The sequence below is a fragment of the Parabacteroides leei genome (assembly GCF_023369805.1).
Classification (GTDB): Bacteria; Bacteroidota; Bacteroidia; order Bacteroidales; family Tannerellaceae; genus Parabacteroides; species Parabacteroides leei.
In genome coordinates this window covers 1-57,671 of sequence record NZ_JAMBQG010000023.1, presented here as the reverse complement: position 1 = coordinate 57,671, position 57,671 = coordinate 1, and the positions used below count along the sequence as shown (strand labels likewise).

Sequence of the window (57,671 nt, the reverse complement as noted above, 5' to 3'; positions counted from 1 at the left end):
TGCCGTGAATTACAAATGGCGCATAGTTGTGATTCTCACAGCGTCTCACTTGTTCCTTCTATCACAATTTTCTCTTAGCTGTTGCTCGAATTTGAGCGAGAGGAATGAAACTTGGGCCAAAAATAAGCTGAAACTTTTGTTCCAACAAATACCAATTACGAAGTGTTAAAAAAATAACCCACTCATTATGAGCAGGTTATTCGCAGTTATTTTAAAATGTTTTAAGTTGTTGGATATGAGCTACTTGCCGATGCAAAATTTCCCAAAGATATTCCCCAATATCTCATCATTACTGATCTGCCCTGTAATTTCTCCTAGATAATGCATGCATTCCCTGATATCCTGGCTCAGGAAATCCCCTGAAATGTTCATCTCCAGTCCATTAATTACACGGAGTATAGCTTCATGGGCTTTTGTCAGGGACTCGTAATGGCGGACGTTTGTGACGATGACATCGTTCTGTGAGACTTCCGGCAGGGCTGCAGCCTGGATAAGATACTGTTTGAGTATTTCTGTATTTGCTTGCTGTTTGGCTGAAATATATAATCGGTCAGCAGGAACTTTGCCAAGCAACTCTTGCTTGATAGCTAGTTCTTCCGGTGAGAGTAAGTCGGATTTGTTGAATACAAGAATCACTTTTTTACCTTCAGCCTGCGGAAGGATCGTTTGTGCCAGTTCTTCTATTTGTTTGGCTGGAGTGTTTAGGTCGATCACCCAAAGGACGATAGAAGCCTGGCGGAGTTTCTGGAAAGTACGTTCAATACCCAGGCTTTCGATGGTGTCGTTGGTTTCGCGGATACCGGCCGTGTCGATAAAACGGAAGGTGATGCCTGATAGGTTGATCGTGTCTTCTATCACATCGCGGGTGGTTCCGTGTATGTCGGAAACGATGGCACGCTCTTCACCGACCAACAGGTTGAGTAAAGTGGACTTACCGGCATTCGTTTCGCCGATGATGGCGACAGGGATACCGTTTTTAATGGCATTACCCACACTGAATGAATCGGCCAGTTTGTGTATCAATTGTTCGATGTTTGTTGCCAGCTGCTTTAGATTGGTACGGTCGGCAAACTCGATATCTTCTTCGCTGAAATCGAGTTCCAGTTCGATCAAAGAGGTGAAATCGAGTAGTTGGCTGCGTAGTTTTGTCAATTCATTACTGAAGCCTCCACGCATCTGATTAATAGCCAGTTTGTGCATTCCGGCAGATGTGGAAGCAATCAGGTCGGCTACAGCTTCGGCCTGGCTCAGATCCATCTTCCCATTTAGGAAAGCACGTTGTGTATATTCGCCGGGAAGAGCAGAACGACAACCCTTTTCGATCAGTAACTGGAGGATTTGCTGCTGGATATAAACCGAACCGTGGCAAGTGATCTCGACGGTATCTTCTCCTGTAAACGAATGAGGGGCGCGGAAGAGGGCGACAAGTACATCGTCGATCAACTCTTCCCCGCGACGGATACTACCGTAGCGTAAGGTGTAAGCTTTCTGGCTCTGAAGATTCTTTCCTTCGATTTTAGGAGCGAAGATAGTGTCACAAATTCTTATGGCGTCAGTGCCGGATACACGAATCACAGCTACTCCTCCGGCTCCGGGGGCTGTCGATACGGCACAGATAGTATCCTGATTGATCATAAAATTATATATCCTTATACGGTTATTAGTTCATATTCCTGAGTCCCGATTCCAACTTTTTCAGCATGTTCCAGTCCGGCTTGCCAGTTGGTTTCCGGGTGCATGATATGGAATTTGTCACAACCTTCCAAATGATCATGATGAGGTGTTTCTGAAAGACGGTTACCTGTTTCAAGGATCGGGGCTTTGATGACTATATCGGCACAAGCCTTGTCCAAAGCAACCGGATCGAATGAAGCTGCAATACCCAGGTCTGGGACGATAGCCGCATCATTATGATTCCAACAGTCACATTCGGGAGATACATTCATAATGAAACTGATATGGAAATGAGGCTTATCCTGCAATACGGCTTGTGTGTATTCTGCTATTTTACAATTTAAGTTTACCGAAGTATCCCATGAACCGAGTACGGCACCGTCATATTGGCAAAGAGCTACACATTGTCCGCAACCGACACATTTGTCATAATCGATTACTGCTTTCCTGTTTTCATCCAGGCGGATGGCTTCGTGGCGGCAATGTTTTACACAGATATTGCAACCTTTACACTTTTCCAGATCGATACGTGGTTGGGAGGCTCCGTGCAGTTCCAACTTACCGGCAACACTGGCACATCCCATTCCTAGGTTCTTCAGTGCACCTCCAAATCCGGTCTGTTCATGTCCCTTGAAGTGATTCATACTGATAATGATATCAGCGTCGGCAATAGCCGATCCGATCTTAGGAGCTTTGCAATATTCACCGTTTATTTCTATTTCACGGCATTCCGTTCCTTTCAGTCCATCTGCGATGATCACGTCACATTTGGCAGAAATAGGGTTGAAACCGTTTTCCATTGCACTTTCCAAGTGGTCGACTGCATTGGAACGACGTCCTGAATACAGTGTATTACAATCGGTAAGGAAAGGTTTTGCTCCCAATGAACGGAGCAAGGTTGCCATGCGGGCAGCATAATTAGGGCGAATATAAGCCAGGTTGCCCGGTTCCCCGAAATGGATTTTTATGGCTACGAACTGGTTCTTAAAATCAATATTTGCAATGCCGGCACGTTTTACAAGCCGTTCCATCTTATCCAGCAGGTTACTGGAGGGAGTCGTACGAAGATTCGTAAAATAAACTTTCGATTTGTCCATTCTCTTATTGGTTTTATCATGCAAATGTACATGATTATATCCATTCAACGAGTCCTTGAAAACATTATGTTTAAAAAAAATGTTTTTTATAAAGAACATTTTCTTACTATATCCGGTCTTCCTTTTTGACATAATGTATTACATTTGTAACAAATAGTTTAGTTTATGGACATATACCAATTAAACCATCAGCAATTACTGAAGGGGATAAGATGCAATTTTCAGCGATATCTTTATAAGCAGATACAGTGGGATGATCGTCTGATTGGAATTTTTGGCTCACAGGGAGTAGGGAAAACAACATTATTGCTGCAACGGATCAAGCTGGCTTTCGATAATTCGGATAAAGCATTGTACCTAAATCTGGACAGTATTCTTTTTCAACGGGAAAAGATGATCAATGTTGCCACTCAGTTTTATAAGGCTGGGGGAACTCATCTTTTCATGGATAGCGTGCACCGTTATCCGAACTGGATCAGTGAGATGAAAAAACTGTTGGAGCGCTGTCCGGGGCTGCATATCGTGTTCGCATCGTCTTCTTTGCTTCCGATGTCGAAAGTAACGAAAGGGTTAAAAGGAACTTCCTGCTATACGCTAAATACCATGTCATTTCGGGAATATCTTTCTTATGAGTGCCTTCTGGATCTTGCTCCTCTATCTTTGGATGATTTATTGGAGAACCATGCCGAGGTTTCAAGGAATGTGAATGACCAGATAGTTGTTGCACCTGTGTTCCGTAATTATCTGGAACATGGTTGTTATCCATTTTATTGGGATGATCCTGATGCTTATCCATTTCGTTTACAGGATCGTATAAGGGATGCGATTGAAATAGATTTGCCGGCTGTCTATCCAACTGAATATGGGGAATTGAAGGTGATCAAAGAAATGATGATGTCGATATCCGACCAGGTACCCGATGTTCCGCCTTTAGTGGAAATTGCAGCTAAAATGAAGTTAGATGATGCAGTGGTGAAGAGATATTTTAATTATTTGAGAGATGCAGTATGCATACGGCATTATCAGTCAATGGAAGGGCTTATACAAAATCGAATTCAGAAAACTTATCCGGGTAATACGAATTTATTGATAGCTCTGGATGAAAGTCTGAATGATCGTGTGATCCTGGGTGAAACTTTCTTTGTCGACCAGTTATCGAATTTTGCATCCATCCGTTTGCTTAATAATAATGATTTTGTTGTAAATGATAAATATACGTTCATGGTGGGCGATCCTTTAATGGATTACGAACGGATCAGAGAGGCAGAAAATACCTTTGCTGCTATTTACGGCCAACCTAAAAGTCAGAACAACAAGCTACCCATCTGGTTACTGGGTTTGTGTTATTGATTGATACGTTATAAAAAAATAGATATGATAGATATAATGAAGAACAGGAGGACTATCCGTAAATATACAGATCAGGATATCCCCGAAGAGCTGTTGAATGAACTGCTGGAAGTGGCCGCTCGTGCCTCCAATACCGGAAATATGCAGTTATATAGTGTGGTTGTTACCCGCGATAAAGCAAATAAAGAAAAACTGTCTCCGGCTCACTTCAATCAGCCGATGATTACGACAGCTCCGGTAGTACTGACCTTTTGTGCGGATGCCAATCGTTTTGTGAAATGGGCTGAACAGCGTAATGCTGAAGCGGGTTTTGACAACCTGCAAACTTTTATTGCGGCTACAATCGATGCGATGTTGTTTGCCCAGACTTTCTGTAATGCAGCAGAGGAAAAAGGTTTAGGCATCTGTTATTTAGGAACGACGGCTTATAATGCAGATAAAATTATTGAAGCTCTGTCATTACCTCGTCTGGTTATTCCTCTTGTAACTGTGACTGTTGGTTATCCGGTTCAACCGCTACCGGAACAGGTAGAGCGTTTACCCCTGACTGCTGTTGTTCACCAGGAAGCATATGTTGACTATACACCAGCTTCTATTAATGAATTATACAGTGAGAAGGAAGCGCTTGAAGTTAATAAGCAGTTTGTAAAAGAGAATAACAAAGAAACACTGGCACAGGTATTTACCGATATTCGATATACGAAGAAGAACAATGAATATTTTTCGGAAGTCCTGCTCAAAGTCCTGAAAGATCAAGGATTCATGAAGTAATTCATCCCTTAATATAAAGAAAACCTCTTGCTTACGAACGCTTCGAAAAGCAAGAGGTTTTTTTATAAATTGTTGCTATTCAGTATTTCTACCTCATGATGCATGAAAAGTCCGCTTTCTATCACACCAGTGATAGATTTGATCGCATTTTCCAGGTTGTCCGGGATATTATCGAAGCGGACATCGAGTATCAGATTGCCATTTTCTGTGATGACCGGGCCGTCTTTGCCTTGTGCCATCCGGAGTTTTATTTCTACCGGGCTTAACGATCGTAATGCCTGATCTACATGGACCAACGCATCCGGAAATATCTCTACCGGTACCGGAAAACGGGAGCCTAATTTTGAAACCATCTTGGAGGAGTCTGCAATAATAAATGTCCGCGGACTGGAACAGATCAGTAGTTTTTCTTTGAACATGGCACCACCGCGTCCCTTTATCATATTGTGGTTGGAGTCTATTTCGTCTGCACCGTCAAAAGTCCAGTTCGGTCTGTATTCAAGGAGGCTGGTCAAAGGTATTCCGAGTTTGGCGCAGGCCATTTTTATCTCCTGAGAAGTCGGGATTGCTCGGATATGGAGTTGTTCGCTCCGTATGCGTTCGGCAATCTTCAACAGAGCCAGGTAAGCTGTCGAACCTGAGCCTATGCCGATAATATCATTGTCGGTTACCATAGAGGCTATCTTATCGGCAACCTTTTCTTTTTCTTCCCGGTTGGAAATCTCTTTACCCCATTCCACCGCGTCTATGATTGTTTTCTCCTGTTTCATGATATGTGGTCAAATACGTTCCAATACAGTTTCTATCAGTCCGGTCAATGAGCCTTTGTAGTTAGTATTCATATTCTTGTCTACACGACCTGCGATGATACAGCAAACAGTCATTGCCCGGTGTCCCATTAATGCGGCAAGGCCGGCAAGAGAAGAACTTTCCATTTCGAAATTAGTGATTTGTTGTCCGTTGTAATTGAAAGCTTCAATCTTTTCATTCAACTTCGGATCGGCAAGCGGCAGACGCAACTCACGCCCCTGCGGGCCGTAAAAACCATTGGCAGCAATAGTTATGCCACGAATGATATCATTACCGGTGATTTGCTTTATCAGAGAAGGATCGGCAGAAACAACATAAGGAGAGAGGTTGGGTAATTGCCAGTCCAGTTGTTTTATCAATTCGGTTTCAAACCCGGAGTCTCTGACACGTTCTGTATCTCCATAAAAATAAATGACTCCATCGAAACCGATCGATTTCTCGGCAGCAACGTAAGTGCCGACCGGCACAAACGGTTGAAGTCCGCCGGATGTACCGACCCGGACCAAGGTCAGTTGTTTAAACTCCGGCTTTGCCGTGCGTGTTGCAAAGTCAATATTAGCCAGAGCATCCAGTTCATTCAGTACGATATCGATGTTATCTGTACCGATCCCATGCGAAACAACGGTGATACGTTTCCCTTTATATGTTCCTGTAATAGAGTGGAATTCCCGACTGGAAACTTCGCACTCTTGCGTATCGAAGTAAGATGCAACGGTTGAAACCCTGTCTGGGTCACCAACCAGGACAACTCTGTCTGCCAGCTGTTCCGGTTTGAGATGCAGATGGAAAGCGCTTCCATCTGCATTTATGATTAATTCGGATTCGGGAATTACTCTCATATTCTAAATCAGTCTTTAAGCGGTTTAGATGGAGAATTTGCCGGTCTGGCTATCGATTCGCGCATAGAAGTATCCGCATCGATATTTTTCATCTTATAATAATCCATGATTCCCATATTACCGGAGCGGAATGCTTCAGCCATAGCCTTTGGCACTTCTGCTTCAGCTTCAATCACTTTTGCACGGGCTTCCTGTGCTTTCGCTTTCATTTCCTGTTCCAGGGCGACAGCCATTGCACGACGTTCCTCGGCTTTAGCCTGGGCGATATTTTTGTCGGCCTGAGCCTGGTCCATTTGCAGGAAGGCACCGATATTCTTACCTATATCGATATCCGCGATGTCGATGGACAGGATCTCGAAAGCCGTACCGGCATCCAGTCCTTTACGCAATACCAGTTTAGAGATAGAATCCGGATTTTCCAATACCGTTTTATGGCTTTCCGACGAACCGATGGATGATACGATACCTTCACCGACACGGGCCAGGATGGTTTCTTCACCGGCACCACCCACCAACTGTTTGATGTTGGCACGAACGGTAACACGTGCCTTTGCGATCAACTGGATACCATCTTTGGCAACAGCTGTCACAGGAGGCGTATCGATCACTTTCGGGTTAACCGACATCTGAACGGCTTCGAATACATCACGGCCGGCCAGGTCGATAGCAGTAGCCATCTGGAAAGGCAGGTCGATGTTTGCTTTAGAAGCAGACACCAGCGCATGAACCACTTTCTCAACATGTCCGCCAGCCAGATAATGCGCTTCCAATTCATCGCGGGTCAGGCTTTTAATACCAGCTTTATGTGCTTCGATCATGGCACGAGCTATGATGTAAGGAGGTACATTACGGATACGCATAAGGAACAGCTGTATCAATGAAATGTTTACACCCGAAACTTTAGCCGAGATCCACAGCAGGAACGGCACATAGTAAAAGAAAATTGCCAGCAGCAAGACCGCTGCACCCAGTAGGATAAAAGGCAAATAGTTCAATTCTTCCATATAAATATAATTAAGCGTGAATATCTGTTTGTTCTACTTTCTTAACCAAAACATTATAACCGTCGACACGGACAATTTCAACGGGAGTATTTTCGTTTATCAGTTCGTCCATTGACTTTGCTTCAACGGTAATACCTTTGAAACGGGCTTTCCCTATAGGAGCGAGACGGGAAAGTGTGATTCCTTCGTCACCGGGTTCGATGCCCAGGTCACGGCTGGAAGTCAGCTTCGAGTCGACGTTCGTATTCAGAGCCACCCTGTGAAACGACCGCGAACGCAATAACCATACAAATGCACTACCGAAAGTCACCAATGACAGGAATAAAGTGATGTGTCCCGCCATTTCGCTCACCGCGTAGGCATAAATAACACCGGCGGCGGCAAAAAGGAATCCTCCGATTCCAGCAATCGTTATACCTGGTAGCAGAAATATTTCCAGCAGGATAAGCACGATGGCTACAAGCATTAAAAAGACAATAATGGTTATTTCCCAGATCATGATAGTTGGGCTGAATTATCTGTTACTCTTTAAATAATTAATCTCCGTGTTACGGGCTTTCTTTTCCAATTCGTCAGGCTGGCTGAGCAGGTTGTTCAGTTGCTCTTCAGCCTCGAGAATTGTCGGTTTAAGCTGTTCTTTTTTTGCACTATTCCCGGAAGAATAAGATGCTCTAAGGTCAACCAGCTTTTCATTCAGTTCTTTTATCTGTTTGTTCAGCGAAACAACTTTTTCGTAGTAGCTTTTCGCTTCGGGACTTTTTATTTCATCTAGCTTATAATAAACCAGACTGTTGTTTATCACGAATTCGAAGTCTTTTTCGATTTTTGCTTCACCGTAAGGAATTTCTTTATGTGCCAGTTCAATCAGGCTGGTGTAATCGCTACCCGGTTTCCATGAATCCTGTATGGAAGTAATGGCGGCACGGGCACGTTTTACTTCTATGTCTTCGCTTTCTACCCGGCTGTGTTCGTTGTTCGGAATGAACAGGTAGACACAAACCTTATCTTCCGGCTGAAAACGGTCGGAGACGAACCATCCCAATTCCTTAGTCTCGTCGTAAACCATCATATAGTCGTTGAAGGGAGAATTGAAAGGCATACTTAGTTGTTCCGGAGCCAGATAAGTATCAGAGTTGATATTATAACGGGTAACGAACAGGTCATAACCGCCTAACGAACCGTTTCCTTTTGAAGCGTAATATACCGTTACACCATCAGACAGGACAAACGGATAGTTGTCGTCGCTCTTGCTGTTAATGTTCATCGGCAACTGTTTCTCATCCCCCCATTTATCCAATAGCTTGGATTGTGTAAAGAGACAATAATGGTCGTTGTCGGTTGCATGTGCATAATAAATTTTATCGCCCTTCTGATTCATATAGACTGTCGAAGCAACAGGTTCGTTTGTCTGGAAGAAATCTTTGAATGAAGTCAACGTACCGCTTTCTTCACTCAGGGTATAGGCGGTGAGGAAGTCTTCTTTATCGACTACAAGACTGTCGATTATCTGGACATCTTCTGTTTTCTCCATCATGCGGTGTGCATTTTCAGCCAATGATAGTTTGTCGTCGAAAGCCTGTGTATCCAACTTCTTTTTAGTCAGCAGTTCTATGTATTCTTCGAGCGTTTCGGCTGCTTCGTCGAAACGATAGGTTTGAAAGTAGACATCCGACAGGTAACGGTAAGCGTCCTGTACTTTACGTTTCACTGCCACTTTCAGGTGTTTTTCGGCACCGACCAGATCGCCTGTTTCAAAGCAGCAGACGCCATACCAATGGTTGTAGGATGAATTACTGGGGGCTTGTTTCACCAGCTTCTCAAATGCGGGTTTAGCTTCGGCATATTGCCCTTCGTTGTATAGTTTTTTTGCCTGGTCCAGGCTTTGAGCCTGCAGGCCGCTGCAAAGTAACGTAATTCCAATTGTGTAAAACAGTTTCTTAGATAACCGGCTCATTTTCTCTTGTTGTAATATAATTATACTGATTCAAAGATAATAATATTTTTAGTTAGGCATACAATTCATTGGATAAATATCTATTTTTGTGCCCGATTTAAAGATAATATGGCAAAGTTGACTGCAGAAGAGCTCCTGTTCAGGAAAGTAGAAGAGAAGGTGAAGAAGGCTATTTTCGAATATGACCTGATAGCCAACGGCGATCGTATCCTGATCGGATTGTCGGGCGGGAAGGATTCGCTTGCCTTGGTCGACCTGCTGGGACGTCGGTCTAAAATATACAATCCCCGCTTCGAAGTAGTGGTTGCCCATATTGTGATGACCAACATCCCTTATCATTCGGATATGGTGTATCTGAAGAGTTGTGCCGATGAGCATAACTTGCCGTTTTTCATCCACGAAACGAGTTTCGATGCTTCGACAGATACCCGTAAGTCGCCTTGTTTCCTTTGTTCCTGGACACGCAGGAAAGCATTGTTCGATATTGCTAAGAAGCATAGTTGCAACAAGATCGCGCTAGGGCATCACCAGGATGATATTATTGAAACGTTGCTGATGAACATGACGCATCAGGGAGCTATCGGAACGATGCCTCCGCGACTGAAAATGGATAAGTTCGATATGGAGATCATCCGACCGATGTGTCTGGTCGAAGAAAAGGATCTGATCCGTATCGCTGCCTGGAAAGGGTATCGGAAACAGATCAAGAACTGCCCCTACGAATCCGGCTCCAGCCGTTCGGAAATGAAAGAGGTGCTGGCCCGCCTGGAAGCGATCAACCCGGAGGCACGTTACAGTATCTGGAACAGCATGTCAAATATACAACCGGATTATCTTCCTCAAAAAAAGAAATAAATTATGCAGGGATTTTATGCAATACTGTTATTAGTCGTATCGAATGTCTTTATGACGCTTGCGTGGTACGGTCATCTGAAGATGAAACAACAGTTCAGTTGGTTTGAAAGTCTGCCGTTGATCGGTGTTATCTTGTTTAGCTGGGGGATCGCTTTCCTGGAATATTGTTGCCAGGTTCCCGCTAACCGGATGGGATTCCGTGAGAATGGCGGTCCGTTCAATCTTATACAATTAAAAGTGATACAGGAGGTTATTACTTTAGTGGTCTTCATCGCTTTCAGCACGATCGCTTTTAAGGGAGAATCTTTCAAGTGGAATCATGCGCTGGCTTGTTTGCTGTTGGTTGCAGCTGTCTATTTGGTGTTTAAGAAATAATTGGCATCAGTGGTTCAGTTTTAGTCTAATATCTTGATTTTCGAGTTTTTTATTCATAAACAGTCGCTTTCGGTATTATGGAAAAGGCGAATAGCCCCTGGCTGGTTATCTGTTTACATATTCTATTCTAACGCATGAGTACTGACCTTTTAGTTGAATAATCCTATCTTCTTTTCTTTTTGTCAGCTATCGAACGCTTGTTTGTCAGCCGTCAAACGCTTATTTGATAACTGTGAAACAAGCGTTCGATAAATGACAAACAATAAAAAGATGCTAACTTTCATAATAAGAAGCCGTTATCTATCCTGTTATTATCTACTGGCCCTGACTTACTTTCGCTTGAAGGAGTGAACTAAAAACAGATGTTGATATTAGGTATGAATATGAAGCATTATTCTAAAAGTAGAACCGTTTCCTTCATATATTAATTTTTATATTCTTTGTTTTCTGCTCCGCAGGCGGCACATTTAGGAATCCAAGAATTCAATAGCCCACAAGTTGAACATCTCCAATGTCCCGGTATTGTTCCGATATCTGGTGTTCGGTTACTGTGTCCGGAGGCCACTAAGTCAACACTTCCTTCATATGCCATATTTAAAGGAACATTATTGATTTTGGTTATGACTAATCTTCCATAACCTTGTTGGTCTGACCCGGTAAACTTTACATCTACGAAACAGTCGTGAGCACCTGGTTTAAGTACTGTAGTGATGGTACGAAAAGAACCTCCGTTATTTGGATAAATTCGAACATTGGTTCCTATACCTGCTTCATAACGGCATCCGTTTGTTCCTTCAAATGCAAAGATAAAAGTATATTCAGCCTCTTCTGTACAATATATTTGCCCGGAAATTGAATTATCGCCATTAGAAAGTGTATGTGTTGTTTTTATCATGTTTTTGTTTAGATCAATTTCCGTCATATTTGGAATTTTCGGTTCCACAAATAGGGCATTTATCACTCCAGGAATTAAGAATACCACAACTCGGACAGTGCCAATGCCCTGGTATTGTTCCACCACTTGTGTCTTGCAAATTACTGTATCCGGAAGCTACTAGATCGACTGATTCACCAGTATACTCGCTGGATAACGGGTTGTTGTTAATTTGGGTTATAATCAGTCTTGCATAGCCTTGTTGATCTGGTCCGGTGAATAATAGATGTACATAACAGTGATTAATTCCCGGCTTAAGAACTCTTGTTATTGTTCGGAAATTACTTCCGTTATCAGGGCGTATCATTGGAGAAGTGCCTATACTTGCTTCATAACCCACATTTCCTGTCGCTTCAAAAGCAAATATAAATGTATATGTAGCTTCTCTTGAACAATAAATATCTCCTGAAATCCAACAATCTCCGGTTTCGGAAGTGATTGTTTCTATGTTATTGAAATAAGTAAAATCTTTAATGACGGAACGAGTCATTATATTGGATTCAGAGTCCATGGTTATCGAATTATCACATGCGGACATTGCCAATAATAGGCTTAAAAAAATATAGGATCGATTATTCATGATTTTAATCGTTTGACTTAATAGAAATATAAAAATAATAAAAGAGAGTATGTCACATATTGGCATACTCTCTTTTGTTGATTAATTTAAAATAACTCCACTATTGTCTGTCGGATTTTGTGTCAACGTGCTACCACTTGGGTAGGAGTTAATGGCATCCTGCGAGATATAGAACGTAACGCGGTAGTCGGTAGCCGGTATATCTTTCGTTGCTTCGTGAGGACCGGGATAACGGCGGTACAATGTATCGCCGTTGCGGAATACATCAAAGCTGCGTTCGGCCTGATAAGCCAATTCAAGTTGACGCTCTTTGTCAATCAACGTGGAGGCATTGTTTGCATCCAGAGATGAATAACCGGCACCGGGGATAGAACGCTCGCGGATAGTGTTCAGATCGGCTAATGCTTCACTGTAACGTCCTAGCTTAGCATATGCCTCCGCACGGTTAAGATAGATTTCGCCCAAACGGGAGATGATTGGAGAATGAAGATGTGAGTCTTCACCTTCGCGCGAACATTTTGTGATATAAAACTCGGGATAAACACGGTTTAATGACATCTGATAGTCGATAACACCTGTGTAGGTTTCTCCGTCAGAATAAGATATCGAGTAGATTTGCTGTGCTTCGTCTACTACAGTCATCGGATAAGTTTTTTCTTCTCCTTCAACAACTTCCGTACAGCGGTATTGGTTGCCGTTCTTGTTTAAAGTTGCTTGCACGTAGTTGAAGTTTGTGTGTTCACCACTTGCGTTGTATACTTTCTTGATAAAGCGGAAAACTTCTGTGTATTTGCCGTTATCATCAACCACATACTGTGGCTCAATGAAGTTTGCACGTGCATCTACAATCTTCTTCCGGTCAGGACGCCAGTCGTTGCGGCCTGTTTCGTTCAGCAAGTCAATATATTTGGCACTGGCGAACATTTCGCCCCAACCCATACCGCCGATGTTGGCATACATACCACCGATGCCGTAATAATGGTCGAAGCCGGAGAATTCGGAAGCTACCCGTTTTACAACGAAGATAGACTCTTTATTGTTTTCCGGTGTATAGGTGTTGTAGTTCATAAACTCGTTATGTGGTAACAACTGATAAACACCGGAGTTGATTACTTGCGTAGCATAGTAAACAGCCGAGTCTGCATATTGTGTGTTAGGATTTGAATAAGTACCGCTCATATATAAATATACGCGCGACAACATGGCTTGAGCAGCTCCGATGGATGCGTAGGCCGGACCTTCATTGATAGTCAGCATGCTTTCTGCTTTGCGCAAGTCGGCAATAGCTTGTGCATAACTTTCTTCAACCGTTGAACGGTCTGGTAATTGCAAATTCTCTAGATCATCTGGTGTTCCGTTGACGATAGGTACCCCCAGATTTTTATTTGGCGCTTGATAATAAGGGCGGGAGTAGGCACGAGTAAGGTAGAAATACATCATACCTCTGATATAGTAGCATTCGCCCAACTTGTTGTCTATGTCTTCGCTTTGTCCTTCTTCAATCATTTTGATGATGTTGGAAGTCTGGGCTATGGCTTTGTAGCCTGAATTCCAGAAGGCATCCAGTCGATAATTCTCGGCAGTACGAGAGAAAGAGATGAATTCGTAGAATGCATCCGTGGATGAGCCTCGAATCATCATATTGTCGCCCGCATATTCACCGAGGCGGTGCATCGGGTCAGACCATGTTTTCAATTGGGCATAGGCGCCACGCACTAAGCCGTCGAGTGCTTTATTCGGGTCCGAAGTTATGTCTTCGGCCGCCATGCTTCCATTAGGTAATCGTTCGATATCGCAGGAAGTCAACAGTGTTCCTATGCAAACAGTTGCCAGAAAGAATTTCTTTATATTAGTTTTCATATTTACTTAGCTAGTTTAGAATGTTAAATTAAGACCGAACATGAATTTGCGTGTAGACGGATAAACTGAAGGACCGGCAGAGCCGATAACAGAAATTGTTCCGTCGTCATTGGCTTTAGCTGGTATTTCCGGATCTACACCCGAATAACCGGTGACTGTGAACAGGTTTTCACCAGCAAAGAAGATGCGCATATTCTGGATGTAATACTTGGGCAGACTTAGGTTATAGCCAATAGTAAGCGAACGCAGTTTCAGATAATCGCTATCTTCCAGATAACGGCTGGAAGGGCTGTTTGCTTTTGATTGATTATTATAAGATGGAACAGGATGTGTTGCGATATCGCCAGGTTTTTCCCAACGATTCCATCCATCCTTCAATTTCATCTGGTTGCGGTCGGTGTAAGTACCGTCGGCATCATATTCTTGACGGGAATAGTTATAGATCTTACCACCGAGAGAGAAACCGAATACGGCATTCAGATCAATGTTTCTCCAGCTTAATGAGGTGTTGAATCCACCAAACAGTTTCGGTGTAGATGGTTTGCTGATCACAAAGTCGGCCTTTGTGTAATCATCTGTTATGACACGGCTGCCGTCTTCTGTGGTAGTGTACCATTGCGGAGCTCCGTTTTCCGGGTTTACGCCAGCCCATTCTTTTACATAGAATGCGTCACTGCTATAGCCTACCTTCAGAATTTTCGATGCTTCACCGGCAATACCTATACCACCGCCAATAATGACTTCCATATTAGGATCGTCTCCATACAGCTTTTCTACTGTATTATTGTTGTGTCCCACGTTGGCTTCGAGGCTCCAGTTCCAGTCTTTAGTGCGGATAATGTCACCACCTATAGTAAGTTCGATACCTTTGTTACTGATTTCACCAATATTTTGCCAACGACTGGTTACACCTGTAAGACCAGATAGCGGGGTCTTGTAAAGTACGTCTGTCGTGTACTTATTATAGTAATCGAATACAATGCGCAGGCGGTTATTAAACAAGTTGGCGTCCACGCCGATACCGAATGTGGCTGTTTCTTCCCAAGTTAAGTTCGGATTGCCGACTTGGCTGATCAATGTACCCGGTATGCCATCATAGTTGGCTGAAATTGAATAAAGGGCATATTGCGGATAATAATCACCCGGACGGTTACCCATGATACCGTATGAAGCACGAACTTTGAGTGCGTCTACCCATTTTGCATTGAACCAATGTTCACGACTGATATTCCAGCCACCACTAACTGAATAGAAATTACCATAACGGGCGTCTGAACCGAAGTTGGATGCTCCGTCGCGACGAAGAGATAGCTCTGCCACATAACGGTTATCGTATGAGTAGTTTCCGCGGAAGAAGTAAGATTGAACTGCCGATTCAGTTAGGCTTCCTCCCACTTTTTCAGGTAAGGCAGTTACATCCAGCACCTCAAATCCAGGAGCGAACCCTGTTCCTATAGCCTTGATGGCTTTTCCTTGATAGTCTTTGAACTCGTAAGCCAATACGGCATCTACCGAGTGTTTGCCAAACATTTTGTTGAAGTTCAACAACTGGTTGGTATAGCGGCGGCTCGTATTGCTTTGGTATTCTTCGATACGACCATTTACGCCGGAGGCTCCATTGCTTCGCGGATCGCTATATGATTGATAATAATAATTTGTGTATTGGAAACTGTTTACTGAACGGAATGTCAACCAATCTGTAATCTTAATATCGAAATCCAAGTTACCAAGGAACTCGTAAGTCTTATAATCAGTATGATTGCCATACGAAAGATCGTTCAGGTAGTTTGTCTGCTGGCTGTTGACCCATCCTTGGTAACGGTCGGGAACCAATTCGCCATTTTCTTTATAAGGACTGTCCCACGGAAACATGGAGTACATAGATGTAACGGAATACTGTGCATCCTCTACCGTACGCATTGCTCCTGAAACAGAAGGTTTAATAGTCAACCATTTGAATGGTTTATAGTTTGAACGATAGCGGAAGGTGTAGCGCGAATAGTCGTATCCTTTTACAGCTCCCTCTTCGTCGTAGTATCCGACAGAGAAGTATGAACTAAGCTGGTCGTTTCCTCCTGAGAGTGATATGTTATAATCTTGTGTAAAGCCGGATTGAGTGGCCAGATCCCACCAATCGAAATTGGAGTTACGCAATTCCGAGTTCCAGCGAGGGAAAGCAACCATTTCCGGATTGTTGAAAGAGGCGTAGTAGTCATATAGTTCCGCTCCATTCATCATTTCCAGTTTCCCGTTGTTCAACGTGCTGATACCTAGTTTGGCAGAAGCGTTTATCTGTATCTTGCCGCTCTTGGCCGCTTTGGTTGTAATAAGGATAACACCGTTTGCCCCTTCCGAACCATAGATGGCGGTAGAAGCAGCATCTTTCAGGATAGTCATAGTTTCAATGTCCGAAGGATTCAGTAATCCGGCACCGTCTCCAACGATCACACCGTCGATTACCCAAAGTGGAGCTGTCGAACCACTTAATGTCGCTTTACCGCGTACCACAACTGCACCGCTTGAACCCGGTTGTCCGGAACCCGGGGCTACGTACACTCCTGATACCTTACCATTTAGCATGTTTTCAACTGAAGGTGTTGTAATGTCGGTCAGTTTCTCTTCTTTCAGGGTTTGCAAAGCACCCGTTAAACTTTCTTTTTTCTGAACACCGTAACCAACGATAACAACTTCTTCCAAAGCTTGAGAATCTTCTTTCAGGTCGATCTTGATAGTAGACTGTCCGGTATAGGGGATTTCTTGTGTGATATAACCGACGAAAGAAACCTGAATGATGTCTCCGCGCTTCAAACCTTCTAAAACAACCTTACCGTCGGTATCGGATACATTACCCGTAGTTGTCCCCTTCACAATCACAGATGCTCCGGTTACTGGACCTAGGGCATCTTCCACAACGCATGTCACTCTTCCCGTTTGTTGGGAAATACTGGTACTAGGCTCTGCTGGTGTAGTTCCTGCAAAAGTTGTTCCTGGGGAAGCTAATGTTCCCGCCAGTAGAATAAAGCTAACTAAATTTAATTTTTTTCGCATGGAAATTTAGATTAAAAATAATATTTGATGTATAAATCTTTCTATCCCATGAACCAAAACAGATTTTACTTTTTAGATTTGGCATGTAGGATTTGTGTTAAATCATAGTTCTAAATGGACTATGGTTGAATTTTTCTTAGACAATATTTTTCTTGGTGTAGCTGATGAATATTTGGTGAAGAATAAGGCTGTAGAGGGCTTTTTTCGAGGTTGTAGATAAGGAGGTGTTAAAAAACATTCTTGGGTATGTGTATATTTTTTAATAACAAAACATGATTAAATAAATATTTCATATATTTGTCACAAATAAACCATAGTCCATTTAGGACTTATCCCTGAATTATCATTTGTTTACTAAAATATCAATAGAAAATAGGAGCATGAGTTCTATTGTATCTATTATGTTGCATTAAGGCTAGAAGAAGAGTTTCTTTTTATAGTCGTTTTCGCTATTGGTATTTCTGTGTTTATTTAATTGGAAAGGTTGTTTTTTAATCTTAAGTAGGCATATTGAGGTTGTGGATTGTTGTGAGTATAAGTTTGTTAGGTATAGATATCAGGTTTTATAGTTGTTTTTTTATAAAATTCATAATCTCTGTTTCCTTTTCCGGATGGAACCATTCGATCTCCGTATCCCGTTTGAACCAGGTCATTTGCTTGCGGGCATAAACACGTGAGTTGCGTCTGATCTTTTCAACTGCGAAGTCCAAAGACCATTCCCCATCAAAATACTTGAATAGTTCTTTGTAGCCGACTGTGTTAAGCGAGTTGAGGTGACGGTGAGGATACACTTTACGTGCCTCTTCAAGCAGTCCGTCATCCATCATCTGGTCGACCCGGTGGTTGATACGGTCGCATAACTCTTCCCGGTCGCGGGTCAATCCGACTTTAATAATATTGAAAGGACGTACTTTTTTTATATTGGTACGGAAAGAGGAGTAGGGCTTTCCCGTCATCCGACAGATCTCTACGGCATGGATAACCCGTTTGTAGTTCATGCGATCTACTTCATTGTAATGAATCGGGTCCGCTTCTTTTAACTCTGCCAGGATAGGTTCCAACCCTTCACGTTCGAACTGGGCGTAGATGGCATCACGTATCTCGGGAGTGACAGTAGGGATATCGTCGATCCCTTTGCATACGGCGTCGATATACATCATGGAACCTCCGGTCATAACCACTGTCGGAGTTGTCTGGTGAAGTGTATTTAATAGGGAAATAACATCTTCTTCAAAGTTACTGGCACTGTAATAATCGGTCAACTCGAGTGTGCCGACCATGTAATGTTTTACTCTTGCCATTTGCTCCGGGGTGGGAGCGGCAGTACCGATAGGCAGGTCTTTATATAGCTGACGGGAGTCGGATGAGATAATAGGCGAACCGAAGTACTCTGCTACGCGCAGACTCAGCTCTGTTTTTCCGACTCCTGTCGGCCCAAGTAATATGATAAGGGAATTCATTTATTAAAAACGCTCGTCGTCGTATGGATTTTCCATCGGTCCGTCACCTAAGCCTTCGAAACCGCCTTTATCCAGTTCGTCGATGTCGTATTCAGAGTCACCGTAGAAGTCTTCGCCGATATCTGTTGTTGTACTTTTGGTTTCAAACTCATCGAAGTCGACCGTTTGTGCGGGAGGAAGACCGATTGATTTGCTGATTATTGCTTTGTCGAGGTCTTTGCCCGGCTCTATTTCACGGAGTTCCATAAAGAAGGCACGTTCGGTCATATAGTCGAAAACGAACATAAGTTTCTGGTGTTCGTCTTCGAGCAATTCTTCCAGACGAGTGTCACCCATTATATAGCTATCCACTTCTGATGTGGTGTCCATTTCAACCAATGTTATTTCCGTATTCTTGCTCCAGTCGTCGTCACAAATAAAGAAAGAACACATCTGATCTTTCGTGTAACCAACTGAGTCCAGGATGGCGTCGTGGAGATCGAGGAAAGTAGCTTCCGCGTCAATCTTGATCTCGCGCTTGAAGTCATCTACTTCATCTGATAGAATGAGGAATCTAAATACCATAGTCTTTTTAGTTTTTTGTTGGTTCAAAAGTAGTAAAAAATATCAATACCAACATATCAACGATATAAAAAAAGAGGTCTGTGGATTCAGTAATATAAAACAAAAGGGCCGTTAACCCTGCGAGGAGTTGACAGCCCTTCAAAATTGTTTATTTTTCTTATCGTTTACTCGTCGATGGAACCTCTAACGATACCCCGTTCGGAAGTCTTGATAAAGTTTAAGATCAAGTCTCTTTCTATGCTGGGTACATATTCAGTTTCGATCGCTTTCAGCGCCTCTGTATTGTTCAGCCCGCGTGTATATAAAGTACGGTAGATATCCTGGATCAGGAATACCTGTTCGTTGGTGAATCCGCGGCGGCGTAGACCGACGATATTGATACCGCAATAAACGATCGGGTCGCGACCGATCAACGTATAAGGAGGAATATCTTTTCCGATACGTGAACCGCCCTGAACCATTACATGCTTGGATATGCGGGTAAACTGGTGAACCAGACTACCGCCGCTGACAATGGCAAAGTCGTCAATCTCCACTTCTCCGGCTATCTGGCAGGCATTACCGATGATAATATGATCTTTCAGTACACAATCGTGGGCGATATGGGAATACGCCATAATCAGGCAGTCGCTTCCGACTACGGTCTTGCCTTTCGATGCTGTACCACGGTTGATCGTAACACATTCGCGGATAGTAGTATTGTTTCCTACTTCTGCGGTTGTCTGCTCTCCGTTGAACTTCAAGTCTTGTGGAATACCGGCAATTACAGCTCCCGGGAAGATGGAACAATTGTTTCCGATCCTGGCCCCGTCGAGAATGACTGCGTGTGAATAAATGTGACAATTGTCGCCTATTACTACATCCTTTTCAATCACTGCAAAAGGATCTATCGTTACATTCTGGCCGATCTTTGCTTCGGGATGTACGACTGCTAAAGGGGATTGATTCATTGCCTTCTTCTATTATTTATTTTTTATAATCTGAGCCATAAATTCAGCTTCGCATACCAGCTTGTCGCCTACGAAGATATAACCTTTCATCGTAGAGATACCGCGGCGGATAGGAGCCAGCAGCTCCAGGCGCAGGATCAAAGTATCTCCCGGCACCACTTTCTGACGGAACTTCACTCCGTCTATCTTCATGAAATAAGTAGAATAACGTTCCGGTTCGTCTACTGAATTCAGAACGAGCAAACCACCTGTCTGAGCCATTGCTTCTACCAGCAATACACCCGGTGTTACAGGTTCCTGGGGGAAGTGTCCGGTAAAGAACGGTTCGTTTGTCGTAATATTTTTTATTCCGACGATGTAATCTCCGCCGATTTCGATGATCTTGTCGACCAACAGGAACGGGTAACGGTGAGGAAGCAACTCGCGGATACGGTTGATATCCATGATCGGTTCTGCATTTGGATCGTAGATCGGAGCCTGTACTTCGTTCAGTTTAATATCTTTGCGGATCATACGTGCCAACTGGTTGTTGATCTTATGACCCGGACGGGTAGCGATGATGCGTCCATGGATAGGTTTGCCGATCAGTGCAAGGTCACCCAATACGTCGATCAGTTTATGGCGTGCCGGTTCGTTATCGAATACCAGCGGCTTATTGTTGATATACCCCAGTTCGTGTACGTCTTTGTGAGGAATGCCCAATTCGTCAGCCAGTTTGTCGAGTGCATCCTGCGGCATCTTCTGGTCGTAGATTACGATTGCATTGTCGAGGTCGCCCCCTTTGATCAGGTTGTTCTGGCGAAGCATTTCCACTTCGCGAACGAAGACGAATGTACGTGATGCGGCCAGTTCTGTCGGGAATTCGCTCAGGTCGTTCAGTGTAGCGAACTGATTCGACAATACGGGAGAGTCGAAAGAGATCAGTACATTTACACTGAATTTATCGTCCGGAAGAATGATCAGTGAAGAACCGGTTTCTTCGTCTTTTACTTCGATCTTATGTTTTACGATGTAATAGTCTTTCGGTGCATTCTGTTCAACAATCCCGGCTTTTTGGATTTCTTCAGCGAAGAAACGTGAACTACCATCGAGGATAGGGAATTCGGGAGCATTCACTTCGATCAGGCAGTTATCGATTTCGTAGGCATATAAAGCTGCCATCGCATGTTCAACGGTGCTGATCTGAATGCCGTTTTTAGAGAGAACAGTGCCTCTTTGTGTACTGGCCACGTTTTCTGCCAATGCATCAATAATAGGTTGTCCTTCCAGGTCAACACGTTTAATTTTGTAACCATGGTTTTCAGGTGCCGGATTGAATGTTATCTGGATATCCAGTCCGGTATGCAAGCCTTTACCTTGCATCGAGAAACTCTTGGCTAGCGTCTTTTGTTTCTGCATACGTATATTATTTATTGATTTCTTTCTTTAATTGTTCGATCTCGCGCTGTAACTGTCCCATGGTGCGGTACATATCCGGCAGACGGTTGAATATCGCACTCGAACGCATGAAGTTTTTCGCATCGATGGCAGGAGCCCCCAATACGGTTTTTGCTTCCTTAATATCGCTGATCACACCTGCCTGTGCGCCGAATACTACATGGTCGGCAATATGGATGTGTCCTGCCAGACCCACCTGTCCGCCAAACATACAATGACTGCCGATCTTTACAGAGCCGGCAATACCTACCTGAGCAGCCATTACTGTATTTTCGCCTACTTCCACATTGTGGGCGATCTGAACCAGGTTGTCCAGTTTTACACCCCGGCGGATAATGGTTGAACCCATTACTGCACGGTCGATCGTAGTGTTGGCGCCGATTTCTACATTGTCTTCCAACACAACGTTGCCTAACTGCGGGATCTTTTTGTAATTATCTCCTTCGGGAGCAAAACCGAAACCGTCCGAACCGATCACAGAACCGGCATGCAGGATACAATTGTCTCCGATTTTACATCCGTTATATATGGTTGTATGAGGATAAAGAAGGCAGTTATCTCCAACGGTAACACCGTCGCCGATATATACGTTGGGAAATATCTGGCAGTTTTTACCCAGCTTTACGTTCTCGCCGATATAAGCGAAATTGCCGACGTAGCAATCTTCTCCCAATGTAGCAGAGGCTGCAATAAAGGCAGCCGAAGATACCCCGGCCTTTTTGGGTTTAGACTGTTCTACCAAATTGAGTAACATGGCAAGTGCAGCATAGGCATTTTCAACCTTAATTAAGGTGGCAGTAATTTGTTCAGCCGGAGAAAAGTCGTTATTTACCAGAACAATGCTAGCTTCTGTATTATAGATATAATGTTCGTACTTAGGATTGGCCAGGAATGATAATGTTCCGGGTTGTCCTTCTTCTATTTTTGAGAAGTTGCTGACTCTCACTTCCGGATTGCCTTCAACGGTTCCGCCAAGAAAGTCCGCTATTTGTTGGGCTGATAACTCCATTACTTATTTTGTTAATTGTATTTGAATCGAGACTGCTCCACTAAGAATAAAGCAGTTTGCAAAAATGGTGAAAATAATTGGGATTGCCTATGCTTTGCAGGGAATAATTCCCTTATCATGCAGATATCCTGCCATTTCACGCTGTACTTCTTCTGCAGCTTTACGGGAGTACGAAGCAAAATCCTCTGATTTATCAGCATAAATGATCGCACGGGAAGAGTTGACTAACAGACCGCATTCGTCGTTCATACCATACTGTGCAACTTCATGCAGGCTACCTCCCTGTGCTCCGACACCCGGAACAAGTAAGAAATGATTTGGTGCGTATTTACGGATATCCAGGAACATTTTTCCCTGAGTAGCACCGACTACGTACATCATTTGTTCGTTTGTTGCCCAGTCCTGTGACTTTTTAAGTACTTTCTCGAACAGACGTTCGCCGTTGGCATCTTCTGTCATCTGGAAATCCTGTGAACCTTTGTTCGACGTAAGAGCCAATAGGATAACCCATGCTTCCGGATAGATCAGGAATGGTTTTACGCTGTCTTCACCCATATAAGGGGCCACTGTTACGGCATCAACCTTGATATGATCGAAGAAAGAGCGGGCGTACATTTCGGAAGTATTACCGATGTCGCCACGTTTAGCGTCAGCGATAATGAACTGATCCGGATAATTCTCATGCAGATAAGTGACTGTCTTCTCAAAGGCAAGCATACCTTTCACACCCAGACTTTCGTAGAATGCTAGGTTCGGTTTGTAAGCTACGCAATAATCGGCAGTAGCATCGATGATCGCCTTGTTGAAAGCGAAGATCGGGTCTTCTTCAGAAAGTAAATGCTGCGGGATCTTCTTTATATCTGTATCCAATCCGACACAGAGGAAGGATTGTTTCTTTTTGATGTTCTCGAATAATTGTTGCTTGTTCATCTTGTTTCGTGTCAAATAATGAAATTGTTATAATTCCGCTTCTTTCAGGCGTTCTGCATTTTCGGCAACGGTCAGTTGGTCGATGCAGGCTTGTATATCGCCGTCCATGAAAGCGGACAGATTGTAAATCGTGTAGTTAATACGATGATCGGTGATACGTCCTTGCGGATAGTTGTATGTACGGATCTTCGCGGATCGGTCGCCCGACGAAACCATTGTCTTACGTTTGTTGGCAATGTCGTCCAGGTATTTCTGATGTTCTTTATCATATATGAAAGAACGCAGGCGTGTAAGGGCCCGTTCTTTATTTTTCGGTTGGTCGCGCGTCTCCGTACATTCGATCAGGATTTCCTCGCTTACACCGGTGTTCGGATTCTTCCAGACGTATCTTAAACGTACGCCCGATTCGACCTTGTTTACATTCTGGCCGCCGGCACCTCCTGAGCGGAAAGTATCCCACTTAATTTCACCTTCGTTAATTTCAACATCAAACTCGTCTGCTTCGGGGAGTACGGCTACTGTTGCAGCAGATGTATGTACGCGTCCTTGGGTTTCGGTTGCAGGTACACGTTGAACGCGATGCACCCCCGACTCATATTTGAGTGTGCCATACACCTTTTCGCCGCTGACGGTGAAAATGATTTCTTTGTATCCGCCCGACGAGCCTTCGCTGCAACTGGAGAGAGCTATTTTCCAACCTTTTGTTTCGCAGTATTTTACATACATACGATACAGGTCGCCGGCAAAGAGGGCGGCTTCATCGCCTCCCGTTCCTCCACGTATTTCAACGATCGCGTTTTTGTCGTCTTCCGGATCGCTGGGTACAAGCAACAGCTTGATTTCTTCTTCCAGTTCCGGAACACGTGCGTTACAGGCATCCAACTCTTCGCGGGCAATTTCCTTCATTTCAGGATCTTGCTCCGTGTCCAGCATCTGCCGGGCTTCTTTTATCCCGTTTAACGTGTTTACATATTCATTGCGGGTAGTCACGATCTTCTCCAGATCGCGATACTCTTTATTGAGTTTTACAAACCGTTTCATATCGGCAATCACTGCCGGGTCGGTAATCAGTGTCCCGACTTCTTCAAAACGGCTTACCAGTCCGTCTAATCTTCCTAATAAATTATTTTCAGCCATTTATCAGATTAATATATGAAGCGACCTTTTTCGCTCTCAATAATCAATTCGTTCTTATCCGCCTCTTCCACGAAGCCAACCACCTGTGCATCGATATTGAAGCTCTTGGCTATGCTGATCACTTCTTCTGCATGTTCGGGCGACAGATAGACTTCCATGCGGTGTCCCATGTTGAACACTTTGTACATTTCACTCCAATCGGTGCCGCTCTGTTCCTGTATGATACGGAAAAGAGGAGGAACCGGGAACAGATTATTTTTCGTAACACGCTTGTTTTCTACGAAGTGCATTACCTTAGTCTGTGCTCCGCCGGAGCAATGTACCATTCCGTGGATCTGTGGACGTAGTTTATCCAATAATACTTTAATTACCGGAGCATACGTGCGGGTAGGGGATAATACCAGTTTACCGGCATCGATACCCAGTTCTTCGATTTTGTCAGTCAGTTTCAGACCGCCGGAATAAACCAACTCGTCTGGAACTGCTGCATCGTAGCTTTCCGGATATTTTTCAGCCAGATATTTGGCAAATACGTCGTGACGGGCAGAGGTCAAACCGTTGCTGCCTGTTCCGCCGTTATATTCTTTTTCGTAGGTAGCCTGTCCGTAGGATGCCATGCCGACAATTACGTCGCCACCTTGTATTTTGCTGTTGTCTACAATGTCTGCACGTTTCATACGGCAGGTTACGGTGCTGTCTACGATGATCGTGCGAACCAGATCGCCTACATCGGCAGTTTCACCTCCTGTTGCATAGCAACCGACGCCCATTTCACGCAGTTCGGCCAACAGTTCGTCTGTTCCGTTGATGATGGCGGAGATTACTTCTCCCGGGATCAACAGTTTATTTCGTCCGATGGTGGATGAAACAAGGATATTATCGACAGCTCCTACGCACAATAGGTCGTCGATGTTCATGATCAGTGCATCCTGTGCAATACCTTTCCACACAGACAGGTCACCGGTTTCTTTCCAGTACATGTAAGCCAGGGATGATTTTGTTCCGGCTCCGTCAGCGTGCATAATGTTGCAGTATTCAGGATCACCGCCTAATATATCGGGGATGATCTTACAAAATGCTTTAGGGAATATTCCCTTATCGATGTTCTTTATTGCATTATGAACATCTTCTTTTGAAGCGGATACACCGCGCAGGTTGTAACGTTGGTCACTCATTGTTTTTACGTATTTGGCCGCAAAGATACTATTTTTTTATCTTACTTATCTAAGTTTTAGCACATCTCCTTCTTCAGGAACGTAATCTTTGTCTTTTTTATTTATCTTATACAGGCTCTTGATTTGTATTCCGTATTTCTGGGAGATGCTGTGCATGGACTCTCCGATTTGTACAACATGGTCGTAATTAGGCTTGTCTGCCTTCTTTTTCTTTTTTTCCAGGTAGACGATATCATTCTTTTGCAATGGGAAATCTTCCGGGACTTCGTTGTACTTCTTAATGTCTTTGACCCTAAAACCCAGGCTTCCGGCAATTTGTTCAAAACTATCGTTGCTTTTGGCATACACATAAAGCAGGCCGTTTGTTTTATAGATCGTATAACGGGCTAACTGTTTTGCCGTCTGGCTTGTCTTTTGGGTGGTTGTTTTGCCGCCTTTAGCCGAGTCATAACGGTAAAGCTCGTAATCTTCGATTACTTTGATCAGTTTGTTGGCATAAGCACGGTCGGTTGCATAACCGCATTTCTGCAATCCTTTGGCCCAACCTTTGTAGTCTTTGATATTTAATCGGAACAGGGATGCGTAACGAGGCCGTTCAGCCAGGAAGCGGGAATGGTCATCGTACGAATCTTCCACCCGTTTATATTTACGGAAGCACTCTCCGCGCAGGTCGTCGTCATGATAGACACGTCCGCCACGCCAGTCGGAATGACATTTAATGCCGAAATGATTGTTTGAGCGCCGTGCCAGGTCGCTTTGTCCGGCTCCGGACTCAAGCACTCCCTGTGCCAGTGTGATACTGGCAGGTATCTTGTATTTTTTCTGATGTTGTATAGCCAGGTCACTGTATGTTTTTATATACTTTTCGTAGGAAGGGATTTTACGCTGGGTAGCAGCATCTGCGAATACTGTAACAAAAAACAATAGACAAAAAATTCGTATCATTAATTTCATAAAAAGAGTCCTCTAAAGTATTTATTTTCGCAAAGATAATGAAGCTGGAGATATTTCTCTTCTAAATAATCTATAAAATACTCGTCTATATTTTGCTGATTTTGGCAAGGAAGTCATAATGCTCTCCCTCTTTTATCATCTCTGCTTTGAAGCCATTGTTGGCCGCATGCAGGCTGAGCGTTTGAAAATCGATGTATAGCCAGTCGAAGCTGCCGCCTTTGGTGTTTTTGTATTGCATGCGGAAATCTACTTCGCCATAATAATCGTCTTCAGGGTCAATATCGAGGTTGCCGTCTTCGTCTTCGAATAAATAGCGTAGGTCGGACGAGTCCATCAACACGCATCCTCCCGGAGCAAGCAGTCTTTTTATTGTCCGGAAGAATTCCGGCAGGTTGGCTATTTTACCTATGATCCCCGAACCGTTCATCAGTAACAAGATCGTGTCGAATGAACCGGTGAACTGTTCATTGAAGAAGTTTTGCAACGCAACCTCTTTCACTCCTCTTTTTTGCATAGTCTCTACGGAGAGCGGAGATATATCGATCGCTTTCACCTCTTTACCCATTTCCTGCAAAGCGAGCGAGTGGCATCCGCTACCGGCACCAACATCCAATATCTTACCCGTACTCATGCGAAGGGCCTCCTGTTCTGTTTCCGGCATTTCCTCAAAACTGCGGAACAGTTGTTTTACCGGGATTTCATCTTCATCGAACATAGAAGAGAATACACGAAGTTTTGTCGCTTTTCCGTTTGCGAAATAATCGGCGATTGCCGCGCCCATCGGGTCTTTATCGGGTGTGAGTAGGGGTATTTGCATATCCTGAGATGGATTTATTTATAATTTATCCGGCAAAGATACAAATTTACTATCTTTGTTTATCTAATATTTTGATTGTATGAAGGAAATCAGACTGGAAACGAAAATAACAGTTTATCCGTTGAACGAAGTTCCGGATGAAGAGTTGCCTTTGGTTCATGCCGCGTTGAAAGCGACAGAACAGTCGTATGCACCTTATTCTAAATTTCATGTGGGTGCGGCTGCATTGTTGGCCGACGGAACGATTGTGACGGGAAGTAACCAGGAAAATGCGGCTTATCCCTCCGGCTTGTGTGCCGAACGGGTCGCTTTGTTCCATGCCGGACATCAGTATCCGGATATTCCCGTGGTAGCCCTGGCGATTGCTGCGGCAACGGGAGGAAAGCAGGTGGAAAGTATTTCTCCCTGTGGTGCTTGCCGGCAGGTTTTGCTGGAAACGGAACAACGATATGGCAAATCGGTGAAAGTATTGCTTTGCGGAACGAAAGAGGTAATGGTCGCTCCGAGCGCAGTTTCGCTTTTGCCTCTTTGTTTCGGAAAGGATAGTCTTTAGTCTGTTCCTGGGGGATTATGTAAAGGTTTTGTTTCATATAGGTGAAACACTTGTTCCATTACGGAGAAACACTTGTTTCATAATAGTGAAACTACAGGCAGATAAGCTGTTTTTGCATAGTTCGGTAGAGAAAAGAAACGGGACAAGAAGTAATACCTCTTGCCCCGTTGTATTTTAAATCGGTTTTCAGGTCAGATACCCAAAGAAGCTTTGATCTGATTGATCTTTTCTTCGGCAGCTTTTTCTGCTTCCGGCAGATCTTCGAGGCTCTTTACTTTTGAATGAACTTCACAGTAGAATTTAATTTTCGGCTCTGTTCCTGAAGGACGGATAGATACTTTTGTATTGTCTTCAGTAAAATATTGCAGAACGTTGGAAGTTGTCGGCATATCCAAAGTGATTGTTTCCTTGTCGATATAACTGTAACCTTTCAGGGAAGCATAATCGTAGAACAACGATACTTTTGAACCTGCAATTTCCTGTAATGGGTTTTCGCGGAAGTTCTTCATCATTGCTTCGATTTCTTCAGCACCGCTTTTTCCTTTCTTTACAACAGAAATACCTTTTTCTTTTGAGAAACCGTATTGTACGTAGATATTCTGCAGCAACTGGAACATTGTGATGCCCTGGTCTTTTGCCCATGCAGCAATTTCAGCCAGGATAGCACATGCAGAAACCGCATCTTTATCGCGAACGAAATCTTCGCAAAGGAAACCGTAGCTTTCTTCACCACCACCGATATAGTTTTTCTTGCCTTCGTTTTTCTTCATTACATCGGCAATCCATTTGAAACCGGTATAAACATCATATAATTCAACACCGTTGCGTTCAGCGATCGTACGGATCAGTTCTGTTGTAACGATTGTTTTTACAATATATTCTTTACCGTTGATCTTACCCAGTTCTTTCCAACGGGTAATCAGGTAATAAACGAACATCAGAGCAGTCTGGTTACCGTTCAGCAGTACCCATTCGCCTTCGTTGTTCTTAACGGCAGCACCTACGCGGTCAGCATCCGGGTCGGAAGCCAGTACCAAGTCGGCATCTGTTTCTTTTGCTTTCTCAACAGCCATTGCCAAAGCAGCCGGCTCTTCCGGGTTTGGAGAGATAACAGTTGGAAAATCGCCGCTTACCACATCCTGTTCGGGGACATGGATTACGTTTGTAAATCCGAATGCTTTCAGTGTATCCGGAATGATACGTACGCCTGTTCCGTGGATCGGAGTGTAGACGATCTTCATATCGTGGTGACGTTTGATAGCTTCCGGTGAAAGGGAGATTGTTGTCAAAGCGTCGATATACAGATTGTCAATTTCTTTACCGATGATTTCGATCAGTTCCTTATTGCCTTTGAATTTGATGTCGCTGGCATTGCGGATCTTGTTTACTTCGGCAATCGTGTTACGGTCGTGCGGTGCGATCATCTGTGCGCCATCGTCCCAATAAGCCTTGTAACCGTTGTATTCTTTCGGATTGTGGGAGGCTGTCAGGATAATACCACTCTGGCATCCCAGTTTACGGATGGCAAAAGACATTTCCGGAGTCGGGCGAAGATCTTCAAACATGTATACTTTGATACCGTTAGCAGAGAAGATATCTGCCGAGATTTCGGCAAACTTGCGGCTGTTGTTGCGGCAGTCATGGCCGATAACGACTTTGATCTGGTCAAGTCCTGAAAATTCTTTTTTCAGGTAGTTTGACAACCCTTGTGTAGCAGCACCTACTGTATAAATGTTCATACGGTTGGTTCCTACCCCCATAATACCTCTTAAACCTCCGGTTCCGAATTCAAGATCTTTGTAAAACGATTCGATCAGATCGGTCGGGTCTTCGTTGTCCAATAAAGCCTGAACCTGCGCTTTTGTTTCGGCATCATAACTTTTAGTAAGCCAGCTTTGCGCTTTGCTTCTTACCATTTCTAGCAGTTCGTTGTTTTCCATACCCAAATATCTTGCATTTATTATATATGTTATTTCCTGATTTATCGAGAAAACAAAGATACAAATTAATTGATTTAAACAATGGCTCGCGTCCTTATTTTCAAGAAAAAAGAAAAGTTCTTTTTTACCATGTAAACGGATATGTATAAGATGTTTGATTTCTACAGGCGTCTGTTACGACCAGTTTTAATGTATGTTTTCCTCTTGTCAGTCGTTCCTTATCGAACTGATAAGTGATGACAGATTTGTTATTCATTTCAAAAAGAACGAATTGTCCGTCTATTTCACCTCGATAAGTCTGTACACCGCTCAGGTTATCCGACAGTCGGAATGAGATCGTTTGTTTACTAATCCATGTAGCCGGATTGAGTGGTGTAACGGTTGGAGGGATAAGGTCTTGCCCGAGTGTATAGGTGCCCATTTCTTTGATATCGGCATCTATCCATCCGTTACGGTAAACGCCTCCTGTCCATGACCGGCGTCCGTTTTGTATACGTATGATGCCGTATTGTTGTTTGTTTTCAAGCGTATCGCTTTGTAAGCGTAAGGAAAGTTTAGCCGATTTATGCAAGGCGACCGGTTTGTTATGCAGCGTATGTGTGGCTCCGAGAGCGGTGCTGTCTTCTTTTACCGAATAACGGAAATACAAATCGTCATAGAGATTTCCCTTGGGAATGGTCAGGCGAATGCCTTTGGCCCCGAAACGGTTGTCGCTCCACCAATGGAATAATTCCGTATTGTCGGTATCGATTTCCGGAATGGGTTGTTCTTTTCCTTCTATCCGGATGGTCAGTTGTGTCGAATTACCGAAAGCGTCAGCCACCCGGTAGGTGAGGTGATAAGTGCGCGGTTCGTCGATGGTCAGTATTCCTTGTTTGATGCTTTCGATAAAGCGGAGGCGGTTACCCGGATCGACAAAACTCTTTATATAGAATGAACGGTGTTCTTTCCACTCTTCGAAGTCGGTAAAGCTGTTCAGGTAACGGGTTTCATCGAAGGCGAAACGATTTAAGTCGCTTCGATAGATAACCTGACTGTCGGCCGTCAGTGTGATATCTTTAATTCCATATATATTGCTGGTGTTATCCATGTAATCGTATCCTTTTATTGCAAGGCCGATTTCTCCCCAGGCTTCGATTTTTCCTGTCAGTGTTGGTTTGCCGTTTTTGGGTGTCACGGGTTTGAGCTCCAGTTTTCGACGGCTACCGTTTACTACACCTTTGCCAGGCATGGGATAAATCATAATCCCCTGTATTTGTGGAGGACGGGTGTCTTCTATCAGGTCTTTGTAGTATTCAATAGGGTCCATCGGTTCTTCTGTTTCTGTGTCGCGCACTTCAAAATGGAGATGTGGACCTCCGGAGCCTCCGGTGTTCCCACTCAGGGCTACGATTTCTCCTTCTTCTACCGGCAATTCGTCCGGTGTCAGCGTCAGGTTTACATTAAAGCTTTCCTGCTCGTATTGTTTTTCCTTGAGATAAGCAGCTATTTTTGGGGAGAATTTCTGCAAATGTCCGTAGACGGTCGTTGTTCCATTGGGGTGAGTGATGTATAGCCCATTTCCATATCCCCATGGACTGACAGAAATGCGTGAAACATATCCGTCTTGTACAGAGTGGATCGGTTTCCCTTCCACACCCTGTGTTTTAAAATCTATTCCGGAATGAAAATGGTTGCTTCTCAGTTCTCCAAAGTTTCCACTTAAAAGAACAGGGATGTCTAATGGTTTTCGAAATTCTTGCGCGTTCGCAGTGGCGGATGTAATTCCGGCTAAAAGGCAGATTCCTGCCAGTATATGATGTATTTGCATATCCTCATTTAATTCAATCTTCGGTAGGCAAAGATAGTAAAAAGTCGGTAATAAGGGGTAAGTGATCGCTATAGCCGCCTTCATATTTGAAACCGTAATATGTACGTGCGGGACGTTTGCCATGCCAGGTTTTATCTTTGGTGAACAGGAAGTCAGGTGCAAATATCCGTATGCTTTCGGGGATGATATGCATTCGTGAGTCTTTCTTAATAAGGTTGCCCGATACAATGATCTGGTCCAGTTGACTCCATTCTCCCTGATATTTGTGTGTTCCGGGGAAGTTTAATGTGTGTGGATTTGCAAAAAGATTATAAAGGGTGGATGTCTCGGCTTTTGTGCAGACAGACATGGCCCCCAACACCTCGGTAATACTGGTGTTTTCCGGTGTGTCGTTGAAGTCTCCCATAATAAGTAACTGGGGTGTTGTGCGTGTCTGTATCAGGGAGTCGCAAAGGTGTCGTAAGGTGCGGGCGGCATCGAAACGATCTGCTTCGCTTTCCTTTTCACCCCCGTAGCGGGAGGGTAGGTGGCAGACGAATACATCCAGTGTGTCTGAGGTCAGAACCTTACCCCAGACGTGAAGGATATTGCGGGTATATTTATGTCGTTTGCGGGTGAAGACGACCGGTTGTTCTTTATGTCCTATGTATCTGAACTTGTCCTGCTGGTAAAGAAGTGCCGTATTAATGCCCCTGATGTCGGAGCCATGTGTCATACAATAGTGATATTGTTGCAGTTTGAGGGGTGTTCGCTTGAGCAGATGGATCAATACAGAGTCGTTTTCTACTTCGCAGAGCCCGACTAAGGCGGGCGTACTCCATTCTCCGGCAGCACTGATTACTTTAGCTATCTGTTGGAGTTTATGGTAATAACGTCCGCGTGTCCAATGGCGGTTGCCGGTTGGGAGAAAATCATTGTCGTTCTTATTCGGATTGTCTTCGGTATCGAACAGATTCTCGACGTTATAACTCATTACTCTGAAATCGAGCTGGGCTTCGATTGGCAGTGTAATGAATAATAAAACGTAAATGATGATAGTTAAGGTTTTGATCATATCTAATTATTTTTATTTGTCTTCTTTCTCCTTGGGAACATATTCATAAGCTCCGATATCCGGTCCATCGTTTGTCAGACGGTTAACGCCATTGCGGTCGATAGGATACTTCTGTGTGATAAAGAGGTCTGCCTTACCAACACCGGGTGTTGTCTCTTTGTCGGGACGGAAATCATACATATATTTATTTTTATCACCGCCGGTCATTCTGTATTCCATCTTGTTTGTATCTTTTCCTGTGACAAAGATGACATCTGGAAACTTGTCGTCTTTTATCTCCTGTAGTTTGATTACACAGTGATTAAACTGATAGTTCAATTTACCATTCAGCGGAGTGGCTTTGAGACTGATAACCAGTTCTCCGTTCGTCAGGTCTTTAGCTGCGGAGTGATTGCCATCGATGATGCAGTTGTCGAAATAGGCTTGTTCCAGACTGTAGGACATGCCACTATCTTTGGGATATTCATCCTGTATGGTTAATGTACCGCCGGTTCGCTGCTTTAAAGTCATGTAGTTGGCTATCGTACAATGTGTGAAACTGTATTTTCCTCCTGCCAATAACACCACATCTGCTGTTGCATTCGTAAATTCACTGTTTGTAGCTTCTATATTACAGTCGATTGCTTTGAATGCAAAGCCGTCCATATTGGTGATTTGTGAATTGTTGATCTTCAGCTTAGAATTTTCCGGATCGGAAGCTTCACACAAAATACCATTGTTCCCGTTGCGCACTATTACGTTATTAAATACATTACCAAAGCTTTCCGGTTTGAAGGTAATACCTTCCCATTGTCCCGGTGTGCGGTCGTAGGGTAATAGATCGTTCAATATGAAATCAAGGCGGTCGCCGCGGAATGTGATCGGTTTTTCGATTGTTCCGTTGGCTATAATTGTTCCTTTGGAGATTATTTTTGCTTTGTCGTGCATGTAGAAAGTCGCACCTTCTTCAATATCGACAGTTACACCATCGTCGATCGTCAGGCTGTCATATATAAGGTAAGGACGTTCTGCCGTCAGTTTGGTGTCTTCTGTCAGTATTTCTCCTCCCTTTATCAAATGAACATCTTGTCCGCATGCTTCCAGCAGAACAGATTGTTTTATTCCGTTGAAGAAGAATATGATTGAATCCTGGACTAATAACGGTTGGTCTTTTCCGTTGGGGTTGACTGTAACCTCTACAAAAATGTACATGCTGTCTTTTGCAGCTACTCTGACATTATCGAAGTTGTCTCCTTTACGGCCATCTACATTAATTCGGAATCCACTGGTGGCTGGCGATGCTTGTAATACTTTCTCGATGTTTAGTGGTTGGTCGTTCCTGTTGTAAACCATGAATTGTTTCGTTGCTGAACCAATAGTCGTGAATACGGTATCGAATGATAAAGTATCTGTCGAGAAACTCAACCGGTGGTTCGGATTGGTCGAATAATTTTCGTCCAGCCCGTCGCATCCTGCCAACAGGTTGAGTAATATGGTACATACTATGAGCAACGGCGCGGTAATTTTTTTCATTTTCTCTGAATGTTAAAATATATGCCTTTGTGTTCTTGTTTCTCAATAAACAAAATATTTATAAAGAAAGTTTTCAGGCATTAACATAAAAAAAGAGGAAAAACACGGTCAAAGTGTTAATCCTCTTTCTATAACGTGAAATATTAAAGTTTATTTTGCCGGGATGCTTTTTAATAATTCCAAAAGGTGAGCCCACCATAAACCAACGGTTTTAATTTCGATCCGTTCGTTCGGAGAGTGAACATCTCTTAATGTCGGTCCAAAAGAAATCATATCCAGGTTAGGATATTTTTCGAGGAACAGTCCGCACTCCAATCCGGCATGGATCGCCATGATCTTAGCGTCTTTATTAAACAGGCGTTTGTAAGTATCCTGTGCTACTTTCAGAATTTTGGAATCCGGATTTGGAGCCCATCCCGGATAACCGTCGCCATGAGTGACCTGGGCGTCTGCCAATAGGAAAGTGGAGGCTACCTGGTTAGCAACAGCTATTTTACAAGATTCGATAGAGCTACGCTGGCTGGTACCTACGACGATTGTATTGCCTTCTTTCATCTTGACAGATGCCAGATTGGTAGATGTTTCTACCAGGCCTTCGATATCGTGGCTCATACCGATCACGCCGTGCGGGCAAGCATGCAACGAGTAGATCAGTTTCCTGGTCGTTTCGTTGTCGATACGTGTTTCCGGTTGATCGGCCGATTCCATAACCAACTGTACGTTGGGATCGACATGTTTCAGCTCGTTTTCGATGTCTGCTGCAAAATGGTTCAGCATAACACGTACCTTTTCTTTATCTTCCGGATACAATCCGATAACGGCATGTGCTTCGCGAGCGATGGCGTTACGCAGGTTTCCGCCGTCAATAGAGCATAATGTAAAGTCGAACTGTTGTTGCAACAGGAACAGGAAGCGAACCAGGATCTTATTGGCATTGCCCAAACCTTTGTGGATTTCGCCGCCTGAGTGTCCACCGTTCAGACCTTTTACATCGATACGGAAATATTGCAGGTTAGGAGAAGTTGCGAGCGGTTCATAATGGAACACTGCCTGTGTATCTTTTCCACCGGCGCAGCCCATAAAGATTTCACCTTCGTCTTCGCTATCCAGGTTCAGTAGGATTTCGCCTGTCATAAAACCTTTTTCAAGGGCTTTGGCACCTGTCAGACCGGTTTCTTCATCTACTGTGAACAGGCATTCGATCGGGCCGTGTTCGATATCATCGGAAGCCAAGATAGCCAGTTCGGCAGCAACACCGATACCATTATCGGCACCTAAAGTGGTTCCGTTTGCACGTAGCCAGTCGCCATCTACAATAGTTTCGATCGGATCGTTGTCGAAGTCATGAACTGTTCCGTTGTTTTTCTCACAAACCATATCCATGTGCGATTGAAGCACGACAACCGGGAGCTTCTCTTTTCCGGGCGTTGCAGGCTTCGACATCAGGATATTTCCGGCTGCATCTTTTTTTATAGCGATTTTATACTCTTTTGCGAACGATTCCAGATATTGGATCATTTTGCCTTCCTTCTTTGAAGGGCGGGGCACTTGTGTTACCTGGTGGAAGAACTTCCAAACGATTTCAGGCTTTAAGTCAGTAATCTTCATAATGTTACAATATATTATAGTTATTACTATATAGTTAATAATGTGATCGTTTTCTGAGTTGTGTATGAAAAAAAGTAGAATTAAATACCAAAAAGATACTTTATAATCACTTAAACTCTTATATTTGCGTCCACAAATATAGAGAAAATGCTTACAACGATATTGCTTACGGTCATAATTCTTGTTATTTGTGTTGTGTTACTTGCAGTAAAAGTGATATTCAAGAAGGGGGGAAGGTTCCCGAATACACATGTCGGAGGTAACAGAGCACTGGGTAAAAAAGGTATACATTGTGCCAAAACACAAGATCGTGAACAAGCGAAGCAAAAGAATCTGTATGATAGAGTGAAAGAAATAGAAGAATAAAATAAGGATTTAATTTACACTTTATGAAGAACATTAACTACGTAATTAATGGTGTGCTCGCGGTGGCTGTCGTGATATTGTTCATAATGCAATTTTCCGACAAGAAAGAATCAACAGTGACAAAAACATTTGCATCTGGAGAAGGTGATTCCATAAACTTACTTCCTATTGCTTATGTCAATGTAGATTCACTTTTGCTTAATTATAATTACTTCAAGGATCTGAATGAACAGCTCCTGAAAAAAGAGGAAAATTCACGTGCTAACGTTACCCAGCAGGCACGTAACCTGCAAACCGAAGTACAGGAATTCTATCGTAAAATGGAAAATAATGCATTCCTTACCCGTGAAAGAGCTCAGCAGGAACAGGAACGCTTGATGAAGAAAGAACAGGAATTGAAAGATCTGGATGCAAAACTGTCACAGGATTTGCTGATGGAGCGCCAGAAGCTGAACGAACAACTTCGCGACACTGTAGTTTCTAAATTGAAGGTGTATAACAAGGAAAAAGGATATCAGGTGATTTTCAGTAACACTGCTGAAGATAATATTTTGTTAGCCGGAGACTCTTATGATATTACCAGCGAGCTGATCGACTTATTGAATAAAAGTTATTCAAGTGGAAAGTAAGTAAAAACTAAAAATATGATATAAAAAAGCTGTTGCAGTATTGTAACAGCTTTTTTTATGTACTTATGTATTATTTATACTACAGTAAAGAAAACAGTCCACTATAGTGGGGGAAAATCCCCATATGTATGGGACTTTATCCCTACCATAATGGGTAAAATTCCCCACAAGAAAAAAATGCGGGGAAAAAATGTAGGGGATTTATTTCTTTTTTCCGGATACGAATGATGAGTAAAGTAACAGGACGGCGGCAATTGTCAGGCAGATCACCCATTCTTTCATATCTTTGAACATCAAACCGGAGGCACAGATCATCAGGACAGATGCGATTATGTTGAAACGATGTAGCCTGCGTTCGCGAAATGCCATATCTTTTGTCGGGAGAGTCAGGAAACAGACCGCCATGCCCGCTGCTCCCACTGCAAACATATAGGGAGCCAGAAACCACTTGGACAGGAATAAGATTGCACCTGCCAGTATCAATAGACCGGCAATAATAAAAATGATTGTTCTTGCTTTTTGATTCATTATTTCTTCTTGATGATATAGACATCTTCGTTCGGCTTCTTCATGAAATACTCTTCACGGGCGAAGCGTTCCAGACCTTCTTTGTCGGTATGAAGGTCATTCAGTTTCTTACTGTTTATCTCGATCTCTTTCTGGTAATGTTTGATTTCTCTTTCCAGGCTACGGATCTTTTCGTCGTACGTATAACGTTTGTACAAGTTGCTGTCGCCCACTGTGAAAGTAAGGATCAGGAATCCGATGACAACCAGCCAGTAGGCGTTTATCCGGGAAAGATACTTATTATAAAAGTCTTTTATGCGTGACATGGAACTTCGTTTTCGCAAAGATAAATGAATTATTTTGTATATCTTTGTGTTGTCAAAAAAAAAGCAAAGAATGGACAATTATATTGTATCGGCAAGAAAATACCGCCCCTCTACTTTCCGTAGTGTCGTAGGGCAGAAGTCTCTTACCACTACACTGAAAAATGCAATACAAAGTAACAAGCTCGCTCATGCCTATCTGTTTTGCGGACCGCGTGGTGTCGGGAAAACTTCGTGTGCACGAATCTTTGCAAAGACGATCAACTGTCTGACTCCGACAGCCGATGGTGAGGCATGTAACGAATGTGAATCGTGCCAGGCTTTCAATGAACAACGTTCCTATAATATACACGAACTGGATGCTGCATCGAACAACTCGGTGGATGATATTCGTTCACTGATCGACCAGGTGCGTATTCCGCCTGCTATCGGTAAATATAAGGTATTCATCATCGATGAGGTGCACATGTTGAGTTCGGCCGCTTTCAACGCGTTTCTGAAAACATTGGAAGAACCACCTCATCATGCCCTGTTTATCCTGGCTACTACCGAGAAACATAAAGTGCTGCCGACTATCTTGTCGCGTTGCCAGATATATGATTTCTCCCGTATCTCGATAGCCGATATGGTGGAACATCTGGAATATGTCGCCTCCCGTGAGAATGTGACTGCTGAGCCGGAAGCGCTGAACGTAATCGCTCAAAAAGCTGATGGAGGAATGCGTGATGCTTTATCTATTTTCGACCAGGTAGTCAGCTTTACTAACGGTAATATCACCTACCAGGCTGTTATCGATAATCTGAATGTACTTGATTATGAGTATTATTTCCGTCTGACGGATGCGATCTTGTCCGGAAATGTGCGCTCGTCTATACTGATACTGAATGAAATATTAAGTAAAGGGTTCGACGGGCAAAATATAATTACCGGTCTGGCAGCTCATTTCCGTGACCTGTTAGTGTGCAAAGATGAGGTTACGCTGATCTTATTTGAGGTGGGAGCTTCTATTCGTGAGCGTTATAAGGAGATGGCAAAACGCTGCCCGGATCAGTTGTTGTTTAAGGCAATCGAACTGGCTAATACCTGTGATTTGAACTATCGTGCCAGTCGGAATAAACGTTTGTTGCTTGAACTGACGCTTATCCAACTATGCCAGCTTAGTAATGCCGGGCAAGCTGTTGAAGATAAAAAAAAAGGAGTAATTGAACCTCTCGTTTCTGGGGCTCCCGGACAGCCTGTTTCTCAAGGCGCCCAACCGGTGGGGCAGGGGCAGCCTATCCGTCAGTCGGGTCAACCCGGACAAGCTGGTAGCCATATACCCCAGAAACCTGCTGGAATGAACAGCAATAACGGGCAGGTGATAACGACTAATATGCCTTCATCTGCAACAAATATTCCACAAGGACCTCCGGATTCCTCTCCTAAAAAAACATTTCGTCCTCCCCATCTGGGTACTTCCCTGAAAGAGATTGGGTTGGAAAAACCGAAGAATCCAATGACGCAACAGGATTCCCGGACTGTGCAGGAAATGGTAAACCCTTTCTCAGAAGAGGATCTGATCCGGTGTTGGGATGCTTATGTCTCAAGCGGAGTGATTGATAAGAAGGTGTATCTGAAGAATACGATGATAAACTGTAAGCCTGTTTTACAAGAAAATTACTTCTTTGAAGTAGGGGTGCATAATCCGGGACAGCAGGATGAGTTGAGTAACGGATGTGTCGATCTGTTAAATTACTTGCGTGTGCAACTTAAAAATACACGAATCCAGATGCGTATCCGTATCATTGAAACAAATGAGAAACATCTGGCCTACACATCCTCGGAAAAGTTTGAACATCTGTTGAGTGTCAATCCGGTTCTGGGAAAACTGAAAGATGAATTTAACCTGACGCTGGATTAATCCGGCGTCAGGCTTGTTTTTTCATTCAGTGCAGAGGGTGAAGGTGGCTAGTGTCCCTTTATGGTCTGATGGCCAAACTCCTTTAGGTGTAATAAAAGGATCCTGTGTTTGATGATCTTTTATTTCCCCCATACAAAGATCTTCTATGGGACCCACGATAGCGACATCCTTCAATGTTAAATCTTTATTCGGATAATAATATATAAAATCAATACGGTCACGATCATCTGCATCCGCAACCCACATTAACTTATCCATTGGTGCAGCCTTGTTTCCTGCAGGCCAGCTGAATCCGGGATGTGTGACAGGATTGGGATATAATTCCCTGTAAGCATCCTTATATCCGGCATTATGTAGCATGGCGGAGCAATCCCAATTAATTACCAGTCCATTATGATTTCTCATGTCTTTTGTATCTGCCTGCCAATCCAGATGAGATGGTTCGTTGAAATCGCCTCCCAGGATAACTATGTTCCCTTGTTTAATTTCCTGTTGTGCATCTTTCAACAAGGCGGCTACTCCTTCCTCCCGGTATGATAAGCGGTTGGCAGTTAGTACAGAGTCGGCGTTATCGGCCGGAGCATCTATCTTTTTCCAGGTTGTCCCACTGTATCCACGTGGCATATAGCATTCATAATGGGTATAGTCCCAGTGTACTGAATAGACAGTCAGATTTTGTCCGTTGATCGTAAGAGTTGCTTTACAAACGGGACGCGAGTCGTCTTCAAGCGTAAAGGGAGATATTACATTTGTTAGTCGGTATTTAGACAAAATACCCATCGTCTGGTCTATATATTTCCCGTCATATGCTTTTCCTCTTTTTTTGAGTTCGTCTTTCAAATCTTCAATGAAAGGATTATTTTTTTCTTTTCTTATTTCACAAAGAAAAATAATGTCCGGATTAGTCTGGTCTATGATATCAATAATACCTCCGACCCCATCAGGTACAATTCCACCTTGATACCAAAGGTTTAATTGGAGAACTTTCAGCGAGACAGATTGCTTACCTATGCAGGAAACTGACAGTCCCAGCAATAGCAATGAGCATAACAGAATATTGATTTTTTTCATTTTTAGATATTTAATGGTGTTCAGAAACTGTTTTGATTCCTATTTCACTTATTCCCAGAAAATAGTTTCTTTCAAATTGGGATTAATTTTTTTGTCTTGCAAACTGATTGGGCGATAATAATATTGTGGCTCAATAAATTTGCGGGGGAGTAATCGCTGTGTTTCGAACATGATATGTCCTTTATTCCCTTCCGACAAATAGTAAGAGGCTTTTGCTCCGCTTTCATTTTCCAAATAGTAGATTGCAAGAGAATTTTGTAAATCTTCGGGAAGCGATTGTTTGTCTTCCGGTTTTGCAAAGATGGCAATATCGGGAATTCCATCGCCGGTTACGTCTATTGGTCCCAGTTCCGGTATATAAAATCCTTGTTGCCGATTAGCGAAAAGCTTTCCTGCTTTCCAACGGTTCACATCATCGAAGCGGAAACCTTCACAAGCCAGTTCAATGCGCCGTTCACGGCGTAATTCACATAATATTCCACGAAGCGGGCTATTAATATTCGAATATTTATCTATTAAAACAGGGTCTGTTTTAGCATTTGCTTCAGCCATTTCAATGTCGGGTAATCCGGCACGTCGGCGCAATCGGTTGATACTTTGATCCAGGTCATTTTGTGTCAGTGTCCCCAGTTCTGCTTTTGCTTCGGCATAGATCAGATAGATTTCTCCTAGTCTTATTAATGGAATATCGATATATGAAGAATTGTATGACCATTGGTCGACAGAAGTCGGAGCGTATTTGATCTGAATATATCCTCCTCTGTCGGGAGTAGTTAGAAACGGTTTGCTTTCTCCGGCTTTGATATATCCCGGATAACAAACTGTTGCAGTCATACGTGGATCACGGTTGACAAAAGTTTCTGTATATGTTTTTGTTTCATAACCAGGCAGACTTGTATAAGGAACAGCTTTTCCATCTTCTACATAGAGATAAGAATCCATCAAATCCTGGCTTAATCCATAGTTGTAGTTGAACACATCTTTTGTATTGTTGAAAATACTTTTATTTGCATCATAATCCATATAAAGCAGCACTTCCGGGTTATTACTCAGGTCTGTGGAGTTAAACAGGTTTTTGTATTCCGGACTTAATGATAATTCTTCTGACTGCATGATTTGTTCGCAAGCTTTTACTGCGATTTGAAGAAAACGGTCAGCATCTGTCAGATTTAATTCAGAATGATATTTCCGGAAAGTTCCTTCATGCAGAGCAATGCGTGCCTGTATGCCAAGCGCAGCTTTTTTTGTGATACGTGTTTTGCTGCTTCCTTTCTGAACCCATTCACAGGCATAAGCCAGGTCATTCATAATGGAGTCTACAACTAATGTGCGACTATCCTGCGGTTTGTATAATAGGTCGATGTCTTCTACATTCAATGATTTCGAATACCATGGAACGTCACTATATCTTTTTACTTTATCATAATAATTAATTGCACGGAAGAGACGAGTAATCCCTATATAGTGATTGATTTTTTCTTGCTCTCCACTTGTACGGTGTACATTTTCAAGTAGGATATTATATTTACGTATTCTCTCCCAGTTCCATTCATTTACAGTTTCGGCTGAAAGATTACCGACCATCAACGTTTGCAACTCAATGTCGGAACCATAGTTTGAAATGTTGTCCGATAATGCATCGTGGATGGGAACTTCCAAATCTGCATAAAATGTATTTGAATAGCTTTCCAGATCTGAGACATTTTTAAAGAATGTTTCGATTGATATGTCTGTTTCCGGAAATCGGTCCATAAAACTATCATTGCAACTTCCGAGCAATAAGGTGGCACATGCCAATATGAATATATTTTTCTTTTTCATGATGTATCAATTATAAAGTAAGATTTATACCAAAGGAGAAAGTTCTGAGATATGGGTATACACTGCCGCTTAATCCTTCCGGATCGATATGACGTGGGAGATGTTTGATTGTAAATAAGTTTTCTCCGCTGAAATAGATACGCAGGTTATCGATCTTTGCTTTTTGCAACAGAGGCTTCGGTATTGTATAACCTAACGTCAGGTTCTTCAACCGGCAATAAGCTGCATTTTGCAAATATTTAGTTTGTGGTGCACCCAGTTCTTTCTGGTTCCAGGCTATATATGATTTTGGCCTGGGAAATTTGGCATTACGATTTTCAGGCGTCCAGTGATCCATATGGTCTTTGAACACATTTGTCCATGGCATGGCATATAATCCCCAGAAATAATGGTTGTTGGCTTCCGGATACCAATCGCGTTTTCCAATACCCTGGAAGAATGCGCGGACATCGAAGTTATTCCAGTCTGCAGATAAATCAAAACTGAAATTGTATCGTGGAGTCGTATTTCCAATAACTTTATAATCGCCAGGATCGTCTACTGTCCATTTGCCGGAATTGACGAAACCATCACCGTTGAGGTCTGCAAATTTCAAATCTCCCGGTTCTGTTACACGATCATTTGGATATGACATAACTGTTGTTTGATCCGCATGGTTGTCTATTTCTTCCTGATTTTGAAAGAATCCAAGTGTGGTTAATCCCCAGATTTCACCAATGGTTTCTCCTTCGTAGTATTCACGGGAAGAAAGTTCGTAGGCATCATAATTTGTTAGTGAACGAGTTGGATTTGCATATTTGGTGATAACCGAATGATTGTCTGCAAGGATGAATTTAATGTTATAATTGAAAGGTTTTTCAGCCAGTGTGAAATTATCGCGCCAAGCCAGACTCATTTCCCAACCATTCGTACGCAGATTAGCGGCATTGATTTTGGGAACTTTGGTACCTAAAACATTGGGAAGTGTTTCCCCTTTAGCTAACATACCTTCCGTATTGCGTCGGTACACGTCGAAGTTGGCAGATAAACGGTTCGAAAGCAGGGTCAGATCGATCCCTCCGTTAATTGTTTTGACTTTTTCCCATGTTAGAGATGAGGCAACTAATCCGGGTCTGCCGACACCTACCGGAATTTCTCCGTCCAACAAAACCTTTTCCTGAGAAGCGGGCATGTTGGCGATGTATTCATATGCTCCGACATTTTGATTACCTAAAGCTCCGTATGATCCTCTGACTTTCATGAAATCTACCATTTTTCGAAGAGGTTCGAAAAAACTTTCTTCTGATATCACCCATCCTGCCGAAACGGAAGGGAAGAAACCAAACCTGTCATTCTTTGGGAAACGGGAAGAACCGTCATAACGACCATTTGTTTCCACCATATATTTGTTGTTGAATGTATAGTTCAGTCGGTAAAATGCCCCGCGTAAGGCCCAACTTTCCAACTTCTCTTCCAGCGATTTTTCACCGGTAGCCAGTTGGAAGGAAGGAAGTGTATTACTGATCAACTTATCGCGCCAACCTCCAAAATAATCATATTTATATTCTTCCTGGTTGAAACCTGCAACTATCGAGATCTGATGACTATTCAGAAATGTTTTTTGGAAATTAGTAAATACATCATATACTGTATATTCTTCTGTCGTACTGTATTTTCCGGAGAATGGTATGGCAGTGAACGGATCGTATGTAGTCATTGTTTCCGGTGCGTCGGGGCCTTTCTTTTGCCAAATCGGCATATCCCAATTGTGCTTTTTGAGATTTTTCTTCCGGTATGTGGCATTGGCTTTGATTGTCAAAACATCCTTTATCAGATTAAGACTGGCGGAGAATGTTCCCTGGAAGTTGCCGCTTTTGGAAACAGAACGTCCTCCTTCGGCCAAACGTCCTATCATACCTGCACCGCTGTCTGTCCACGAACCATCAGGGTTATGGATAAGATCAAGTGTATTAGTCCGGTTCAGATTGTGGAAAAAGTAATCCAGATTATAAGGTTCGTCGTTTGAATAATAGGTATAAGCCAGATTGGTTCCTAATTCGAGCCAGCTCGTTACTTTATATTCCAATTTGTTACGAAGGTTATACCGGCTGTATTGATCGCTTCCTACTTGTAGTATACCATTATTGTTGTAATATTCACCTGAAAAATAGTAACTGACTTTCTGGGTTGTACCTGAAATACTTACATTGTGATTATGAAGGAAACTATTCTTTTTGAATGCTGCATCAAACCAATCGACTGAACCTAAATATTGCCATGTTTCCGGTTGAGCAGCACTCAGATAAGCAGCAGGCAAGGATGGATCTTCTGAACGCCGGCGTGCATATTCCAGTGTTTCGTCATCGAAAAATGTATACCAGCCTTTTCCGGCAATGTTTTTCCAGTTGGCTACAGTATAAGGATCTGTGACCAGTTCCGGTAGGTTAGACATATTGTTGATTGAAACGCTACCTGAATAGTTTATCCGGACTTTTTCACCTTCCCCTTTTTTTGTTGTAACAAGTATTACTCCAAAAGAGGCTCGTGCACCATAGATAGCTGCAGAGGATGCGTCTTTTAGAACGGAGACATTATCGATGTCTTGTGCATTGATGCGAGAGAATTCATCGGCACTCATAGGTACGTTGTCTACCAGGATTAGAGGTTCACCTCCTGTGATAGAAGTTTCGCCACGGATATTAAAGGAGGGGGTACTGTTGGCTTGTCCGCTTGAATTGCTAATATTCAGGTTGCCGATTGCCCCCTGTAAAGCTTGTCCTACATTGGATACCGAACGGTTTTGCAAAGATTTTCCAGATGTTGTTCCTACGGCGCCGGTCAGATTCACTTTCTTTTGTGTCCCATAACCGACAACCACGACTTCATCCAGTGTTTCGGAATTTTCTTTCAGTGTTATCGATATTTCTGTCTGGTTACTAACTTTTATTGTTTGTTCGGAGTAACCAATGTAGGAAATAACCAGTGAAGCTCCGGTTGGAACCAGAATGCTGAATTTACCGTCTATATCGGTTACTGTGCCATTGGTGGTCCCTTTTTCCATAACATTGGCTCCAATCACCGGATCTCCTTGCTCGTCTGCAATTTTACCATTGATGACTTTTGTTTTTCTTTCACTCTGGTTTTTTACTTCGCGTGGAAACAGTGCAATTTGTTTTTGGGTAATCTGGAAAGAGACGTTTGTCGGCTCCAACATGGCTGATATGGCAGAATTTATACTTTCATTCTGTGCATTAAGACTAACTTTCTGCTTCATATCGATCTTTCCGGCATCATAGAAGAACCTGTACTCGCAGATATCTTCTATCTTTTTAATTGCTTCAGATAGAGGTTGGGCAGAGAAAGTAACTGTAATAGAGTTTGTTATTTGTTGAGCTGTCAGGTTCGATATAGACAATAAAAAACCTAACATTAGTAATAAATGTTTTTTATAATTCATTTCTTTAAATATTTTTTAGGTTAACGACAAACGGTCGGATAGTAGTTGTCAGACCGTGAATTATACCAATCAATTCATAGGCTTTACTTTTTTATTTTAGTAGCAGCTGTTATTGTCAAATTATTATTCTCATCAAAGTCGTAAGTGATCGGGTTGATCCGTGACATGATCCGGAGGATTTGCTCCAACGGTTCATCCCGCAAAGAAAATGTAAAAGCATACTTTTCGGCTATCGTCGGATCCAAGTCGATTTGTATGTTATACCATTTGGAAAGAGAACGACATATCTCTTTCAGATTTTTCTGTTCAAACCGTATTTGGTCGGCTGTCCACAAACTGGCATACTCTACGTCTGCTTTTTCTACACTCAGCGAGTTATTCTGTTTGTCGAAAATACCGGCTTCACCAGGTTTCAACATTTTGTAATCAGAGTCTGTCCGGAGGGCAACTGAACCTTCAACCAAGCTAACCTGAATGCAGGGATTGCCCGAATGCGATTCGACGTTGAATTTCGTACCATGTACGATAACATCCATACCGTCTGTTTTCACAATAAAGGGACTTTCTTTATCGTGAGTAACAGAAAAATAGGCTTCTCCGTCAACCGAGACTTCCCGGTTTTCTTTGCAGAATCCGGTCGTGTAGGCCAGGGTACTTTTTCCATGCAACCATACTTCCGTTCCATCAGGAAGTAACACCTTAGACTTACCTGAATAGATGGAATATCGTTGCACTTCTGCAATTTGCCTTTCTTGCTTACCGGTTAGTAGAAAGTAAGTACCGGAAACAGCAATAAGTAACAGGATTGAGGCTGCTGCGATGAATTGTCTGAAACGGCGGATAGGAATAACGGCCGGCTGTTCCTGTCTTCTGCTTTTCTGCATTCTTCTGGATAGCTCTTTCCAGTAGAAATCCGTGTCAGGCGTATAATCGGCAGATGTTTCCCGGATATTGTTCCATATCGTTTCAATGTCGCTGTACAATACCTGGTGTTTTTCGTCCGACAACCATTCACCAAGCTTCTGTTCCTCTTCCGGAGTAAGGAGCTGCTTTTGTCTGCCGATGATCAATTTCCAGGGAATATCTTTCCTCATATCTTGTAACATTTAGGTGTTTGTAAGTATGACACATGAAATAACGGCAACCCTTATTCTTTCTTTGATTTTTTTTACCAAAGATAAGAATAACCGTCTCCCAAATAAGATTTAATACGCTTTAAGGCTTTGGTTATCTGGCCTTCAACTGTTTTTATTGAAACCCCCATTTCTTCAGCAATTTCTTTGTTCGATTTGTTTTCTTTGCGGCTCCTGATAAATACGTCACGGCATTTGTCGGGCAGGCTGAGGATCGCTTCATTTATCAACTCTGTCAGTTCTTCCAGTTCAAGAGTCGACTGGAGACTGTCTTCCGGATGTAGCTCTAGCTCGTCAAGAGACGTATAAGTCTTTTTGTCGCGCAAAGCGTTGAAACAACGATTACGTGCAGATTGGAAAAGATAGGCTTTGAGAGATATTTGTATCTGTATTGTCTCACGATTTTCCCAAAGGTAAGTGAATAAGTCCAGGGCCAGGTCTTCCCCTTCTTTTTTATCTTGTAAATAGATATTCATGAAGCGGCATAGAGGAACAAAGTATCTGTCGAACAGACTTTTGAATGCGAGTTCGTCACCTTGTCGGATCAAATTCAGAATAAATATATCGTCGTTCATTTATTATATCTCGTGTAGATCTCCTTTTTCTATTTGGTGCGTAAAGATAGTATATTTTTTATATTACCAATTATTATTAAAACTAGATAAAAGAATGGCAACAAAACGAAAGGTTACAAGGTTTTAGATATATAAGAAGGTAAAATAGATATGAATACAATTAAATCGGATTTTGAAAGTATGATCGGTGTGATCCTAAATCGTAAAAGCGTTCGTCAATATACAGAGCAGTCGGTTAGCCGAGAGCAACTCGAAGTGTTGGTAAAGGCGGCAATGACTGCTCCGTCGGCTGTGAATAAACAACCTTGGGCTTTTGTCGTGATTGACGATCGGGATACACTCGATAATCTTGCGTCTCTGTTACCTTATGCAAAAATGGCGGCTAAAGCTTCTGCTGCTATAGTTGTATGTGGTGATTTAAGCAAAGCTTATCATGGTCTGGATGATGAATACTGGATTCAGGACTGTTCCGCAGCCACAGAAAACTTGCTTCTGGCTGCTGAGGCTATGGGATTGGGGGGAGTTTGGACTGCCGTTTATCCGGAGGAAGACCGGATAGCTATTGTTCGTAAGAGGTTGGCTTTGCCGGGGCATATTATTCCATTAAACTTTATTCCAGTAGGTTATCCTTTGCATAAGGATACTCCGAAAGATAAGTATAAACCGGAAAATATTCATTTTAACAGGTGGTAAAGAAGTCGTGTTTTCTGTTTAGACGAATATTATAACGTTTTTGATCAGATGTTATTTGTTAAATAGTTGTATTTTAGCGGGTAACTAAATTGATTATTGATATGAGAATGAAGGATTGGCTTTTGTTTTTGATGATTCCGGTACTTTCGACCGGATGTGCAACGATGGATCCGACATCGCGAACGATCGTTGGGTCACAGGTTGGAATGCTGGCCGGAACGGTTGCCGGAGGACTAATCGGGCATGCGGCGGGTGGGTATCGTGGTGAAGCGATCGGATCGTTCGTAGGTTCGGTCGGGGGAACCGTTTTGGGGGCAACTGCAGCTTCTTCTCAGAATCAGCGCAATAGAAATGCAACAAATGCCAGGGTATACCAACTTCCATACGTAGTTATAGAAGATATTTATCTGGAAGACCGGAATAATAACCAGATCGTGGATGCTGGGGAAACTTGCCGTATTTCGTTTATTCTTTCGAATGAGGGGCAACAGATTGCTTACAATCTTGAACCTATTATCAAAGTGGAGAAAGGAAGTAAGTATGTGAAGCTGTCCAATCCGGTTACGATCGGTCAGTTGCAACCCGGTAAACGGATGAGTTACACAATCACTTTGCATGCTTCACCGAAATTGAAAGCCGGAGAAATTAGTATTTCTGTCCGGCTGAAATCCTCAGACGGTTATTTGACGGATAAGGAAACTTTTACGCTGCCTACAGGCAGATATTAAGCATTTAATTCTTCATCGTATGGTAATATGATCGAAAAACAACTCCCTTTTCCAATTTTTGAATGAAGATCCAGATGACCTCCGAGTTTTTCGGCAATGACCGTACTGATCGATAAACCTAGTCCGGTACCTTTATCTGCATCATTCATTTTGTAAAAGCGTTCGAATATTTTTTTCTGATGTTCTTCCGGGATACCTTGTCCGGTATCTTCTACAAACAGGATTATCTTATGATTCGTTTCGTCCGGTTGATAACCGATCCTGATATGCCCTTCCGGCGTAAATTTCACCGCATTGTTGATGAAGTTGGATATGACTTGTTTGAGTCTTGTTTTATCTATACGGGCAATCAATGCTTTTTCCGGAATTGATTTTATAAATTCCAGATGTCGGGGAATGGATACCTGATGCGTTCTATATATTTCCGAAATCAACTCCGACAGGTTGTAATTTTCAAATGAAAAAGACATTTTCCCGGATTCCATACGCGACAGATCTAATATGTCGTTTATCAGCTTCAGCAGTAATTCACAATTTTGGTTGATCGTCTTGATAAATAAACTACGTTCTTCCGGACTGATATCCTCATCGGATGCCAGTAGGTTAGAAAAACCTACAATAGCATTTAGCGGTGTACGTATTTCATGACTCATGTTGGCAAAGAACGATTCTTTGCGTTCTACTTTGAGAGCCATATCCCTTACTTCTTCTGCTTTTTCTTTGGCAATCCGTAGATTCTCTTCCGATTTTATCAGTTCTTCTTTTTCCCGTTTCAATTCGGCTTCTGATTTCTCGAGTTTCTTTTTTGTTCGTGCAATACGAAGGTAAAGGAAGGATATGTATAGTAATGTAAGGAATACTAAAATAAGTATGATGTAACTCGTTTTCAATTGGTTATGCTTGAATTTCAGTTCGAGTTCATTATTTTTCAGTTTCAGGTGATCTGTCTCATAAATTGTCCTGAACTCGTTTAATTGTGAGTCTAGCCATGCACTGTTGATAGAATCTTTCAGGATATTGAGTTTTTGAAATTGTTCAACAGCTTCCTTATGAAACCCGGCTAGAGTCAGTAGCCTGGCTTTTTGTTCCATCATGTCGATACTTTGTTCTGCATTTGCCTGTTCCATGGGCTGATAAGCTTTTTGGAATATAGCCAAAGCTTGGTTGTATTTACCGGTTGCTTCATAATAATCGGCCATGGCTAGGCTATGTGCTTTCAGCCTGCTGTCTGCCATATCCGGATAACTTTTTTTTATATCATTCATTATCGCTAATGCTTCGCCCGGTTTTCCCAGCTTGGTATAAAATTTAGCTTTCCATATCTGTATATTTATCCATTCATTCATGAGAAAGCTCTTTTTCTCACCGTCATCTATTTTTTGTTTTCTGATAAGTTCTATCAAATTTTCATTACGCTTGATAAATTCCAACCCATTTGAATATTCATTAGTAATGCTACAGATTGTGATCAGGTTCTGGCAGATATTTAATTGCCACGCTTTCCATCTAACTTCTTCCGGAGGGATCAATGACCAAGCTGTTTCGAAGTAATCCATTGCTTCCTTGTACCTTTTGGCACCTATCATTGCTTCTCCAAGCCCCATATTGGATGCAACCAAGCCTTCCAAACTATCGTATTTTCTTGCTGTGTCATACATTTTTTTGGCTGTCTGGATAGCCTGCTGGATCTTTTTTTGGTCAAGTAAGACCCTGATTTCTGTGTTTGCCAGAAAGAAATAATAGTTGTATTCTTTATTTTCCAGTGCCAGCGGATCCATTTTATCTTTCCAGTAGTAGAAAGAGTCAATATTATTTTTATTTACGTAATAAAGAGCCCTGTCGCTTAAAGACTCGCATACGAAATCCAGACGGTTTTGCCGCCAGGCCTCTTTTTCTTTCAGTTCTGCATAATAAAGGAATCGTGGAGAATCAAACAGAAGGAGTTCGAGTCCGGTTATTTTAAATAGATAGAAAGAGTCCCGGGGCATTGCGTCTAGTGCTTTGGATAGACTATCTTCCAGTAAATCAATATCTTTCCAGCCAGTGGCGTTTTCTGCATGCAGAGTACACTTAACTGTAAGAACGGAAGCAGCCAATAGTAAATAAACTGATATTAGAATTGGTCTGCATATATGGGAATGCTCCCATTTTATGTCGCTTTTAATCATATCAATATAAAGCAAAATTTTTACCCTCAATGTGGTTACAAATTAAATGCTTATTTTTGATATCCCAACTGTTTGAGAATAACTAAAACAACCAATAATCAAAGGTTTTTGTTTTTTTATAGAATAGGTGACAATTCCAGTCCCAATTCATACAAACAGGCCTGTACTTCATGGGGATTTCCTGTATGTTTGCCTGCATCATCCGACAGTTTAATACATTCTTTCCATCCCTGATTGATATTCATTTTACATTGCGACAGTTTCATAACGATGTTGGAAGGCTTGAAACCTGTATCGTTGGTGAGATTTGTTCCGATACCGAATGCACATCTTATTTTTCCCCGGCAATAATCCATAATATCTAGGGCTTTACTAAAATCCAGAGCATTACTGAAGACGATCGTTTTGGTGGTGGTATCTATACCGAACTCTTTGTAACGGGTAGTCAGTTTATCGATAAACTCAAACTCATCACCTGAATCACATCTTACCCCATCAAATAACTTAGCTTGTTTACGGCTCAGATTGCTTAGAAAAATATCGGAGGTATAAGTATCAGACAATGCAATACCCAGATCTCCGTCATAGACATTCACCCAGTTTTCGAGTGCCATATAATTGGCATGTTTGTAGCCGAATTGAGCTCCATGGAACATAAACCATTCATGCGGATGTGTTCCCATCATTTTCAAGCCGAACTTCATGGCAAAATAACAATTTGAAGTTCCTGTACAATATTCAGCCTTTTCACTTAAATATTTAATGACAGTCTTCTGTACATCTACTGAAAATCTTCTTCGTGTTCCGAATTCGGAGAATGGAAGTTTGTGCAGGTTGGAAAGTACGACTTTTTCAGATAGTTTGGATATTATCAGATCGGGATCGGCTATATTTCCAGAAGATCGATTTTTGATTTCTGAAACGATTGCCAATAGAGGTACTTCATAGAGGGTTACTTTATATAGAAGGTCGGTTACTTCTATATGCAATAGATTCGCTTCATCCAGATAGACTTCTATTTTTTCCGGATCGAACCGAAAAGAAGAGAGCCATTCCCAATAAACACGGGGTAGGAACCGACAATGTCGCGTCATGTATTCTAATTCGTTATCTGTAAGTTTCAAGCGACTTAAATGGGCTATTTCCATTTTGAGTTTTGCCAGAAACTCTTCGGTGTATTCTGTTTTGTCCCTGTCGTTAAAGCTGAAACGTCCCATTGCATAAGGGAATAGTTTGATATAAGCATACGAAGTCGTAAACTTATAAAGGTCTGTATCTAATATAGTTTTAATGATCATCCATCTATCTTTTACTATTATAACGTGAAAAAGTTGGTATTTGTTTGGAAATGTGCGGGAGGATTTTAGTAATTCGATATCTTTACGGCATGAAAAGTGTAATATCTCGATATACTTTCTATAAAAATAAATATGGAAACGAGTTGTTGGTCGATGTTGTCGAATTGAAAAGTATCAAGAAGTATTTGAAAAAGAGTTCGGTACATACGTTGACTTACTATGATATTACCTTTATAACTGAAGGTAGGGGCTCTTTTTCTATCGATAATCAGTTTTATGAAGCCTGCCCCGGTGACGTAATCTTTTCAAAACCGGGTGAAATACGTAATTGGGATAAAGATGGTATTGTGAATGGATATGCACTTATTTTTGAGGAGGAGTTTTTATCCGCTTTCTTTAAGGATGACCAGTTTGTCCGTCATCTTGCTTTCTTTGATCCTGGAAGCACGGCTGCTAAGATACATCCGGTAGAATCTCTTTCCACGCGGCTGTTGCAGCAGATTAGCCATATTAAAGAAGAAATTGGTTTGTACGGTCGACATGGAGATCATATATTGAGAGCCCAACTGTATGAAATACTAGTACTACTTGATAGAGTATATAAGGAAAGGGGAGAAATGCTGGTTCTTAGTAAGGAGAAGCGTAGCTCTCATATCAACAATTTTATTCATTGGGTCGATAAATCTTTTAAAAATCATCATTCTGTCGGATACTATGCCGATAAGTTATGTATCACCCCAAATTATCTGAATGAGATTGTAACGGCATCTATGCTGGTAAATGCCAAACAGTATATTCGTAATAAACTGATGGGAGAGGCGAAACGGATGCTCACCTATACAGATCTGCCTGTGTCTGAGATTGCTGTAATACTTAATTATGAAACGGTTTCTTATTTTGTCCGTTCCTTTCGGTTATATACCGGACAAACACCTCTGGCATACCGGGAAACTCATAAACCGTAAAAAGTGACATTTCTTCCTTGTTTTTTGATCTGTTACCGGATGAACTTTCCCTTATCTTCGTTGGTGTAAAATAAATAACAATTTAATTATGAGAGATGCAGAAAAGACAATAGGAAATATTGTCGACAAACAAACAATTGCTTTCCTCGGCTCAGTTGACCAGGAAGGATTCCCCAATATTAAAGCCATGTTGCAACCTCGTAATAGGGTTGGAATCCGTATTTTTTATTTTTCAACCAATACGTCTTCTATGCGGGTTGCACAGTTTAAAGCAAATGACCATTCCTGTATTTATTTTTGTGACAGGCGGTTTTTTAAAGGGGTAATGTTAAAAGGAACAATCGAGGTTCTGACAGATCCGGCCAGTAAAGAAATGATATGGCATCCGGGTGATACCATGTATTATAAAGAAGGTGTTACGGATCCGGATTATTGTGTGTTAAAATTCACAGCCTTTTCGGGAAGGTACTACAGTGGATTCAAGTCGGAGGATTTTAATGTGGAATAAGTTCTTAGGATAGAAAGCTCTCTGTGGAACGTATTTATCGATTATAACTATGCGTTATAATCGATAAATGTACTCTTTTTACCACAATAAGTCAGTGTAAGCTTATGCATTGCTCTTGTCACTGCTACATATAATATGCTCCTGTCGATTTCCGAGTGATAGTTTTTGCTATTTACCATGGGTATGATTACTTCATCAAATTCAAGTCCTTTTGCCATATGTGAAGATGTTATGATAATACCTTTTACAAAAGCGGAGCTTTGATTTGACAAGAAATAGACTTTATCTGTATAAATTTTCAGTTGCTTGTCTGTTTCTTTTGCCTGCTGTTCTGTTTTACAGATGATTCCCATTGATTTGTACCCCGATCTTTCAAAGGTGGAGATTAGATTGAAAATACCTTCAATCTCTGTTTCCTGATTAGTGAATTTTAGTATGGCAGGTTGTTCACCATGTCGTTCTATGGGTTCTAGTTCTTCGTTAGTCCGGATACTTTGAGCAAATGCCGTAATTTCGTAAGTAGAGCGATAACTTTTGCAGAGTTTCATCACCTCTCCTGTAACAACTGTTTTTCTGATCATTTCTGCAGTGGATGATCCATAAGGATTGACTGACTGGTTTGCATCTCCCAGTATAGTTTTACGACAAGTATAGAGTTTTTGGATAACTTTATACTGTATGGGAGAGTAATCTTGCATTTCATCGATCAAAAGGTGTTTAACATGTGACTGATTATTGTATCCCTCCAATGCAATATGTAAGTATGCAAGTGGTGCCAAATCGGTGTATTCAAGCATGCGGTTTTTACGTAACTTGAATAATTCAGGTTTTCCGATCCAGCTAAAAAAATCTTTGTAAACTTGCAAATCGTTATTACCGGCAAACATCTTCTTTATTTCTTTTTTCAACTTGTTGCGCTCTGCTGTGGTTATATTGAAACGATATTGGACTTTCATTATTTCGAGAATGTAATCGGTCATAGTTTCAAAACGTTGACGCATGGGATAACGATTGAATCGACGGAATTGCTCATCAATAAATCCGGCGGGAATAATTATGTGATTATTCAATTGAATATCTGAGGCTTTGAAATAGTTATTCTCGATATATAATATGAATTTATCAAGTAGTGAAATAAAATTGATGGAAGATTTATATTGTATTCTTTCAGTAAAGCTTGGCGTTGACTCTTCCAATAATTCTGTTACTTGTCCGAAAAAGTTCTGATAGTTGTATTTGTTATCCAGTATTCTTGAAAGGATCTGTTCCATGCTGGTTTCAGGAACAGTTTCTTCACCTAACTCCGGAAGTACATTTGATATATAGTCGGCAAAAACTTTGTTAGGAGATATGATCAGGATCTCTTTTGAAGAAATGTTTCCTTTAAAAGCATAGAGCAGGTAGGCGATGCGGTGCAGGGCAATGGATGTTTTACCTGATCCGGCAACTCCTTGTATGATTAATGCCTGTGCATCCTCATTACGGATAATCTTGTTCTGTTCATATTGAATGGTGGCGACGATATTTTTCATTTTATCATTGGTAGTGGCACTGAGTTCCTTTTGTAGAATGTCATCGTGAACAGTCTGGGAACTTTCTATCATATATTCCATTTTTCCATTCCGGATGCGGTATTGTCGTTTTAGAGAAACGACTCCTTTAATTTCACCTGCCGGCGACATATATGAAGCTTCTCCTAACTCATGATCATAGAACATACCTGAAATGGGAGCTCTCCAATCATAGATCAGGTTTATTTTGGTATGGATGTCGTAGAAAGTATGTATACCGATATAGATGGGTAGAGGGGCGTTCTTTTGATTATTTACCTCTGAAAAATCTATTCGTCCGAAGTAGGGGATATCCAGTATTCTACTCAGCCGTTTGCGTTTATCAATGACTTTTTCTCCCAGTGCAAAATGGTTGAGAATGCTTTCACGCATGGAGCGGATCTCGTGAGGGTCGATATCTTTATTTGACCATATATAACTCTTATACTCTTGTAATGTTTCTACATGTTCTTTAACTGATGTATCCGTATTATTTATCGAATCTTTTAGGATATCGATTACTTGTAGCAAATATTCTTTCTCTTGTTTTTCTGTTTGATTAAATATCATAATGTTATACTTGTTGTTAGGTTGGCAAAGTTACTTTGGTCTCCTGATGTATTAAATAGCTATTTATAGCCATATATCAACTCGTTTTTGTATTTTCGTAGCCCTAAATCGATTGTAATGGATATAATTGAACTTTCAAAGCACAATCAGCAACTAGCCTGGGATATTCTTGAGAATACCCGTATTGTTTCAGTTTGGGAAAGTCTTGGTGCCAGGGTAAATATTGTCGGTTCACTGAAGACTGGCCTGTTAATGAAGAACAAAGATATTGACATGCATATCTATACCGATGAGTTGGTTATTGCTGATAGCTTTGCTGTAATGGGTAAGCTGGCAGAAAAATTAGCTTTGGAAGAAATTCAATATAAGAACCTGGTCAATACCGAGGAGGAATGTATCGAATGGCATGCTTTGTATAAAGATAAAGAGATGAATTTATGGAAGTTTGATATGATTCATCTTCGTAACGGTTCTAAATACGATGGTGTGGTAGAAAAGGTGACAGATGCCATTATCCGGCATTTGACATTCGATATCCGAAGAACGATTCTGCAGATCAAATATGATATGCCGGATAATGTAAATATTCCCGGTATAGAGATTTATCATGCGGTTTTCACTGGAGGGGTAAAAAACTATCGGGAGCTCATGCAATACCGGGTTGATAATCCTTTGGTAGATAGTTTAGAGTGGACTCCCGGATAGACTATATTCTAAAAGGAAAGGTATTATAGAAGTTCTTTCCATTTCTCCTGGATATTTTCTTCTCCGTCAAAATAGTTGACTTGTGTGTCTTTGTTGAATATTTCGTAGGATGGGACAAGGAATATTTTGTTTGAATCGGGGTATTCGCATATATCATGACCGATGAATGTTCTTATGTCCAGGTATATGCAAGGTTCTGTTGTGTGATTATATAACTGATGAGCTCCTGTTTCACCCTTCTCAAAGAATATTAAATCTCCGCTAGTAACGACTTCCAGGCCTTTGGGGGTTCTTAACGTGGCAGAGCCGGAAAGGATCATAAATAACTCTTCTGCATATCGGTGAAAATGATATGCGGCACAATATTGGTCGGGGTTTAATTGTCTCAAGTCAAAGTTTAGATTTTCAGGATTTACTCTTTTTTTGATTCTTGAGATATCCGAGAATAATCTGAAATTATCAATTTTGTTGGAATCTTCTTTAAATTCTCTTTCTTCTGATTTTAAGATTGTTGCCATAATTCTTGATTTAATTGTTGTATTTACAACCGATTATTACTCAATATTTTATAGATAATAAGTCAGAAATATGGTTGTTATTTTTAATTGCACATTCTAAAAGGTGAAGATTTAACGCTTTTATTGATTATTAACTCAAAAAGGAC

The 57,671-nt window shown here is 42.1% G+C and carries 50 protein-coding genes; 13 read left to right on the top strand and 37 right to left on the bottom strand.

The genetic code is table 11. From position 1 onward, the window contains the following. Positions 1–240: 240 nt before the first annotated feature. Both mnmE and M1P97_RS22810 read right to left on the bottom strand, forming a co-directional pair. Positions 241–1,632: a tRNA uridine-5-carboxymethylaminomethyl(34) synthesis GTPase MnmE gene (mnmE, locus tag M1P97_RS22815; RefSeq protein WP_249390323.1), complete on the bottom strand. Its 1,392-nt coding sequence runs from the start codon at positions 1,630–1,632 to the stop codon at positions 241–243. A 17-nt stretch (positions 1,633–1,649) separates the two neighbouring features. Beyond that, positions 1,650–2,771, bottom strand: a complete 1,122-nt coding sequence (locus M1P97_RS22810) for a DUF362 domain-containing protein (protein WP_195374709.1) — start codon at positions 2,769–2,771, stop codon at positions 1,650–1,652. 165 nt (positions 2,772–2,936) lie between these two features. On the opposite strand from M1P97_RS22810, the gene M1P97_RS22805 reads away from it, so the two are divergent. Further along, positions 2,937–4,121, top strand: a complete 1,185-nt coding sequence (locus tag M1P97_RS22805) for an AAA family ATPase (RefSeq protein WP_195374710.1) — start codon at positions 2,937–2,939, stop codon at positions 4,119–4,121. Positions 4,122–4,145: 24 nt separating this feature from the next. Further along, on the top strand, positions 4,146–4,892 hold the full coding sequence (locus M1P97_RS22800; RefSeq protein ID WP_195374711.1) for a nitroreductase family protein: 747 nt from the start codon (positions 4,146–4,148) through the stop codon (positions 4,890–4,892). Between the two features lie 62 nt (positions 4,893–4,954). Here M1P97_RS22800 and rpiA read toward each other — a convergent pair whose 3' ends face one another. From rpiA to M1P97_RS22775, 5 genes are read right to left on the bottom strand one after another with little or no spacing between them, the layout of a single operon-like run. Continuing rightward, complete coding sequence (rpiA, locus tag M1P97_RS22795) at positions 4,955–5,662, bottom strand: ribose 5-phosphate isomerase A (RefSeq protein ID WP_249390302.1); 708 nt, start codon at positions 5,660–5,662, stop codon at positions 4,955–4,957. 9 nt (positions 5,663–5,671) lie between these two features. Next, positions 5,672–6,541, bottom strand: coding sequence for a nucleoside phosphorylase (locus tag M1P97_RS22790; protein ID WP_195374713.1), 870 nt, complete (start codon positions 6,539–6,541; stop codon positions 5,672–5,674). 8 nt (positions 6,542–6,549) lie between these two features. After that, complete coding sequence (gene floA / locus M1P97_RS22785) at positions 6,550–7,545, bottom strand: flotillin-like protein FloA (RefSeq protein ID WP_195374714.1); 996 nt, start codon at positions 7,543–7,545, stop codon at positions 6,550–6,552. 10 nt (positions 7,546–7,555) lie between these two features. Beyond that, positions 7,556–8,044, bottom strand: a complete 489-nt coding sequence (locus tag M1P97_RS22780) for an NfeD family protein (RefSeq protein ID WP_195374715.1) — start codon at positions 8,042–8,044, stop codon at positions 7,556–7,558. A 15-nt stretch (positions 8,045–8,059) separates the two neighbouring features. Next, entirely contained in the window at positions 8,060–9,499 is a 1,440-nt protein-coding gene (locus M1P97_RS22775; protein ID WP_249390301.1) for a tetratricopeptide repeat protein, read from the bottom strand. Positions 9,500–9,607: 108 nt separating this feature from the next. On the opposite strand from M1P97_RS22775, the gene M1P97_RS22770 reads away from it, so the two are divergent. Continuing rightward, positions 9,608–10,354: a tRNA 2-thiocytidine biosynthesis TtcA family protein gene (locus M1P97_RS22770; protein ID WP_249390300.1), complete on the top strand. Its 747-nt coding sequence runs from the start codon at positions 9,608–9,610 to the stop codon at positions 10,352–10,354. 3 nt (positions 10,355–10,357) lie between these two features. Beyond that, the gene (locus M1P97_RS22765; RefSeq protein ID WP_195374718.1) at positions 10,358–10,729 is read left to right on the top strand and encodes a DMT family protein; all 372 of its coding nucleotides are present in this window, start codon (positions 10,358–10,360) and stop codon (positions 10,727–10,729) included. Between the two features lie 424 nt (positions 10,730–11,153). On the opposite strand, the gene M1P97_RS22760 is transcribed toward M1P97_RS22765, so the two are convergent. From M1P97_RS22760 to M1P97_RS22695, 14 genes are all read right to left on the bottom strand, one after another. Then, positions 11,154–11,672, bottom strand: a complete 519-nt coding sequence (locus tag M1P97_RS22760; protein WP_249390299.1) for a zinc finger Ran-binding domain-containing protein — start codon at positions 11,670–11,672, stop codon at positions 11,154–11,156. Next, positions 11,638–12,243 (bottom strand): zinc finger Ran-binding domain-containing protein, encoded by a 606-nt coding sequence (locus tag M1P97_RS22755; protein ID WP_249390298.1) that lies wholly within the window; start codon positions 12,241–12,243, stop codon positions 11,638–11,640. Before M1P97_RS22755 ends, M1P97_RS22760 begins: the two co-directional genes overlap by 35 nt. Positions 12,244–12,324: 81 nt before the next feature. Further along, entirely contained in the window at positions 12,325–14,103 is a 1,779-nt protein-coding gene (locus M1P97_RS22750) for a RagB/SusD family nutrient uptake outer membrane protein (RefSeq protein ID WP_229058651.1), read from the bottom strand. Between the two features lie 15 nt (positions 14,104–14,118). Next, positions 14,119–17,151, bottom strand: coding sequence for a SusC/RagA family TonB-linked outer membrane protein (locus tag M1P97_RS22745; protein WP_249390297.1), 3,033 nt, complete (start codon positions 17,149–17,151; stop codon positions 14,119–14,121). Positions 17,152–17,714: 563 nt separating this feature from the next. Then, positions 17,715–18,611: a tRNA (adenosine(37)-N6)-dimethylallyltransferase MiaA gene (gene miaA / locus M1P97_RS22740; RefSeq protein WP_249390296.1), complete on the bottom strand. Its 897-nt coding sequence runs from the start codon at positions 18,609–18,611 to the stop codon at positions 17,715–17,717. A 3-nt stretch (positions 18,612–18,614) separates the two neighbouring features. Further along, on the bottom strand, positions 18,615–19,175 hold the full coding sequence (locus M1P97_RS22735; RefSeq protein ID WP_249390295.1) for a plasmid pRiA4b ORF-3 family protein: 561 nt from the start codon (positions 19,173–19,175) through the stop codon (positions 18,615–18,617). A gap of 164 nt (positions 19,176–19,339) precedes the next feature. Further along, positions 19,340–20,125 (bottom strand): acyl-ACP--UDP-N-acetylglucosamine O-acyltransferase, encoded by a 786-nt coding sequence (gene lpxA, locus M1P97_RS22730; protein WP_195374724.1) that lies wholly within the window; start codon positions 20,123–20,125, stop codon positions 19,340–19,342. 12 nt (positions 20,126–20,137) lie between these two features. Next, the gene (locus tag M1P97_RS22725; protein ID WP_249390294.1) at positions 20,138–21,523 is read right to left on the bottom strand and encodes a bifunctional UDP-3-O-[3-hydroxymyristoyl] N-acetylglucosamine deacetylase/3-hydroxyacyl-ACP dehydratase; all 1,386 of its coding nucleotides are present in this window, start codon (positions 21,521–21,523) and stop codon (positions 20,138–20,140) included. A 7-nt stretch (positions 21,524–21,530) separates the two neighbouring features. Next, complete coding sequence (gene lpxD, locus M1P97_RS22720; RefSeq protein WP_195374726.1) at positions 21,531–22,571, bottom strand: UDP-3-O-(3-hydroxymyristoyl)glucosamine N-acyltransferase; 1,041 nt, start codon at positions 22,569–22,571, stop codon at positions 21,531–21,533. A gap of 87 nt (positions 22,572–22,658) precedes the next feature. After that, positions 22,659–23,501, bottom strand: a complete 843-nt coding sequence (pyrF, locus tag M1P97_RS22715) for an orotidine-5'-phosphate decarboxylase (protein WP_249390293.1) — start codon at positions 23,499–23,501, stop codon at positions 22,659–22,661. Between the two features lie 27 nt (positions 23,502–23,528). Further along, positions 23,529–24,638 (bottom strand): peptide chain release factor 1, encoded by a 1,110-nt coding sequence (gene prfA / locus M1P97_RS22710; protein WP_249390292.1) that lies wholly within the window; start codon positions 24,636–24,638, stop codon positions 23,529–23,531. Between the two features lie 8 nt (positions 24,639–24,646). Further along, positions 24,647–25,813 carry an AIR synthase related protein gene (locus tag M1P97_RS22705; protein ID WP_249390291.1) on the bottom strand — a complete coding sequence of 389 codons (1,167 nt, stop codon included), beginning with the start codon at positions 25,811–25,813 and terminating at the stop codon, positions 24,647–24,649. 45 nt (positions 25,814–25,858) lie between these two features. Further along, positions 25,859–26,767 carry a glucosaminidase domain-containing protein gene (locus M1P97_RS22700; protein WP_195374730.1) on the bottom strand — a complete coding sequence of 303 codons (909 nt, stop codon included), beginning with the start codon at positions 26,765–26,767 and terminating at the stop codon, positions 25,859–25,861. Between the two features lie 85 nt (positions 26,768–26,852). Then, entirely contained in the window at positions 26,853–27,584 is a 732-nt protein-coding gene (locus M1P97_RS22695; RefSeq protein WP_195374731.1) for a class I SAM-dependent methyltransferase, read from the bottom strand. A 79-nt stretch (positions 27,585–27,663) separates the two neighbouring features. On the opposite strand from M1P97_RS22695, the gene M1P97_RS22690 reads away from it, so the two are divergent. Beyond that, positions 27,664–28,137 (top strand): cytidine deaminase, encoded by a 474-nt coding sequence (locus M1P97_RS22690; RefSeq protein WP_195374732.1) that lies wholly within the window; start codon positions 27,664–27,666, stop codon positions 28,135–28,137. A 191-nt stretch (positions 28,138–28,328) separates the two neighbouring features. Here the strand turns inward: M1P97_RS22690 and M1P97_RS22685 are convergent, their stop codons facing one another. The 5 genes from M1P97_RS22685 to M1P97_RS22665 all read right to left on the bottom strand — a co-directional run bounded on the left by M1P97_RS22685 (position 28,329) and on the right by M1P97_RS22665 (position 36,061). Continuing rightward, positions 28,329–30,077: a phospho-sugar mutase gene (locus M1P97_RS22685; protein WP_195374733.1), complete on the bottom strand. Its 1,749-nt coding sequence runs from the start codon at positions 30,075–30,077 to the stop codon at positions 28,329–28,331. Between the two features lie 124 nt (positions 30,078–30,201). Next, entirely contained in the window at positions 30,202–31,887 is a 1,686-nt protein-coding gene (locus M1P97_RS22680; RefSeq protein WP_249390290.1) for a M23 family metallopeptidase, read from the bottom strand. Positions 31,888–31,900: 13 nt separating this feature from the next. Further along, positions 31,901–32,941: an endonuclease/exonuclease/phosphatase family protein gene (locus M1P97_RS22675; protein WP_195374735.1), complete on the bottom strand. Its 1,041-nt coding sequence runs from the start codon at positions 32,939–32,941 to the stop codon at positions 31,901–31,903. A 12-nt stretch (positions 32,942–32,953) separates the two neighbouring features. Then, positions 32,954–34,453, bottom strand: a complete 1,500-nt coding sequence (locus M1P97_RS22670) for a hypothetical protein (protein ID WP_249390289.1) — start codon at positions 34,451–34,453, stop codon at positions 32,954–32,956. 150 nt (positions 34,454–34,603) lie between these two features. Next, on the bottom strand, positions 34,604–36,061 hold the full coding sequence (locus M1P97_RS22665) for an aminoacyl-histidine dipeptidase (protein ID WP_195374737.1): 1,458 nt from the start codon (positions 36,059–36,061) through the stop codon (positions 34,604–34,606). 147 nt (positions 36,062–36,208) lie between these two features. On the opposite strand from M1P97_RS22665, the gene M1P97_RS22660 reads away from it, so the two are divergent. Both M1P97_RS22660 and M1P97_RS22655 read left to right on the top strand, forming a co-directional pair. Then, entirely contained in the window at positions 36,209–36,427 is a 219-nt protein-coding gene (locus tag M1P97_RS22660) for a hypothetical protein (RefSeq protein WP_075558635.1), read from the top strand. Between the two features lie 23 nt (positions 36,428–36,450). Continuing rightward, on the top strand, positions 36,451–37,056 hold the full coding sequence (locus tag M1P97_RS22655) for an OmpH family outer membrane protein (protein WP_195374738.1): 606 nt from the start codon (positions 36,451–36,453) through the stop codon (positions 37,054–37,056). Positions 37,057–37,257: 201 nt separating this feature from the next. Here M1P97_RS22655 and M1P97_RS22650 read toward each other — a convergent pair whose 3' ends face one another. Together M1P97_RS22650 and M1P97_RS22645 are read right to left on the bottom strand one after the other, a co-directional pair. Next, positions 37,258–37,584 carry a hypothetical protein gene (locus tag M1P97_RS22650; protein ID WP_249390288.1) on the bottom strand — a complete coding sequence of 109 codons (327 nt, stop codon included), beginning with the start codon at positions 37,582–37,584 and terminating at the stop codon, positions 37,258–37,260. Continuing rightward, positions 37,584–37,889 (bottom strand): FtsB family cell division protein, encoded by a 306-nt coding sequence (locus M1P97_RS22645; RefSeq protein ID WP_075558632.1) that lies wholly within the window; start codon positions 37,887–37,889, stop codon positions 37,584–37,586. The genes M1P97_RS22650 and M1P97_RS22645 overlap by 1 nt, the downstream gene beginning before the upstream one ends. A 70-nt stretch (positions 37,890–37,959) precedes the next feature. On the opposite strand from M1P97_RS22645, the gene M1P97_RS22640 reads away from it, so the two are divergent. Next, positions 37,960–39,786 carry a DNA polymerase III subunit gamma/tau gene (locus tag M1P97_RS22640; RefSeq protein WP_195375427.1) on the top strand — a complete coding sequence of 609 codons (1,827 nt, stop codon included), beginning with the start codon at positions 37,960–37,962 and terminating at the stop codon, positions 39,784–39,786. Between the two features lie 21 nt (positions 39,787–39,807). Here M1P97_RS22640 and M1P97_RS22635 read toward each other — a convergent pair whose 3' ends face one another. The 5 genes from M1P97_RS22635 to M1P97_RS22615 form a co-directional block, all read right to left on the bottom strand. After that, positions 39,808–40,857 (bottom strand): endonuclease/exonuclease/phosphatase family protein, encoded by a 1,050-nt coding sequence (locus tag M1P97_RS22635; RefSeq protein WP_249390287.1) that lies wholly within the window; start codon positions 40,855–40,857, stop codon positions 39,808–39,810. 48 nt (positions 40,858–40,905) lie between these two features. Further along, the gene (locus M1P97_RS22630) at positions 40,906–42,678 is read right to left on the bottom strand and encodes a RagB/SusD family nutrient uptake outer membrane protein (protein ID WP_249390286.1); all 1,773 of its coding nucleotides are present in this window, start codon (positions 42,676–42,678) and stop codon (positions 40,906–40,908) included. Positions 42,679–42,688: 10 nt separating this feature from the next. Continuing rightward, a complete protein-coding gene (locus M1P97_RS22625) occupies positions 42,689–46,114 on the bottom strand; it encodes a TonB-dependent receptor (protein ID WP_249390285.1) in 3,426 nt (1,141 codons plus the stop codon). Between the two features lie 83 nt (positions 46,115–46,197). Further along, positions 46,198–47,208: a FecR family protein gene (locus M1P97_RS22620; RefSeq protein WP_249390284.1), complete on the bottom strand. Its 1,011-nt coding sequence runs from the start codon at positions 47,206–47,208 to the stop codon at positions 46,198–46,200. Between the two features lie 74 nt (positions 47,209–47,282). Then, positions 47,283–47,822 (bottom strand): RNA polymerase sigma-70 factor, encoded by a 540-nt coding sequence (locus M1P97_RS22615; RefSeq protein WP_195375422.1) that lies wholly within the window; start codon positions 47,820–47,822, stop codon positions 47,283–47,285. Between the two features lie 150 nt (positions 47,823–47,972). On the opposite strand from M1P97_RS22615, the gene M1P97_RS22610 reads away from it, so the two are divergent. Further along, positions 47,973–48,515, top strand: coding sequence for a nitroreductase family protein (locus tag M1P97_RS22610; RefSeq protein ID WP_195375421.1), 543 nt, complete (start codon positions 47,973–47,975; stop codon positions 48,513–48,515). A 101-nt stretch (positions 48,516–48,616) separates the two neighbouring features. Then, positions 48,617–49,243: a glycine zipper family protein gene (locus tag M1P97_RS22605; protein ID WP_195375420.1), complete on the top strand. Its 627-nt coding sequence runs from the start codon at positions 48,617–48,619 to the stop codon at positions 49,241–49,243. On the opposite strand, the gene M1P97_RS22600 is transcribed toward M1P97_RS22605, so the two are convergent. Together M1P97_RS22600 and pncB are read right to left on the bottom strand one after the other, a co-directional pair. Beyond that, a complete protein-coding gene (locus tag M1P97_RS22600; RefSeq protein WP_249390283.1) occupies positions 49,240–51,411 on the bottom strand; it encodes a tetratricopeptide repeat-containing sensor histidine kinase in 2,172 nt (723 codons plus the stop codon). The genes M1P97_RS22605 and M1P97_RS22600 overlap by 4 nt on opposite strands. Positions 51,412–51,527: 116 nt before the next feature. Beyond that, on the bottom strand, positions 51,528–52,709 hold the full coding sequence (pncB, locus tag M1P97_RS22595; protein ID WP_249390282.1) for a nicotinate phosphoribosyltransferase: 1,182 nt from the start codon (positions 52,707–52,709) through the stop codon (positions 51,528–51,530). 89 nt (positions 52,710–52,798) lie between these two features. On the opposite strand from pncB, the gene M1P97_RS22590 reads away from it, so the two are divergent. Continuing rightward, positions 52,799–53,674 (top strand): helix-turn-helix domain-containing protein, encoded by an 876-nt coding sequence (locus M1P97_RS22590; protein ID WP_195375417.1) that lies wholly within the window; start codon positions 52,799–52,801, stop codon positions 53,672–53,674. Between the two features lie 88 nt (positions 53,675–53,762). Then, positions 53,763–54,182, top strand: coding sequence for a pyridoxamine 5'-phosphate oxidase family protein (locus M1P97_RS22585; RefSeq protein ID WP_195375416.1), 420 nt, complete (start codon positions 53,763–53,765; stop codon positions 54,180–54,182). A 47-nt stretch (positions 54,183–54,229) separates the two neighbouring features. Here M1P97_RS22585 and M1P97_RS22580 read toward each other — a convergent pair whose 3' ends face one another. Further along, positions 54,230–56,302, bottom strand: a complete 2,073-nt coding sequence (locus tag M1P97_RS22580; RefSeq protein WP_249390281.1) for a HelD family protein — start codon at positions 56,300–56,302, stop codon at positions 54,230–54,232. A 117-nt stretch (positions 56,303–56,419) separates the two neighbouring features. On the opposite strand from M1P97_RS22580, the gene M1P97_RS22575 reads away from it, so the two are divergent. Further along, positions 56,420–57,007 carry a phosphoglycerate mutase family protein gene (locus tag M1P97_RS22575; RefSeq protein ID WP_195375414.1) on the top strand — a complete coding sequence of 196 codons (588 nt, stop codon included), beginning with the start codon at positions 56,420–56,422 and terminating at the stop codon, positions 57,005–57,007. A 23-nt stretch (positions 57,008–57,030) separates the two neighbouring features. Here M1P97_RS22575 and M1P97_RS22570 read toward each other — a convergent pair whose 3' ends face one another. Further along, positions 57,031–57,525, bottom strand: a complete 495-nt coding sequence (locus M1P97_RS22570; protein ID WP_249390280.1) for a cupin domain-containing protein — start codon at positions 57,523–57,525, stop codon at positions 57,031–57,033. Positions 57,526–57,671 lie beyond the last annotated feature (146 nt).

What these genes read in the sequence shown, in the direction of transcription:
- M1P97_RS22655 (WP_195374738.1), top strand. Translation starts at nt 36,451, where the DNA reads ATGAAGAACATTAACTACGTAATTAATGGTGTGCTCGCGGTGGCTGTC.
- M1P97_RS22780 (WP_195374715.1), bottom strand. Translation starts at nt 8,044, where the DNA reads ATGATCTGGGAAATAACCATTATTGTCTTTTTAATGCTTGTAGCCATC.
- rpiA (WP_249390302.1), bottom strand. Translation starts at nt 5,662, where the DNA reads ATGAAACAGGAGAAAACAATCATAGACGCGGTGGAATGGGGTAAAGAG.
- M1P97_RS22775 (WP_249390301.1), bottom strand. Translation starts at nt 9,499, where the DNA reads ATGAGCCGGTTATCTAAGAAACTGTTTTACACAATTGGAATTACGTTA.
- M1P97_RS22585 (WP_195375416.1), top strand. Translation starts at nt 53,763, where the DNA reads ATGAGAGATGCAGAAAAGACAATAGGAAATATTGTCGACAAACAAACA.
- M1P97_RS22605 (WP_195375420.1), top strand. Translation starts at nt 48,617, where the DNA reads ATGAGAATGAAGGATTGGCTTTTGTTTTTGATGATTCCGGTACTTTCG.
- M1P97_RS22800 (WP_195374711.1), top strand. Translation starts at nt 4,146, where the DNA reads ATGATAGATATAATGAAGAACAGGAGGACTATCCGTAAATATACAGAT.
- M1P97_RS22620 (WP_249390284.1), bottom strand. Translation starts at nt 47,208, where the DNA reads ATGAGGAAAGATATTCCCTGGAAATTGATCATCGGCAGACAAAAGCAG.
- M1P97_RS22750 (WP_229058651.1), bottom strand. Translation starts at nt 14,103, where the DNA reads ATGAAAACTAATATAAAGAAATTCTTTCTGGCAACTGTTTGCATAGGA.
- M1P97_RS22635 (WP_249390287.1), bottom strand. Translation starts at nt 40,857, where the DNA reads ATGAAAAAAATCAATATTCTGTTATGCTCATTGCTATTGCTGGGACTG.
- M1P97_RS22690 (WP_195374732.1), top strand. Translation starts at nt 27,664, where the DNA reads ATGAAGGAAATCAGACTGGAAACGAAAATAACAGTTTATCCGTTGAAC.
- M1P97_RS22725 (WP_249390294.1), bottom strand. Translation starts at nt 21,523, where the DNA reads ATGCAGAAACAAAAGACGCTAGCCAAGAGTTTCTCGATGCAAGGTAAA.
- floA (WP_195374714.1), bottom strand. Translation starts at nt 7,545, where the DNA reads ATGGAAGAATTGAACTATTTGCCTTTTATCCTACTGGGTGCAGCGGTC.
- M1P97_RS22665 (WP_195374737.1), bottom strand. Translation starts at nt 36,061, where the DNA reads ATGAAGATTACTGACTTAAAGCCTGAAATCGTTTGGAAGTTCTTCCAC.
- M1P97_RS22650 (WP_249390288.1), bottom strand. Translation starts at nt 37,584, where the DNA reads ATGAATCAAAAAGCAAGAACAATCATTTTTATTATTGCCGGTCTATTG.
- M1P97_RS22735 (WP_249390295.1), bottom strand. Translation starts at nt 19,175, where the DNA reads ATGGTATTTAGATTCCTCATTCTATCAGATGAAGTAGATGACTTCAAG.
- M1P97_RS22770 (WP_249390300.1), top strand. Translation starts at nt 9,608, where the DNA reads ATGGCAAAGTTGACTGCAGAAGAGCTCCTGTTCAGGAAAGTAGAAGAG.
- M1P97_RS22640 (WP_195375427.1), top strand. Translation starts at nt 37,960, where the DNA reads ATGGACAATTATATTGTATCGGCAAGAAAATACCGCCCCTCTACTTTC.
- miaA (WP_249390296.1), bottom strand. Translation starts at nt 18,611, where the DNA reads ATGAATTCCCTTATCATATTACTTGGGCCGACAGGAGTCGGAAAAACA.
- M1P97_RS22670 (WP_249390289.1), bottom strand. Translation starts at nt 34,453, where the DNA reads ATGAAAAAAATTACCGCGCCGTTGCTCATAGTATGTACCATATTACTC.
- pncB (WP_249390282.1), bottom strand. Translation starts at nt 52,709, where the DNA reads ATGATCATTAAAACTATATTAGATACAGACCTTTATAAGTTTACGACT.
- M1P97_RS22660 (WP_075558635.1), top strand. Translation starts at nt 36,209, where the DNA reads ATGCTTACAACGATATTGCTTACGGTCATAATTCTTGTTATTTGTGTT.
- M1P97_RS22700 (WP_195374730.1), bottom strand. Translation starts at nt 26,767, where the DNA reads ATGAAATTAATGATACGAATTTTTTGTCTATTGTTTTTTGTTACAGTA.
- M1P97_RS22610 (WP_195375421.1), top strand. Translation starts at nt 47,973, where the DNA reads ATGAATACAATTAAATCGGATTTTGAAAGTATGATCGGTGTGATCCTA.
- M1P97_RS22600 (WP_249390283.1), bottom strand. Translation starts at nt 51,411, where the DNA reads ATGATTAAAAGCGACATAAAATGGGAGCATTCCCATATATGCAGACCA.
- M1P97_RS22645 (WP_075558632.1), bottom strand. Translation starts at nt 37,889, where the DNA reads ATGTCACGCATAAAAGACTTTTATAATAAGTATCTTTCCCGGATAAAC.
- M1P97_RS22625 (WP_249390285.1), bottom strand. Translation starts at nt 46,114, where the DNA reads ATGAATTATAAAAAACATTTATTACTAATGTTAGGTTTTTTATTGTCT.
- M1P97_RS22695 (WP_195374731.1), bottom strand. Translation starts at nt 27,584, where the DNA reads ATGCAAATACCCCTACTCACACCCGATAAAGACCCGATGGGCGCGGCA.
- M1P97_RS22755 (WP_249390298.1), bottom strand. Translation starts at nt 12,243, where the DNA reads ATGAATAATCGATCCTATATTTTTTTAAGCCTATTATTGGCAATGTCC.
- lpxD (WP_195374726.1), bottom strand. Translation starts at nt 22,571, where the DNA reads ATGGAGTTATCAGCCCAACAAATAGCGGACTTTCTTGGCGGAACCGTT.
- M1P97_RS22765 (WP_195374718.1), top strand. Translation starts at nt 10,358, where the DNA reads ATGCAGGGATTTTATGCAATACTGTTATTAGTCGTATCGAATGTCTTT.
- M1P97_RS22745 (WP_249390297.1), bottom strand. Translation starts at nt 17,151, where the DNA reads ATGCGAAAAAAATTAAATTTAGTTAGCTTTATTCTACTGGCGGGAACA.
- prfA (WP_249390292.1), bottom strand. Translation starts at nt 24,638, where the DNA reads ATGGCTGAAAATAATTTATTAGGAAGATTAGACGGACTGGTAAGCCGT.
- M1P97_RS22615 (WP_195375422.1), bottom strand. Translation starts at nt 47,822, where the DNA reads ATGAACGACGATATATTTATTCTGAATTTGATCCGACAAGGTGACGAA.
- M1P97_RS22685 (WP_195374733.1), bottom strand. Translation starts at nt 30,077, where the DNA reads ATGGAAAACAACGAACTGCTAGAAATGGTAAGAAGCAAAGCGCAAAGC.
- M1P97_RS22790 (WP_195374713.1), bottom strand. Translation starts at nt 6,541, where the DNA reads ATGAGAGTAATTCCCGAATCCGAATTAATCATAAATGCAGATGGAAGC.
- M1P97_RS22590 (WP_195375417.1), top strand. Translation starts at nt 52,799, where the DNA reads ATGAAAAGTGTAATATCTCGATATACTTTCTATAAAAATAAATATGGA.
- M1P97_RS22570 (WP_249390280.1), bottom strand. Translation starts at nt 57,525, where the DNA reads ATGGCAACAATCTTAAAATCAGAAGAAAGAGAATTTAAAGAAGATTCC.
- pyrF (WP_249390293.1), bottom strand. Translation starts at nt 23,501, where the DNA reads ATGAACAAGCAACAATTATTCGAGAACATCAAAAAGAAACAATCCTTC.
- M1P97_RS22675 (WP_195374735.1), bottom strand. Translation starts at nt 32,941, where the DNA reads ATGATCAAAACCTTAACTATCATCATTTACGTTTTATTATTCATTACA.
- M1P97_RS22810 (WP_195374709.1), bottom strand. Translation starts at nt 2,771, where the DNA reads ATGGACAAATCGAAAGTTTATTTTACGAATCTTCGTACGACTCCCTCC.
- M1P97_RS22805 (WP_195374710.1), top strand. Translation starts at nt 2,937, where the DNA reads ATGGACATATACCAATTAAACCATCAGCAATTACTGAAGGGGATAAGA.
- lpxA (WP_195374724.1), bottom strand. Translation starts at nt 20,125, where the DNA reads ATGAATCAATCCCCTTTAGCAGTCGTACATCCCGAAGCAAAGATCGGC.
- M1P97_RS22705 (WP_249390291.1), bottom strand. Translation starts at nt 25,813, where the DNA reads ATGAGTGACCAACGTTACAACCTGCGCGGTGTATCCGCTTCAAAAGAA.
- M1P97_RS22630 (WP_249390286.1), bottom strand. Translation starts at nt 42,678, where the DNA reads ATGAAAAAGAAAAATATATTCATATTGGCATGTGCCACCTTATTGCTC.
- M1P97_RS22575 (WP_195375414.1), top strand. Translation starts at nt 56,420, where the DNA reads ATGGATATAATTGAACTTTCAAAGCACAATCAGCAACTAGCCTGGGAT.
- M1P97_RS22680 (WP_249390290.1), bottom strand. Translation starts at nt 31,887, where the DNA reads ATGCAAATACATCATATACTGGCAGGAATCTGCCTTTTAGCCGGAATT.
- M1P97_RS22580 (WP_249390281.1), bottom strand. Translation starts at nt 56,302, where the DNA reads ATGATATTTAATCAAACAGAAAAACAAGAGAAAGAATATTTGCTACAA.